Annotated in this window: 33 protein-coding genes and 5 pseudogenes; 15 read left to right on the top strand and 23 right to left on the bottom strand. The window is 68.3% G+C overall.

Features of this window, described 5'->3' with window-relative positions:
- Positions 1-317: 317 nt before the first annotated feature.
- Positions 318-623, top strand: a complete 306-nt coding sequence (locus TNCT1_RS34615) for a hypothetical protein (protein ID WP_143640122.1) — start codon at positions 318-320, stop codon at positions 621-623.
- Between the two features lie 401 nt (positions 624-1,024).
- Here the strand turns inward: TNCT1_RS34615 and TNCT1_RS37060 are convergent.
- Positions 1,025-1,141, bottom strand: a pseudogene (locus TNCT1_RS37060) (cation diffusion facilitator family transporter); the annotation flags it as partial.
- A 32-nt stretch (positions 1,142-1,173) separates the two neighbouring features.
- Between TNCT1_RS37060 and TNCT1_RS36560 the strand changes: the two are divergent.
- Complete coding sequence (locus tag TNCT1_RS36560; RefSeq protein ID WP_373920528.1) at positions 1,174-1,395, top strand: integrase core domain-containing protein; 222 nt, start codon at positions 1,174-1,176, stop codon at positions 1,393-1,395.
- 206 nt (positions 1,396-1,601) lie between these two features.
- Here TNCT1_RS36560 and TNCT1_RS34600 read toward each other — a convergent pair whose 3' ends face one another.
- Complete coding sequence (locus tag TNCT1_RS34600) at positions 1,602-2,573, bottom strand: amidohydrolase family protein (protein WP_235903054.1); 972 nt, start codon at positions 2,571-2,573, stop codon at positions 1,602-1,604.
- Positions 2,574-2,742: 169 nt separating this feature from the next.
- Positions 2,743-4,467 carry an FAD-dependent monooxygenase gene (locus tag TNCT1_RS34595; protein ID WP_143640114.1) on the bottom strand — a complete coding sequence of 575 codons (1,725 nt, stop codon included), beginning with the start codon at positions 4,465-4,467 and terminating at the stop codon, positions 2,743-2,745.
- A 227-nt stretch (positions 4,468-4,694) separates the two neighbouring features.
- On the opposite strand from TNCT1_RS34595, the gene TNCT1_RS34590 reads away from it, so the two are divergent.
- On the top strand, positions 4,695-5,948 hold the full coding sequence (locus tag TNCT1_RS34590; protein WP_143640145.1) for a cytochrome P450: 1,254 nt from the start codon (positions 4,695-4,697) through the stop codon (positions 5,946-5,948).
- A 77-nt stretch (positions 5,949-6,025) separates the two neighbouring features.
- Here TNCT1_RS34590 and TNCT1_RS37055 read toward each other — a convergent pair.
- The 3 genes and pseudogenes from TNCT1_RS37055 to TNCT1_RS34570 all read right to left on the bottom strand — a co-directional run.
- Positions 6,026-6,163: pseudogene (locus TNCT1_RS37055) on the bottom strand (IS5/IS1182 family transposase); the annotation flags it as partial.
- 626 nt (positions 6,164-6,789) lie between these two features.
- Positions 6,790-7,080 (bottom strand): annotated as a pseudogene (locus TNCT1_RS34575) (transposase family protein); the annotation flags it as partial.
- A gap of 165 nt (positions 7,081-7,245) precedes the next feature.
- Positions 7,246-8,331 carry a hypothetical protein gene (locus TNCT1_RS34570; protein ID WP_143640112.1) on the bottom strand — a complete coding sequence of 362 codons (1,086 nt, stop codon included), beginning with the start codon at positions 8,329-8,331 and terminating at the stop codon, positions 7,246-7,248.
- A gap of 771 nt (positions 8,332-9,102) precedes the next feature.
- Here TNCT1_RS34570 and TNCT1_RS36555 point away from each other — a divergent pair.
- Both TNCT1_RS36555 and TNCT1_RS36550 read left to right on the top strand, forming a co-directional pair.
- Positions 9,103-9,531 carry a hypothetical protein gene (locus TNCT1_RS36555; protein WP_235903055.1) on the top strand — a complete coding sequence of 143 codons (429 nt, stop codon included), beginning with the start codon at positions 9,103-9,105 and terminating at the stop codon, positions 9,529-9,531.
- Positions 9,512-9,687 (top strand): annotated as a pseudogene (locus TNCT1_RS36550) (flavoprotein); the annotation flags it as partial. The gene TNCT1_RS36555 and the pseudogene TNCT1_RS36550, both read left to right, overlap by 20 nt.
- A gap of 7 nt (positions 9,688-9,694) precedes the next feature.
- Here TNCT1_RS36550 and TNCT1_RS34550 read toward each other — a convergent pair.
- The 3 genes from TNCT1_RS34550 to TNCT1_RS34545 form a co-directional block, all read right to left on the bottom strand.
- Complete coding sequence (locus TNCT1_RS34550) at positions 9,695-11,989, bottom strand: competence protein CoiA family protein (RefSeq protein ID WP_143640110.1); 2,295 nt, start codon at positions 11,987-11,989, stop codon at positions 9,695-9,697.
- 15 nt (positions 11,990-12,004) lie between these two features.
- On the bottom strand, positions 12,005-12,142 hold the full coding sequence (locus TNCT1_RS35945; protein ID WP_174266552.1) for a hypothetical protein: 138 nt from the start codon (positions 12,140-12,142) through the stop codon (positions 12,005-12,007).
- Between the two features lie 102 nt (positions 12,143-12,244).
- Positions 12,245-14,863, bottom strand: coding sequence for a DEAD/DEAH box helicase (locus TNCT1_RS34545; RefSeq protein ID WP_235903053.1), 2,619 nt, complete (start codon positions 14,861-14,863; stop codon positions 12,245-12,247).
- Positions 14,864-14,963: 100 nt separating this feature from the next.
- Here TNCT1_RS34545 and TNCT1_RS34540 point away from each other — a divergent pair, with 100 nt between their 5' ends.
- From TNCT1_RS34540 to TNCT1_RS34530, 4 genes are all read left to right on the top strand, one after another.
- Complete coding sequence (locus tag TNCT1_RS34540) at positions 14,964-17,984, top strand: DEAD/DEAH box helicase (RefSeq protein ID WP_235903052.1); 3,021 nt, start codon at positions 14,964-14,966, stop codon at positions 17,982-17,984.
- Positions 17,985-18,230: 246 nt separating this feature from the next.
- On the top strand, positions 18,231-18,371 hold the full coding sequence (locus TNCT1_RS35690; protein ID WP_160160454.1) for a hypothetical protein: 141 nt from the start codon (positions 18,231-18,233) through the stop codon (positions 18,369-18,371).
- 322 nt (positions 18,372-18,693) lie between these two features.
- Positions 18,694-22,137 carry an AAA family ATPase gene (locus TNCT1_RS34535; RefSeq protein WP_143640108.1) on the top strand — a complete coding sequence of 1,148 codons (3,444 nt, stop codon included), beginning with the start codon at positions 18,694-18,696 and terminating at the stop codon, positions 22,135-22,137.
- Complete coding sequence (locus tag TNCT1_RS34530) at positions 22,128-22,976, top strand: hypothetical protein (RefSeq protein ID WP_143640106.1); 849 nt, start codon at positions 22,128-22,130, stop codon at positions 22,974-22,976. Before TNCT1_RS34535 ends, TNCT1_RS34530 begins: the two co-directional genes overlap by 10 nt.
- A gap of 662 nt (positions 22,977-23,638) precedes the next feature.
- Here the strand turns inward: TNCT1_RS34530 and TNCT1_RS34525 are convergent.
- Entirely contained in the window at positions 23,639-24,052 is a 414-nt protein-coding gene (locus tag TNCT1_RS34525) for a hypothetical protein (protein WP_143640104.1), read from the bottom strand.
- Between the two features lie 839 nt (positions 24,053-24,891).
- Between TNCT1_RS34525 and TNCT1_RS34520 the strand changes: the two genes are divergently transcribed.
- The gene (locus TNCT1_RS34520; protein ID WP_235903051.1) at positions 24,892-27,321 is read left to right on the top strand and encodes a lamin tail domain-containing protein; all 2,430 of its coding nucleotides are present in this window, start codon (positions 24,892-24,894) and stop codon (positions 27,319-27,321) included.
- 171 nt (positions 27,322-27,492) lie between these two features.
- Here TNCT1_RS34520 and TNCT1_RS34515 read toward each other — a convergent pair whose 3' ends face one another.
- Complete coding sequence (locus TNCT1_RS34515; RefSeq protein WP_143640102.1) at positions 27,493-28,626, bottom strand: hypothetical protein; 1,134 nt, start codon at positions 28,624-28,626, stop codon at positions 27,493-27,495.
- A 710-nt stretch (positions 28,627-29,336) separates the two neighbouring features.
- The gene (locus TNCT1_RS34505) at positions 29,337-30,344 is read right to left on the bottom strand and encodes a zinc-binding alcohol dehydrogenase family protein (RefSeq protein WP_174266551.1); all 1,008 of its coding nucleotides are present in this window, start codon (positions 30,342-30,344) and stop codon (positions 29,337-29,339) included.
- A gap of 405 nt (positions 30,345-30,749) precedes the next feature.
- Between TNCT1_RS34505 and TNCT1_RS34500 the strand changes: the two are divergent.
- Positions 30,750-31,397: pseudogene (locus TNCT1_RS34500) on the top strand (FAD-dependent oxidoreductase); the annotation flags it as partial.
- Between the two features lie 275 nt (positions 31,398-31,672).
- Here the strand turns inward: TNCT1_RS34500 and TNCT1_RS34495 are convergent.
- Together TNCT1_RS34495 and TNCT1_RS34490 are read right to left on the bottom strand one after the other, a co-directional pair.
- Entirely contained in the window at positions 31,673-32,197 is a 525-nt protein-coding gene (locus tag TNCT1_RS34495; RefSeq protein WP_143640096.1) for a hypothetical protein, read from the bottom strand.
- Between the two features lie 110 nt (positions 32,198-32,307).
- The gene (locus TNCT1_RS34490; protein WP_308789301.1) at positions 32,308-40,053 is read right to left on the bottom strand and encodes a DNRLRE domain-containing protein; all 7,746 of its coding nucleotides are present in this window, start codon (positions 40,051-40,053) and stop codon (positions 32,308-32,310) included.
- Positions 40,054-41,357: 1,304 nt separating this feature from the next.
- Between TNCT1_RS34490 and TNCT1_RS34485 the strand changes: the two genes are divergently transcribed.
- Positions 41,358-41,852, top strand: a complete 495-nt coding sequence (locus TNCT1_RS34485; protein ID WP_235903049.1) for a hypothetical protein — start codon at positions 41,358-41,360, stop codon at positions 41,850-41,852.
- A gap of 539 nt (positions 41,853-42,391) precedes the next feature.
- On the opposite strand, the gene TNCT1_RS34480 is transcribed toward TNCT1_RS34485, so the two are convergent.
- The 6 genes from TNCT1_RS34480 to TNCT1_RS34450 all read right to left on the bottom strand — a co-directional run bounded on the left by TNCT1_RS34480 (position 42,392) and on the right by TNCT1_RS34450 (position 50,836).
- Complete coding sequence (locus TNCT1_RS34480) at positions 42,392-42,835, bottom strand: hypothetical protein (RefSeq protein ID WP_235903048.1); 444 nt, start codon at positions 42,833-42,835, stop codon at positions 42,392-42,394.
- A gap of 844 nt (positions 42,836-43,679) precedes the next feature.
- On the bottom strand, positions 43,680-45,353 hold the full coding sequence (locus tag TNCT1_RS34475; RefSeq protein ID WP_143640094.1) for an ABC-F family ATP-binding cassette domain-containing protein: 1,674 nt from the start codon (positions 45,351-45,353) through the stop codon (positions 43,680-43,682).
- Positions 45,354-45,432: 79 nt separating this feature from the next.
- On the bottom strand, positions 45,433-47,070 hold the full coding sequence (gene abc-f / locus TNCT1_RS34465; RefSeq protein ID WP_143640090.1) for a ribosomal protection-like ABC-F family protein: 1,638 nt from the start codon (positions 47,068-47,070) through the stop codon (positions 45,433-45,435).
- A 369-nt stretch (positions 47,071-47,439) separates the two neighbouring features.
- Positions 47,440-49,281 (bottom strand): asparagine synthase (glutamine-hydrolyzing), encoded by a 1,842-nt coding sequence (gene asnB, locus TNCT1_RS34460; RefSeq protein ID WP_143640088.1) that lies wholly within the window; start codon positions 49,279-49,281, stop codon positions 47,440-47,442.
- A gap of 461 nt (positions 49,282-49,742) precedes the next feature.
- Positions 49,743-50,315 carry a GNAT family N-acetyltransferase gene (locus tag TNCT1_RS34455; protein ID WP_143640086.1) on the bottom strand — a complete coding sequence of 191 codons (573 nt, stop codon included), beginning with the start codon at positions 50,313-50,315 and terminating at the stop codon, positions 49,743-49,745.
- 197 nt (positions 50,316-50,512) lie between these two features.
- On the bottom strand, positions 50,513-50,836 hold the full coding sequence (locus TNCT1_RS34450) for a hypothetical protein (protein WP_235903047.1): 324 nt from the start codon (positions 50,834-50,836) through the stop codon (positions 50,513-50,515).
- Positions 50,837-51,149: 313 nt separating this feature from the next.
- On the opposite strand from TNCT1_RS34450, the gene TNCT1_RS34445 reads away from it, so the two are divergent.
- Positions 51,150-51,506 carry a carboxymuconolactone decarboxylase gene (locus TNCT1_RS34445; RefSeq protein WP_143640082.1) on the top strand — a complete coding sequence of 119 codons (357 nt, stop codon included), beginning with the start codon at positions 51,150-51,152 and terminating at the stop codon, positions 51,504-51,506.
- Positions 51,507-51,752: 246 nt separating this feature from the next.
- Positions 51,753-52,154: a TraR/DksA C4-type zinc finger protein gene (locus TNCT1_RS34435; RefSeq protein ID WP_143640080.1), complete on the top strand. Its 402-nt coding sequence runs from the start codon at positions 51,753-51,755 to the stop codon at positions 52,152-52,154.
- A 150-nt stretch (positions 52,155-52,304) separates the two neighbouring features.
- Here TNCT1_RS34435 and TNCT1_RS34430 read toward each other — a convergent pair whose 3' ends face one another.
- The 3 genes from TNCT1_RS34430 to TNCT1_RS34420 form a co-directional block, all read right to left on the bottom strand.
- The gene (locus TNCT1_RS34430; RefSeq protein WP_143640078.1) at positions 52,305-53,153 is read right to left on the bottom strand and encodes a class I SAM-dependent methyltransferase; all 849 of its coding nucleotides are present in this window, start codon (positions 53,151-53,153) and stop codon (positions 52,305-52,307) included.
- A gap of 34 nt (positions 53,154-53,187) precedes the next feature.
- Positions 53,188-53,850: a Type 1 glutamine amidotransferase-like domain-containing protein gene (locus TNCT1_RS34425; RefSeq protein ID WP_143640124.1), complete on the bottom strand. Its 663-nt coding sequence runs from the start codon at positions 53,848-53,850 to the stop codon at positions 53,188-53,190.
- A gap of 68 nt (positions 53,851-53,918) precedes the next feature.
- Positions 53,919-54,842 carry a LysR family transcriptional regulator gene (locus tag TNCT1_RS34420; protein ID WP_143640076.1) on the bottom strand — a complete coding sequence of 308 codons (924 nt, stop codon included), beginning with the start codon at positions 54,840-54,842 and terminating at the stop codon, positions 53,919-53,921.
- Between the two features lie 110 nt (positions 54,843-54,952).
- On the opposite strand from TNCT1_RS34420, the gene TNCT1_RS34415 reads away from it, so the two are divergent.
- Positions 54,953-56,152, top strand: coding sequence for a cysteine desulfurase-like protein (locus tag TNCT1_RS34415; RefSeq protein WP_143640074.1), 1,200 nt, complete (start codon positions 54,953-54,955; stop codon positions 56,150-56,152).
- Positions 56,153-56,501 lie beyond the last annotated feature (349 nt).

Below are 56,501 nucleotides of genomic sequence, written 5' to 3'. Positions count from 1 at the left end.
GCTGGCCAGCTTCCGCGTGGTCAAGCGTCACCACGACGACGAGTACTAGTCCGCGGCCCGTCGTGTGACTGTGGAGCCCCGGCCCGCCGGAATCGGGCCGGGGTCCCAGTTTGGCCCATGTGCACGGCGGTCACGTCCCGCACAGCCCTGCCGGTGCCGGGGTGTCGGCCACCTGGCATCCGGTGTCCGCGCGGCCGTCCCTCGCCTTCACAGGCAGCTCCACGTGCGGTTTTATGCCTGTCGGTGTGTGTTCTCAGTCCGCCGCTGCCGGCTGTGTGCCCGGCGCTTTTCCGGCCCGCAAACGGGTGAGGAGTGACATGAGCGTCTGCCTGGTGGAGGACGTGAGCGACGGCACCTGCGTCTTGGACAGCCTCGTCGTCACGCTGACCCCGGCGCTGCCCTGGCTGGGGCACCGGGCCCGCTGGGAGACGAACGGCTGCCTCAAAGAGTCCGTCGGCCTGACCCGGGTCACGTGCGACATCAATGAAATTCGGGCCGGTGAAGATGCTGCTCACACCGGCGCTGACCGAGATCGAGCGGGTCGCGCATGTCGGACGCGGCCCTGCACGCGGCGGGGGAGCGACGGCAACGTCGGCACACGAGGGCCGCAGTCCTCCATCTGACCGTCGCGCAGGCGTCCCTTCGCGCCTCCTGGACTGCGCAACCGCGCGTCAAGCCGCCGTCATTGCCCGCACAGCTGATGCTGGTGACACCCGCAGCTGACAGCGGCAACGGTGAACGCGACCGGACGAGTGGGGCCAGCGGTCTGCAGACCGTCATCGGCCTGAAATGCATCCAAGCACTTCACTCGCACGGCCTACATTTCGCCGTTTCAGGCCGGATTCGCGGCTTCACGGTACGGCTTCAGGAGCCGGCCGGTGAACGCGTACAGCGCATCCCCGTCTCGTGTGGACGGCCCTGCTCACGGAACGCGTTGCTGTATGCCCGGTCCCGGAGGCCAGGGCACCGTCGCGCCGCGGTGGCTGCCGGGCCGCGCGGCCCAGGCGCCACGGTGGGCCAGGGCCACGGCCAGGGGCCCCTCGGCGTCGCGCAGGGCGGTCTCGGCCGTGTCGACCAGGGCGGGATCGACGGAGTCCATCAGCCAGCTGTAGACCTCGCGGGCGGTGTCCTTGAGGACCACCCATTACATGTCGGCGGCGCTCGCGCAGGTCTGTGACGGTTTCGGAATCCGGAGGAGCGTGGGCCGGGTCGGCGCGAGCTGCGACAACGCCCTGGCCGAGTCGTTCTGGCAGGGACTCAAGAGAGACGATGCACCGGAGGCTGTTCTCGACGGTGCGGCAGGCGAGGCTGGAGATCTTCCAGTGGCTGACCTACTACAACGCCCGACGGCGCCACAGCGCCCTCAACTACCTTTCGCCGGCCGAGCTCGAATAGCAGCACCGGCGAGGGCAGCGCTGGAGCAACACCAACCGCGAGCCGGCCGCCCCGCGTCCGCCGGACGTGGTCAACCGACGGTTTCCCCGGCAAGCAACCAAACCCGCTGTGGCTGGCCGACCTGACCTACGACCGCACCTGGTCGTGGGTCTTCGTTTTCGTCCTGGGCGCGTACCCGCGCCGGACCGTGGGCTGGGGAAACAGGCTCAGAGGCGCCCCGCACTTGGCCGATCATCGGGTGCGAGCGCCGGTATCAGGCGTAGCGCGTTATCCCGGTTGATGCCGCGGAGCTGATGGTCGGTGATGGCCGGGTCGCTGTCCAGGGCCGGTGCGGCGATGTCGGAGACGATATGGGCGGGCGTGGGCGGCCAGTCGGTGCCGTAGAGGATCCGGGCGGGGTCGACCGTGGAGATGAGCGTGGGCGTCCAGGATGGGGACGTGGGGCCCGCCGTGTCGTAGTAGAAGCGGTGCAGGTAGTCACGTATCCGGGACGGTTCGACCTCGGGGGTGAGGTGGTTGCTGAAGAGCTCCAGTCGAGTGGCCATGTAGGGGAGGAAGCCGCCACCGTGCGGAAGGACGAAGCTGAGGTTGGGGTAGCGGTCCAAAGTTCCGTTGAGGATGAGGTTGATCGCCGCGCGAGTCGTATCCATGAGGAAGTCGCACATGAACGGCGGGAGGCCTGGGACACCCGGCCCGTCGGCGTGGCCACCCCGTACGTCCATCGGGTGCGTGCTGATGACCGCGGAGCGGTCGTTCAGCTCGGCGAGGAGGCGGTCGTGGGAAGGGTCGCCGAGATAGACGCCGCTCGCGCTGGTGCGCGTGCTCACTCCGGCAGCGCCGAGATCATCGAGGCCGTACTTCAGCGACCAGCTCGACAGGTCGAGATCATCGAGGAAGACCGGTGTGAAGAAGGCGAAGCGGGCGGGGTGGCTCGCGGCGACTTCGGCCGCCGCCTCCAGCGCTACCCGTGCACTCTCCTCGCGCTTGCTGCGCTCCTGAATGCGGCCGAGCATGGCCACGGTCATGACGGTGGTGCGGATTCCCGTACGGTCCATGAGGGCGAGTGCAGAGTCGAGGTCCCAGCGGGTCCACCAGGGCAGCCTGTCGCGCCGGACCACGCCCTGTGCCTCGGCCCAGTCGAGCCAGGCGGGTGCAGTGAAGTGGTGGTGGACGTCCACGCGTGAGGTTCGGGCGTCGTCGGCCGGGGCGGATGTCGAGGGGTGGGGAGATATCATTATTGGTTCTCTCTTCGTTCCGGAGCAGCGTTCAGGCGGAGCGCTCAGACGCGCTTGTCCGGCGCGGTGGCCAGTGGCTGCTCCGTGGCGGTCGTCCTCCGCGGGGAGGCGCTCAGACGCGCTTGTCCGGCGCGGTCGCCAGTGGCTGCCCCGTGGCGGTCGTTCGCCGCGGCTCGGCCACGGCGTTCGGCGGAGTCTCTCGGCGAAGCACCGTCATCAGCGTTTCCGTCAACGCCCGTTCCGCATCAAGCACGAGGCTGGGTGACCGCCATGCCACGAACCCGTCCGGGCGGACCAGAACGGCACCGGACTGCGTCGTGCCGTGCGGCACCGCCCAGTCGGCCCCGTTCTCGGGGACCAGGTCGTGGTCCGGACCCACGACGTAGCCTTCCACCGGGACGCCCAGGCGTGCGCTGACACTGCGGGCCGCGGTGCGCCAGGCCTCGCCTTCGGGGCCGGTGAGGACGACGAAGGACCGTTCATAAAGGTCCAGGGTGGAGATCCGCCGGCCGTCCCGAGTGGTCACCCACAGGTGGGGGGCCCGGCTCCCGGGGGCGCCGCCCAGCTGGAACCGGTCGGGCACGATCGCGGCGTCCGGGTCGGTGCCGACGACGGCGCCCGAGGGGTAGCGATAGCACAGGGCCACCGTCAGCGCGTCGGCCGGGTCGTCCTTGCGTTTCTCCGGGGTGTAACCCGGGTGCTGTTCCTCGCCCGCCTGGAACAGGGCGCGGGCGGTCGTCGCGAGGGCGACCGGCCGGCGTTCCGTCTCGTAGGTGTCGAGCAGGCCCGGTCCGGCCCAGCCGCGCAGGACGGCCGCGATCTTCCAGGCGAGGTTGTGCGCGTCCTGGATGCCGGTGTTGGAGCCGAAGGCACCGGTGGGGGGCATCTCGTGCGCCGAGTCACCGGCCAGAAAGACCCGGCCCTCGCCGTAGCTGTCGGCCACGCGGTCCGCCGCGTGCCAGGGGGCCTTGGCGATGACCTCGACGTCGAGGTCGGGGACGCCCGCCGCGGCGCGGATGTGGGCCACGATGCGCGCGTCGGTGAAGGCGTCCAGCCTCTCGCCCCGGTCTGGGGCCCAGGGGGCGTGGAAGACCCACTGCTCGCGGTTGTCCACCGGCAGCAGGGCACCCTCTCCAGCGGGATCGGTGATGTAGCAGACGACGAAGTGTCTGTCGCCGACGACGTCCTGCAGCTTCTTGCTGCGGAACATGATGCTCACGTTGTGGAACAGCGCGCCCGGTCCCGACTGGGTGATATTCAGCCGCTCACGCACCGGACTGCGGGGCCCGTCGGCGGCCACGAGGTATTGGGCGTGGATGATGCGCGTCTCGCCGCTGTCACGGTCCCTTACCTCCGCATGCACCCCTTCGGCGTCCTGAGTGAAGGAGACGAGCTCGGTGCCGAAGCGAATGTCGCCGCCGAGGGCGTGGGCGTGGCGCAGGAGAACGGGCTCGAGGTCGTTCTGGCTGCACAGACACCAGCCGGACGAGGTGATCCGCGACAGGGGCGTGTCCCCGCCGAGGGGCGTATCCGTGTCGATGGCTTTCACGATCCACCGACGGTCGCCGGTGGAGAGCGTGCTTACCTGGAGGACGCCGTCGTTTCCGGTCAGTGCGCTCGCTGCTACGCGGATGTCCTGCTCGACGCCCGCGGTCCGGAACAGCTCCATGGTGCGCAGGTTGTTCCCACGTCCGCGGGGGTGGGTGGACGTCGCGGCGTGACGCTCGACGAGAAGGTGCTCGATGCCGAGGCGGCCGAGAAAGACTGACGTGGACAGGCCCACCAAGGAGCCGCCTACCACCAGAACTGGTACGGATTCCACGGCTCGTCTGCTCATCGGCTGATCCCCTCACATCTGTCGTCCCGAACCGAGGGCCCCGAAACCGTAAGAAACGGTGACTCGGGGCGTTTTCCTTCGGCATCAACTCTTCGCCCGCTTCACCGGACCCCGCATCTCTTGTTGCTCCGACCGTGACGCCGCGTCCCGGCGTCGCTCCGGGCGGGCTAAGGACGTTTGCTGGCGGCCGCCTGCCGGGAACCGTCGAATCCATGACGCGAGCACCCATGCAAACCGAACCCGGATCCGCGGATGCCGCGGCCGCCGCCTCCCGATGCACCCCCGAATTCCGCGCCAACCCGCACCCCGTGTACGCGGAGTTGAGGAAGACCGCCCCGGTGTGCCCGCTGCAGCCGCCCCACGGCGTGGAGACCTACCTGATCACACGCTACGACGATGCGCGGGCGGCGCTGTCCGACCCCCGGCTGAGCAAGGACATGTACGGCGCCCTCGACGCGTACCATCGCATCTTCGGCGACTCCTCCATCGCGCTCGACGACAACATGCTGTTCTCCGACCCGCCCAAGCACACCCGGCTCCGGCGGATCGTGCAGGGCGCCTTCACCCCGCGCCGCGTGGAATCGCTGCGCCCGCGTATCCAGCAGGTCACCGAGGAACTGCTGGAGCGCTGTCCGACTGACGCGTCCGTCGACCTGCTCCCGAACTTCGCGTTCCCGCTGCCGCTCCAGGTCATCTGCGAACTCCTCGGCGTGCCGGAGGACGAACGTGAGCGTGCCCACCAGTGGGCGGTGACCGTGGCGAAGACCGGATTCGGCCCGGAGGCGAAAAAGGCCCTGGAAGAGGCCGAGGGGAAGCTGCGCGACTTCCTGGTCGATCTCGTGGCGCGCAAGCGCAGCACGCCCGGCGACGACCTGATGAGCGCGCTCATTGCGGCCCAGGACCAGGACGGCGCCCTGACGGACCATGAGCTGGTCTCGACGGCGTGGGTGCTGTTCTTTGCGGGTCACAAGACCACCGCGTACCTCATCGGCAACGCCGTGTACCACTTGCTCTCAAAGCCGGACCAGCAGCGCGCGGCCCTCGCGAGCCCCGAGGCCCTGAAGCAGGCCATCGAGGAACTGCTGCGGTACGAGGGGTCGGTGGAGAGCTCCACCTTCCGCCACGCCACCGAGGACATCCTGATGCGCGATGTGGTGATCCCCAAGGGCGCCCTTGTCCAGATCGCCATTACCTCTGCGAACCGCGACCCGCAGGCGTACGCCGAACCTCACCGACTCGACGTCACGCGCGCCGGAAGGCAGCCCCATCTGGCGTTCGGCCACGGCCCCCACTACTGCATCGGGTCACCGCTGGCCCGCCTGGAGACGCACATCGCGCTCACCACGCTGTTCCGCTGGTATCCCGAGATCACGCTGGCCGTACCCCCGCACGAGGTGCCCTGGCTGACCGTGCCCTTCCCGGCGTTCCGCGGACTCGCCGAGCTGCCCGTGGTGCTCGATCCGGAGCGGATCGCCGGCTGAACACATCGTCGGCACAGAGGTGTTGCAGAAGGCCCGTGATCACGCACCCCGAAGCGGGGGCTGGGTCTGTCGGGCCACCCGGCGAGGGCGAGATTGTGCATGCGGGCGATGGCCTGAACCGCGTGGTGGAGGCCGTCGCCGCGCCGGCGGCAGTCGCGGTTCTGCATCCTCGCTGTACAAGCGCGCGCGGCCCTCGCACGGCGGAACTCACGCGAGGTGCCCTTATGGCGGGGGTACGTCCGGTCGCTCGCGCCACCCGCGCCGTGGACCGACCAGGAGCGGGACCGTCGCCGTGCCGCCGCCGAACGAGCCGTGGACGAGGCGTGGACGAGGCACTGCTGACCGTCGACCGGCGGATGGCGGCCGCATCGCAGGACAGCGGCAGGGGGGGGCGACCGTTGTCTGACCAGGAGACACCGCCCGCGCAGACGGCCGTCCAGCTGGTGCCGTCCTTCCCCGCGGCCGACGAGGCACGCAAGTGGCAGCAGATCGACCCCGACCACCTTCAAGTGGCGGCGGGACCTCGTCGAGCGCCAGCTGCGCCTGGAGCGCCTCGACCAGTGGGTGGGGTACGGGTTCCGGCTGCTGGAGACGGAGCTTCACGCCTGACGATCCCGAGCAGGATGAGCGGGTCCGCAGGTGGTGCAAGTCCAAGATTCAGTCGTGTATGGCTGCAGTGGACACGCTGCCCAGTGACACCGTGTTCCTCGACGGAGAGCTGAGCCCTCAGGAGCTGGCCGACGACGTGCTGGCCCGCGTCGGCGCGGTTGCGGGCGCCCAAGCTTGAAGTGAACGAAGTCAGGCGTGTGGTCCATCCGGTCACCGACCCCGGCGGGCAGGGTAACAAGCAGTCCGGGTCGGCTTCACGCAGGACTTTGAGCAGGCCGGGTGCCCGCACCGCGCGCAGGTCGACCACGGTGTGGGTGTAGGCGTGGGCGGTGCCCACCGAGATGCCGAAGCCGGCGGCGATCTGCGCGAGGGTGTCGTGTTTGCGCAGGTACACCAAGGCGACCAGCGCGCGCTGGTGCGGTGGGAGCTTGCAGCGGCGGTCACCCTCACGGGTGACGATGAGCATGGTCATCCACTCGACCGGCGTGTGCGGCAGGTCGAGTGCGGCAGAGTGGGGAACCAACGAGGCTCCTGTGCGGACGGGTTGGGACTTCGAACACCTCCCCCAACGGCACGGGAGCTTTGTGCGTTGCGGTCCCGCCGCCGTGAGGCGAACTGCTTGTCACACACCCTGACACGGCGGCACTTCTGTCACCGGCTGCGGAGGGTGTGTGACAGGCCCAGCAACTCATTGGATCAGGTCGGTGTGCGGATGCTCGGGGGAGGTCGGGCATATGTAGATCTGCATGTTGTCGGTGCTGCCGACTTCGACCTTGGTCGGCTGCGAGGGGTCCTGACCACAGCAATGACCGGTGGTGTTGGCGGCGTAGGCGGCGGCCTGTTCTTCGTGAGGTGCCCAGCTGTGTCCCTCACCGCCGTCCCATTCGTAGGAGGCGATGGTCAGCAGCGGGACCATCTGCACATCACAGACGGTGCAGTATCGGGGGTTGGGATCGGTGCGGCCCCACGGAGGCCAGCCGCCGACCTTCCAGCCGGGCGCGTCTGCCAGATGCACGTCATAGAAGTCCCGCGGACAGTCCGCGTGCTCGGAGCTGTCCACGTCGACGCCAGCCGCCTGCCATCTGCTCCAGTCCTCCACCATCCGCAGCATCTGCGGGCTCAGATCGAGGCTGTTGGGGTACTCGGTGATCGCTTCCGGTGCGAGCACGCACGGCTCCAGCAGATATCCGTCATCGTTCACCTCGTACGGTTCGGGCGGTGTGGCGAGGATGTCGACGACCTCGGCGGCGGACCGCCAGAACATTGCGGTCGAGGGTTTGTGATGCGGATCGTGGTCGTAGGGGCACCAGAGGACCTGGAGCAGATCGGCCTGTCCGGGCGGCCGCAGCAGGGGTATGTCGCGCAGATACAGCTGGGACACGGGCAGCATGGGGACCGGGCAGTCCGCGGGCGGGGGGCCGACGGCAACTCGCTCCGCGAGCATCGCGGCGTTCCGCTCCTTGACCGCCGCCTCCTCGGGCGTTGTCCCCTGGCCATTGTGATCACGGTGCCACCGGGCCTGCATGCGTCTCTTGAGCCGCACGTCGGCCGGCGGCTGGCGGAACCCGCTGTCCACGTGCAGGTGCGAGGCTTCACAGTGCGGCCACGGCTCCTCAGCCGGCCACAGCAACGGCCCCCCGACCGAGCTCTCCCCGGCCGAAGGCGACCCGGGACGAGGGTGCAGCCGAATCGCAGGACGCGCCAACGGCGCCAGCTCGGGAAAGACCGCGGTCACGTCCACGGGCCGCGGCGGAGTAGTACGTACGAAAACCATGCCGGTGATCCTGTCACCAGCCACTGACAACCCCTGGCCGCCTCAACCAGCGTCGGCGACAACGGTGTTCAGCTGGTCAAGTCAAACGCATGCAGCCCCGCGGGCATCCGGGCCGTCCGGAGCCGCTCGGCGAGATCACCGCGCGAGTCACCGACTGCAACCCGCAATCGCTCGAATGCCTGGCGCACCACGAGGGGCGGGAGTGCCAGTCAGAGACGGGCGGGAAGTCTCCGTAGATGTTCACCGCCGCGGCCGGGTAGGCGGCCGAAGGCCCCTGGTTGCCTCTCACCTGCCGGTCACAGACAAGCCGACCTCGGCAGAGAGTCTCAGCACAAGGCCAGGAAGGAGCGCGTCGTCGAGACCGCTGCGCGGTATGGGCTCGACTCCGAGGCCGAGGTTCCCTTGACATCCTCGCCCACCTTTAGGTCAGGGCTTCGGCGTAGTCGGCGGGCGTCCGTTTCATGATCACTTGAGATGAAGAGAGGGAGAGCGGGCGCTTCAGCAGACGACGCTTGTGCATGGGCTGAGCGACTGGGTTGGGCGTTCGGGCTTATAGCGGAGGATCCGGCTGCGAGAGGTGCAGCACTCGTCCATCTGGCGGAGGCCCAGAGGAAGGTCACGGACGCGCTCGCCCGGTCCAACGAGATGTGGCTGCCGACGCGGCACCTGGGAACGGACGAGCAGTACTGGGAGCCGGCCTTTCTGCAGGCGCGCCGGAGGCATCAGCAGGCCCATAGGCGTTCGCTGCCTGATGGGGTGTGGGGTGGTCCTGTGGACGGGGATCTGGCGACGTGGCCGGGGCTGCCCTATGTGTTGCTCTTCCTGGAGTGGGAGGCGAGGTACCCGCTGGAGGGGACGCAGCATGCGAAGGCGTGGGGTACGAAGCAGAGCCTGATCCGGAAAATGGCCCGTGCTCGCCAGGGCGAGGCGATCAAGACGAAGCTCACCGACCTGGTCGAGATCGTCGTCCACCGGGCGTATCGCTGCAAGGACCGCGAGTACGTGCGGGTTGCCCGGGCCGTCGACAGCGCTGATCTACGGGGCAGGCTCGATCGGGCAGCCGATTCGGACAGCCCGTGGGCCCGGTGCCATGCCGACTATGTGCTCTGGCTCCTTGACCGCCCTGACCTGCCGAACACCCGCCGTGTCTGGCAGATTTGGGTGGCAAGCGAGGCTCTCCCTCGCGATGACCGGCTATGAACAGGTCCGCTCCGTCGTGGCCGCCCTCGCCGACGACCTGGAGTCCGCCAACCGCGTCGAACTCACCCCTCCCGGAAACCGGAGTATGCGGCGGAGCGGGCCTCTTCGACGCCCCCGAGGCAGACCAGACCGGCGGGCGGCTGCTGCGGCTCGTGACCCGCCCTCACTTCTCGATCGCACGCGATGGCTGGTCATGGTTCGTCGAGTTCGTGTCGGAAACCGGACCGCTGCCGTAGGCGGCGAAGGCACGCGCTTGTTCCGCCTTGCGGATGCGTCCCAGTTCGATGGGGCGCGAGGAGTGGGGGCGGCCCAGACGCTTTAAAATCTCGGCGAAATACGGGACCGGCGTGTTCTCGGTGGATATGACAAGCGACGACAGCAGTACGCCGTTGGAACCGGCAGGGCGGTCCACTGCCACCAGGATCGCGGTTCGCGCTTTCTCGGACAGATCATTGGGGGCGAGGCCGGCCGCAGCCGCCAGCGTGCGCCAGCTGACGCTGACGTGGCGGCGGGCAGCAGAGATCAACGTCTTCCGCACAGCCTGGATGACGGTCTCGAGACTGGTCCCTGGCCTAATCCAGATTTCCCCAGCACGAGTTCCCGGTTTGCCGAAGAGGGCGTAGGCGCGCTCGCGTTCGGTGGTCCACGCGACCGCGACCGTGCGGCACATGGGACTAGGTGCCCAGCCGAGCTCGTCCAGTACCTTCTCGAAGAACGGAGCGGGTCCGTCTTTCTGGCCTTCCTGCTTCACCAATGACGACAACACGGGACGATCCGAACCGTACGGCGTGTCCATGGCCGCGAGAAGTCGTATCCGATCGCGGGGTGAGATCGCGGAAGCGGAGACGCCCGCGTGCCTAAGCAGAGTCGACCACTTCATGACGCTCCGGCTACGAGCGACGCGTTCCAGGTGCCTACGGAATCGTTCGACCAGTTCCTCGTCGCTGATCGGAAGGCCCATCGTCGCGGGCGGGACCGGAGTGAGAGGGGTGTCGTCCCACTGGGCGGCGTGTGCGGCTTCCCGCAGGCGCTCCCAGGTGCTTTTGATCAACCGGTCATCTCTTAGGTCGACTTCCCGACCGAGGCCAGTGAGGACTTCGGTGAAGAAAGGGGGCAACCCAGGTTGCTGACCGGCCAACTTGACCATGGAGGAGAGCACCGGCTTGTCAGGTGCGCTGGGGCTGTCGACGGCAACGAGGATTCGGACGCGGTCTTCCGGAGTGAAGTCGTCGGGCGTGAGTCCCGTGTAACCGATCAGTGTTTCCCAGTTGATGAGGCCCTTTGAACGCGCAATCTGGGAGAGCCGAGCCCGGAGTTGCGCGACCAGCGAAGCCTCGTCAATGGCCGGCTTGTCGGCTTGTGCTTCCCGGCGGGGCGGGGTGACCGGGTCGGGTTTTGGGGGCTCGGGGGTGGGTCGCAGATCCGGCCAGCGTGGGTCGGTCCGTGCGGGGAGCGGGGTGAAACCGGGCGCTTCGATGAGCCAGCTGGGCTCGGCGGAGTCGGTCAGGGGGAGGAGATGGGCCGTGCTTTCGATGACGTTGAGCCGATGAGGGGAGGGCGGCACGATGTGTGCCGGCAGCGCGATGCGCATGCGGGTCATGGCCGACCCGACGGGCTGCACGTCGGCGTCGTAGAGGCGGCGCGCTGTGACGTCCTGTTCCTCGGCCGATATGGCTGCGGTGAAGGCGAGTTGGCCCGGGACGAGGGGGAACGCGAGTAGGGCCGTTGCGTCCGTACCCGTGTCCGCGTCTGCGGTCGTGGACGGTTCCTCGGTGAGGTGGGGGGTGATGATCCCCTCGTTCGTCAGGTGGCACTCGTCCAGCGTGGTCAGCTCGACGCTGTGGTCAGGGCGCTGCGTGCCCACGAACACTCGGCGTGTATCACTCTCGGTACGGCAGGTGAAGCGGATGGCATGTCCCGCGGCCTTCGATTCGTTGTGCGCGATGCCGCTGTTGGGCCCGTAGGCCCACTGGACGCGCACATTGCCCTTGGCGAATTGGGCGCGCGTCGCCTCCCACTGCGTGAGTGGCATGCGGTCCATCTGCACCCGGATGAGTCTTGCTCCGAGACCGAAGCGGACCTCGACGGCTCCGCCCGGCCCCGAACCGAGGTCCGGGTACGACACCCTGATCTTGTGATGCCCCTGCCGGCGAAGCCAGCGCTGGAGTGCCTGACCGATGTAGAGGTGGTCGGCGCTGTCCTCGCCAGTTTGTGTGCGGCGGCAGTGAACGGGCGGCCGGTGCGCGAAGTGGCATTTCTTTTGCAGGTACCGCTTGGCGGAGAGCTTCTTGCCGCAGCCGCCGAGGAGGGTGCCGCAGTAGAAGTCGTCCCGGCTTCGGCCGAGCATGAACCGGTCGAAGTCGTCGTGGTCGAATGGCAGGAACACCGGCCAGTCCGATCCGGGCTGGCCGATGACCGCCGTCTGTACCTTGCGGGTGTCTTCCTCGTGAGGGGGCATGGTCTCTCCGGGCGCTCAGGCGGGGTGTCTGGGCCGGTGGCCCGGGGGCGGGGTAAGCGTGGAGGTGTGGTTCTCAGCGTCCACGAGGGGGTTCTTCAGGGTGAGGCCGGCGGCGGCCATGCGGTCGTATTCGGCGAGGTTCAGTTCGTCCATAGCGACTTGGCGAGGAGGAGTTGGGGAGTACGGCGCTCGCGGCGGCAGAGAGGTGAGGGCGCCTGGGTACGCCGACTGCAGTCGTTCCGTGTCTCGTGACCGTCAGCCGCCCGTGAGTAGACGCTCGCGCTCGGCTGCCACGATCTCCCGTGCCAGCTCAGCGTCCGTGATGTCGAACGCTTCCGGGGCGCTGTCGGCGGTTTCGGAGACGCGGGCGAACTCCGCGAAGAGTTGGTTTTTGCGTGCCAGGATCTCGATGATGCGTTGGTCGACGCCTTCCTCGGAGAGTAGGCGGTGTACTTGTACCGACTCCAGCTGCCCCATCCTGTGGGCCCGGCCGATGGCTTGCCATTCGGTCGTCGGCTTGAGCTGGGGCTCGCAGATCACGACGACGGATGCCGACTGAATGTTCAGGCCGACGCCTCCTGCCACGATCTGTGCGATGAGGACTGCACCGTGGCGGGCCTGGGAGAACTCGTCGACCATGCTTTGTCGCTTGGCGGCGGGAACGGCGCCGGTAAGGGGCCCGAACACCTTCCCCGGAAGGACCGACGCCACTTCATCGAGGATGTCACGGAAGTACGAGAAGACCAGCACCTTGCGCTCGTTGTCCTCTGCCTCTTGGACGATGTCGATGAGGCGCTGCATCTTCTCGGACTTGGTACCGGCGCGTAGCGCGGCTTGGCGCATGGCCATGAAGTTCCCCTCGACGACAGCCGCTCGGTAGTGCTGCTCGTCGGCGCTGGACATCGGCATCCACTCGTCGATGTCGAGTCGTTCCGGGAGCTCGGTGAGGACGTCTTCCTGGTTGCGTCGCAGGTAGGCCGGTGCCACCTGCTTGCGGAACTGGCGAGGAGCGATCTCCGAGGCACTGATCGACAGGTCTGGTCGGAGGTAGCCGACGAGGTTGTGGAATTCCTGGATCCGATTCTCCAGCGGTGTGCCGGTGAGGAGGACCGCTCGATCCGAACGTTGGATCAGGGCCGTGGAGCGGCGGGTTCGCTGAGCGTGCGGATTTTTGATGTAGTGCGCTTCGTCGAAGACCAGGCATGCGGGTTCGGCGTGTTCGGGAAGCCGCCCTTCCAGCCAGCCGAGGATGTCGTAGGTGGTGACTGCGACTCCACCGTTGCGGATCCAGGACTTCAGGGCGTCATCGCGACTGGGCCCGTGCAGGCGGTACGCGCGCAGATCGGACTTGGCCTGGATTTCGCGCACCCAGTTGGTCACGACGGAGGCTGGGCATACGACCAGGAAGTGGGAGGAGCCCTTGGCACGCAAGTGGGCGAGCACGGCGAGTGATTCGACCGTCTTTCCCAGGCCCATCTCGTCGCCGATGATGACCTTCCGTTGCACGATCGCGAAGCGGGCACCGAATGACTGGTATCCGCGCAGGGACGCCTTCAGGTGGCTGGTGTCGAGCTTGAGTTCCCTGACGGCCTTGACGATCTCGGCCGGCAGGTCGCCTTGGCTCTTCTCGGCGTCGTCGGCCAGGAATCCGAGTTCTGCGAGCATCGCGTAGTAGTCGGCCGGTCGGGAGCTGAAATCCTCCCAAGGGTCACCGGCTGCGACGTCGTTCCCACCGTTGAGCAGTGCTCCGCGGCGCTCGACGGCCGCCAGTGCGTTTCGCAGTTCGGCGACGGTCCGGGTCTGGGGGAGGAGAACTACGTGGGAGGTCTTGGGATCGAGACTCTGGATGAGTGGTCGTACCGCGTCGGCGGCGGCGAGGTCTGCCGTCGCGCTGCGGATCGCGCGTGCCGCGTCCCAGGCCCGCATTGTGGTGAGGAGCTTGGTGGTGGTGTGGGATCGGTTCTTGATGTCGATTCGGACTGGCATCTCGTCCAGCGTGGTCTGCCAGATGGTCTGCGCGGCGCCGACCATCCGGTTGCCCGTCGTCTGACCGACTCCGGGGAGCGATCGGATCCGTGACTTCTGGTCGAGGACCTGTTGCACGTTGCTGATTCCAGCGGTGGTCAGTGCCGTGATGCGCAGTTGGCCGCCGGTTGCGTCCTTCAGCCGCTCGACGGGAATTTCGGCGACCAGCTTGCGTACTTCGGACTGTCGGACGGCGTTGCCGGCGGCGTGGACTGCTGTTCTGAATTCGTTCTCGCGCTGCAGGGCCCGATCGATCGCGCTGATCGAGGTCTTGGCGGCGTTCAGCTGCTGCCGCGCGACGAGCTCGGCTCGGGCGCCGAAGCGGTGGGCGAAGCCGACCGTGTCATCGAGGATGGCCGGGAGCCCGATGGTGGGGACGCTTTTTCGGTCCCGGGCTGCCAGATTTTCCAGCTCGGTGACGAGCCGGGTGTTCGCAGCCCGCTCGTGCAGGGATATGAGGTAGGCCGCAGCCTGCCCTGCTTCGTCCTTGCGGCTCTTGCCCGAGAAGATCCGGCGGGCGCCGAACAGTGTCCGGACGGCCGTCAGCGCTGGACCGACGTCGTTGGTCAACTGGTGGAGGCTCTGCCGGGCGTTCGCGGTCAGTGCCGGAAGAGCCTGACGGGCGGCCAGGGCGGTCACCAGGCCGACATCGGAGGGCGAGAGCTGGAGTACGCGCCATGCGGTGGTCCCGGTCCCGAGAGGTTTGACTCGGCCGAGGAACTGCCTGGTGGCGTCTTCCGCCGCCGCCTCGACTAGCTCACGCTTCTTGACGATGCCGGCGGCGAGCCTGTGCCACCCGCTGACTTCCTCCACCACACCGCGCAGGTGCTGACGTTCTTCTCGCTCCATTGCCCCCGCCGACTTGTGTGACTTCTGCGAAGATTAGCGAACCCGGTTGACAAAGTCGACGGGACCGGAAGCCGCCGGAGCGTCTGAGTGGCGTTCGCAGGTGGCCGACCAGGAGGTTCTGTACGTGTTGCTCGAGGAGCTCAAGCCGGGTCTGCGGATCGACGGACTCATGCCGGCGGAGGTCGTCACTCTCATCGCCGCGCAGTGGCACGGTGCGAACGCGGTCGAGCTGACCTACAAGACCGCCGCGGGCGGCCTCGACCAGCGGGTCGTCTTCCGAAAGGACGAGGACAAGCTGAGCGTCGCCCACAGCGGTAGCCGTGCCTTCGACGCGAACGCGGATGACTTCAAGTTGGTCGCCGAGGCTCAGCGGATCACACTGGCCGGTCTGTTCGACCCGATGCTCGCCGTGGCGACCAGTGACGTTCAGCCGCTCCCGCACCAGATCCGTGCCGTGTACGGCGAGCTCATCCCCCGTACACCGCTGCGCTTCCTGCTCGCCGACGATCCGGGCGCAGGGAAGACAATCATGGCTGGGCTCTACATCAAGGAGCTCCTGCTGCGCGATGACGTCAAGCGGTGCCTCATCGTGGCTCCGGGAGGCCTGGTCGATCAGTGGCAGGACGAGCTCTTCTTCAAGTTCGGTCTCCGCTTCGACCTGCTCACGAACCAGCTCGTCGACTCCCGGCTCAATCTCAACGTCTTCGAGACGACTCCGTTTCTGATCGCCCGCATGGACCAGCTCTCTCGTAACGAGCACCTGAAGGCGCAGCTCCAGGAGACGGAGTGGGACCTGATCGTCGTCGACGAGGCGCACCGGATGGGTGCCCACTATTTCGGTGGCAAGGTGGAGAAGACCAAACGGTTCCAGCTCGGCGAGATACTCGGCGAGCTCACTCGCCATCTGCTCCTGATGACAGCGACCCCGCACTCGGGAAAGGAGGAGGACTTCCAGCTCTTCCTCACCCTGCTGGACCGGGACCGGTTCGAGGGCAGGCAGAAGAGAAGCGTCGACGTCAGCGGGATCATGCGGCGCATGATCAAGGAAGACCTGCTCACCTTCGAGGGCAGGAAGCTCTTCCCCGAGCGCATCGCGGAGACCGTTCCCTACACACTCACGGCACTTGAGTACGACCTTTACGAGGACGTCACCCACTATGTCCGCGAGGGGATGAACCGTGCCGACCGCATCGGTGGCAAACGCAAGAACACGGTCGGCTTCGCGCTCACCGTTCTGCAGCGCCGCCTGGCCTCCAGCCCCGAGGCGATCTACAAGAGCCTCGTGCGGCGTACCGAGCGCCTGGAGCGCAAGAAGCAGGAGATCCTCAACGGCTCCTGGGGCGAGAGCATGCCCATCATCGACCTCGCCGACTTCAACAATGACGACTTCAATGCCGAAGAGATCGAGGAGGCCGAGGAGGAACTGCTCGATGCTGCGACGACGGCGCAGACGGTCGAGGAACTCAACGCCGAACTCACCGAGCTGAGGACGTTGGTGAAGACGGCGCAGCGGGTCCGAGAGGCAGGTACGGACCGCAAGTGGACCGAGCTGTCCGCCCTCCTCGGGGATCACGCACTGGTGACAGACGCCGATGGCCGGCCTCGAAAATTGATCATTTTCACCGAGCATCGCGACACCCTCCACTATCTGCAGGGCAAGATCGGTTCGCTCCTGGGCAAGCCTCATGCTGTCAAGGCCATTCACGGCGGCGTCCGCCGGGCCGAACGGCGCCAGATCACCGAGGAGTTCACCAAGAACCCTGATGTTCAGATCCTGCTGGCCACCGACGCCGCCGGCGAAGGACTGAATCTGCAGGCCGCACACCTGATGGTCAACTACGACCTGCCCTGGAATCCCAACCGCATCGAGCAGCGCTTCGGCCGCATCCACCGCATCGGCCAGGAGGAGGTCTGCCGGCTCTGGAACCTCGTCGCCTCCAACACCCGCGAGGGCGAGGTCTTCACGCGTCTGCTGGAGAAGCTTGACCAGATGCGCGAGACGTACGGCGGGAAGGTCTTCGACGTTCTCGGGGAGGCGTTCGCCGAGATCCCACTGCGAGATCTCCTGCTCGATGCCATCCAGTACGGAGAGCAGTCAGATGTCAGGGACAGGATGTACGACGTCATCGACAACACCGTCGGAGACGGCCTCAAAGCCCTCCTGGACGAGCGTGCGCTCGCTTCAGAGCACCTCTCGGATGCCGATCTTCGCGCCCTGCGCGCGACGATGGACGAAGCCCGCGCCCGACGTCTTCAGCCGCACTACATCGAATCGACCTTCAAGGACGCCTTCACCCGGCTCGGTGGCCGGATCGTCAAGCGCGAACCGGGGCGATACGAGATAGCCAGCGTGCCCCAGCACGTCCGTTCCGCAGGCAACGGACCAATTGCCACCAAGTACGACCGCGTCACCTTCGACCTCAGCCACGTCCACCCCGACGACCGCGCCCACGCCGACCTGCTCGCCCCCGGCCACCCACTGCACGACGCCGTCATGCAGGAAACCATCCGGAACTTCGGGGCCACCCTCAACCAAGGCACCGTCCTCATCTCGCCCACCGTCGAAGAACCACACCTCCTCGTCGGGGTCGTCGAAGAGGTCACGGACGCCACCGGCGAGTCGGTGGCCCGACGATTCTCCTACGCCTACGTCGACCGCCACGGCACCGTGCACCCGGCGGGCCCCGCGCCCTACCTCGACTGCGCCGCGGCGACTGAGGGCGCGGCGACCGACGTCGCATGCGGACTTTCCTGGCTCGCAGACGCCGAAGACAAGGCAACCAGCTGGATCATCGCCAACCGGCTTCCCGAGTATCTGGCCGAGGTCCAGCCGCGTCGCCTGGCAGAGTTGACCAAGACCCGGGAACTGGTGACCAAGCGCCTGACCTCCGAGCGTGAGCGGCTGCTCCTCGACGCTGCGGTGGCCTCGGAGAAGGAACGGAGGGGCGAGAAGCCCAAGGAGTCCTCCGAGAGCCTCCACCGCAAGGCTGTCGAGCTCGACGTACGGCTTCGAAAGCGTCTCGGGCTGCTCGACCAGCAGCAGCTGATGTCGACGAAGCCGCCACAGATCCTCACCGCGGCGCTGGTACTGGGCTCTTCCGATCTACCCTCCTGCGGGTGAGATCGCTCTCGCGTGATCACGAGGAGGGCGCGAAGCGCGGCGGTAACGCAGTTGGCGCCGTCCGCAACCAGGTCACGGGCTGTCCCAGGCGCACGGCGCTGAACAAGAGCAGTTCGCCGCTGGCGGCGGTCAGCGCGTGGACAGGCCAGCGCAGCGTCAGGTCAAGATGAGGGTGCCATCCAGCAGCAGGCGGCGCTCCGCGTCCGCGGCCACAGCGCAGGGGCCCACGGGAGGCAGGGCACCGACGTGACCGCCGCGTCCCCCGAGATTCGCGGCGCCGCCTTCGCGCAACTGCTGGCGGACACCGGCCTGGACGGCGGCGAACTGGTGGTGTGGGAGCACGGCCGCCGTGCGTTCGAGCGGCTCCAGAAGCGCCTCGCCCGCTGAGGCAGCGGCGCGGTTCGGTCCGGGCTGTTGCGCTGACAGTGACATGGGGGGCGGAGGGCCTGGACGCGGCTGTGGACGCTTATGCCGCGTACATGGCTCACATCTTGAGCTGTGGTGAGTGGGGGCGGGTGCGCTGTGTTGTGGGGGTAGAACCTGGTGGAGGTCTACCGGCCCGAGGTGCGCCGCCGCAGGTGTTCAATCCTTGCCGTCGGTGATCAGGCAGGTACCGGCGAAGTGTGGCCGCTTTTGCCGGAAGCGCGGGACACGACCCGATGCTCCGTCTACAGTGCTTCCGTTGCGGCCGGGGGAGGGAGCCGGGGACATGGACGAGCAGCGTCTGTCGGGCCACCGGGCGCTGGTGGTGGGGGTCGAAGGCCCTCGACCGGATCTGCGCGATGAGTCCGACTCCGGGCTGCTGCCGATGACGTACGCCCCCGGATACGCCGAGGAGCTCCGCACCGTCCTGGACGACCTTCGCTATCGGCCGCACGCCGCCGGTCCGGACCCCGCCGGCTCGGCGGAGGCCTTGGAGAGGGCCCTCGATTCGGTGCTGTCCGCCGGCCCGGGGTTCGTGGTGGTGCATGTCCTGGCGCACGGCGTCACAGGCGCCAACAGCGGCGCCGTGTACATGGTCGGTGGGGACGGGCAGCGCACGGTTCATGACATCGAGCACTGGATCAAACGGGTCGAGGACGCGGAACCGGCCGAGGACGCGCCGAAGGTGCTGTTCCTGCTAGACCTGTGCTTTGCCGGACGGGTGGCCCGGCTGGAGTGGCAGCACGTCGTTGACGCCGCTCGGCGGCGGGCCTGGGTCATCGCCGCCGGCGGGATCGGCGAGGAGACCTACGACGGTCGCCTGACCCGGGCCGTCACCGAGGTGCTCAGGCGAATCGCGGACGGGGAGGCCGACGTGCACCCCTCCCTTCCCTACGTTCCGCTTTCCCTGTTCTGCCGACGGGTCGTCGATCTCGTGCAGCAGTACGCGGTCGACGGGTATCCGCAGGCAGTGACCACGCCCTTGGCTGCCCTCGACGGCGCCGACCTCCCTCATCTGACGTTCTTTCCGAACCCGGCGTATGAACGGAGCGCTTCGCGGTCCGGTGTAGGCGTCTCCGTGGACCGTACGGTCGCGGCTCTGATCGAGGAGATTGCGGACGTGACCCACTTCACGGGCCGCGCGTCCGGTACGGAGGCGGTGTTATGGAAGGGCGACCACGGCTTCTTCCGGGGCAGAAACGACGAAGTACGGGTCCTCTCGGCCTGGTTACGGGGTGACGGCCAAGACGTGCTGGTGGTGACCGGCAGGCCCGGGGTCGGCAAGTCCGCGCTGCTGGGGGTGCTGGTCTGCGCGGCGCACCCGGTCCTGAGGGACAAGGCGCAGGGGCTGTGGCTGGGGCTGCTCAAGGACCCGCCCCTCGCGGTTCGGAATCTGGCGGTCGTGCACGCGCGCGGGCGCTCCGTGTCCGAGGTAATGGCCGCACTGGTCCGCCAGTGGAGTCTTGGGAAGACCCCGAAAGTGGACGATGTGGTCGGCGCTTTGCGTGACCTCCCCAGGCCGCGGGTGCTGGTCCTGGACGCGCTGGACGAGGCGGAGCACCCAGAGGAACTGACCGAGGCGCTGCTGCAGCTCGGCGGGGCCTGCCGGATGCTGATCGGCGTCCGATCCGGGCGTCGTTTCAAGTCCCTGTCCTCCCGCGTCGGCCAGGGCCGTGTCGACCTCGACAAGGTGCCCCGGAGCCGCCTGGACGACGAACTGCGCACGTACCTGTACGACGTCCTGACCGTCCAGGGACCCTATGCGAGGAGCGAGCACGGGGAAACCGCCCGCCTGGTCGCGGATGGCATCGCTCGAAACCTGGTGCGACGCAGAGTGCCGGAGTACGGCGAGTTCCTGGTGGCCGCCATGTACGCGCGCTATGTGCTGGACCGGCCCGTACCGAACGACCTGGCCGAGGTGGAACGGATCTGCGATACCGTGCCACGCGATCTTCAACAGGTCGTCGACCTGCATCGGAAACAGCATCCCGACGTTCCGTGGCTGCCCGCCGTTCTCTCCGCCCTGGCGTTCGCCCACGGCGCCGGCATGCCGGAAGAGGTAGTGACGGCCACCGCCGCGGCTTTCCGGGACGGCACACCGCGGACCGAGCAGATCCGGCAGGCGTTGGACGCAGCACGCTTCTTTCTGCGCCGCGACATGGACGGCGAGGGCAAGGCGGTGTACCGCCTCTTCCACCAGGGCCTCGCCGACGCACTCCGTTCCCAGTCGGGCGGCGGCACGGGAGCGGTGTGGACGCACCTGCTCACCCTGGTCGGCACTCCCCGCCGCTGGGCATCGGCCGAGCCGTACCTGCGGCGCCACGCGGCACACCACGCGGCCGAAGCCGGGAAGCTGGACGAACTCCTCGCGGACACGGAGTTCGTCGTCCACGCCGAGGCCACGAGCCTGGAATCACTCCTGCTGCGACTCGACGGCCCGCACTGGCTGCCGAAATGGGCGCGGCACTCCCACCGCCTCACACCGCTCGCCCGCCTGTACGTCGAGACCGCCGACGTCCACCGCAAGCTGTCGCCCTCCCACCGCCGCCAGGTCCTCCGCGTGGCAGCGGCCAAGAAGGGCGAGCAGGAGGTGTCCCTGGCCTTTACCGGCAGCGGTTCCTGGCATGCCCGCCGGGTCGGGCGCGCGCCGCAACACGACGCGAGGCAGGAAGCAGTGCTTTTCACTCCGTGGGGGGAAGGATTGGGGCAAGGCGTCGCCAAGGAGGATTCCAAGGTCACGGGGCTCGTGCCGGTCAGCCTAGGCGGACCGCCTCACGTCGTCACGGCTTCCGATGACGGCGTGGTCCGTGTCTGGGACTTGCGAGAGGGCAGGGTCGTCGCCCGTGGGGCCTCCCGCTGGGACCTTGACGAGGACTGGAGCGTCACCTGCACCGTCCTGGACGGTCTTGTCGTCTCCATTCACCACATCGACAGGTCGGGTGTCAGCGAATCACGTCTCAACGTCTGGGACCTGGCGGTGAACCGCTCTCCGAAGGCGAGGACGGAGACCAAGCATGTGTTCGTCGCAGTGGCCGCGACCGCCGTACGGGATCGGCCGATGGTGGTCCTGTGCGGCTATCGGCGGACGTGGAAACTCGGAGCTTTCGGATCGCTGGTGCTTTGGGACCCGTCCGGGGAGCCGCAGCTCGGCGAGCCGCTCCTCGACACCGGGGCCCCGCTGTCCTGTGTGGCGGCCGGGTCACTGGGCGGCCGTCCTCATGCGGTCACCGGCGGGCAGGACGGTGCGGTGCGCGTCTGGGACCTGGAGGAGGGCAAGGAGACGCGCGTGCTGACGGGACACGAGCGTGCGGTGATGTGTGTGGCGTTCGCATCGCTGGGTGGCCGTGCGCATGCGGTCACCGGCGGGCAGGACGGTGCGGTGCGCGTCTGGGACCTGGAGGAGGGCAAGGAGACGCGCGTGCTGACAGGACACGAGCGTCCGGTGTGGTGCGTGGCGCTCGCGTCGGTGCGCGACCGTCCGCATCTGATCACCGGCGGAGGCGACCGCACACTCCGCGTCTGGGACCTGATGTCCGGGACCGAGGTGGGGGTTCTGTACCTGCCGGAGATGCCGACGGCGCTCGCGGTGGCCACGGACGGCACCGTCGTCGTCTCCCTGGCCGATACCGTCCTCGCTCTGGAACTCCCGCCCCGTCTGCGGCCGATGGCGCCGTGGACTGCACAGCCCGTTCGAAGCGACGACTTACCGGAGGCACCTTCATGTCCTTGATCGTCGGTGTTCACGGCATCAGGAACCACTTTCCCGGACACGCCCCTGAAGACGTCGCGGCTCAGAAGGCCACGCTGTGGGCCGAACACCTCGCCGCAGGTCTCGGCAGCCCGCTCGACGACGGTGACGTGGCGTTCGCCTACTACGCCCACCACCTGTGGCGGGACCTGCCGGTCGCCCAGGGCTTGTACGACGGCCTGGACAACCTCACCCCGGCCGAGACCGAACTGGCGGGACACTGGCTGGAATGCCTGGACCTGCCCGAGGTCACCGTGCAGGGACGCCTGACCGTGCCTGTGCGGCATGCCGTGGAGATGCTGGCGAAGCGTTTCGACCTGGACGGTCCTCGCCTGCGGATCTTCAGCCGTGCCCTGCTGCGCGAAGTTGGCGCGTACATACGCGTGCCGGATGCCCCGGCCCGCCACGCGGCCCGCGAGGAGGTCGCCTCCGTGATCGCTGCGCACCGGCCGCGGGTGGTCATCGCCCATTCCCTCGGCACGGTGGTGACTTACGAGGCCCTGCATGCCCATCCCGAGCTGAGCGTCGATCTCCTCATCACCCTGGGCTCACCGCTCGCCCTCCCGCATGGCGTGTTCCACCGGCTCCAGCCCGCACCGATCGCGGACAAGGGCGCTCGCCCGCCGGGGGTTGCCCACTGGGTGAACGTGGCGGACCGAGGCGATCCCATCGCGGTGCTGCGGCCGCTGAGTCGGTACTTCGCGGGAGTGGAACTCGATCTCCCCGAGCTCATTGGCGTGTTCGCCTACCACGGCGTGGAGAAGTACCTGCGCACTCAGGCCGTCGCCGACGCTGTGAAACCGTACCTGCCGCTGCGCTGAGCCACCGGCGGCTGGTCCGGCCAGGTGAGGGCGTACGCCGGGTCGCCGTCGTGGCGTGGGCGCGCAGCTGCTCGGCGGTCTGCGCCCCAGTTTTCCGGGGTGTCCAGCCTGGTGGTGATACCGCTTGCGGTCACCGGAGGCGTATCGGCTCCATGTGCCTCCGGCTGCGGAGGCCAGCTTGGCCGTGGTGACCCGGTGGTAGCTCAAAGCCCCAGCGACGACCGGGGCGGGCATCTCCACCACGTGCTGCCGGATCGCGGCGGTGCGGCCGGCGGAGTTGGGCTGGAAGGGCTTGGTGAGCTTGCGGGCTGAACACCACAGCAGGAGGTTCCGGATGGTATTAAGGGCGTGCTGGTTGTGTTCGGCGTGTCAGGCATCGATGCCGGTCTGGCCGCAGGTGACGAGGGTGTGGTCGCGATCAGCGAGCCAGAAAGTCTCCTGCCGAAGATCCGGCATGCGCCGGGCCGAACTTCCCCAGGAGGTCGGTGGGTCTGTTCAGCAAACTTCCCTTCCAGAGCGGTCAGCACGACACAAGTGCCATGCTCGAACAGCACCTACGACTTACGAGGGTTGGTGAGAAACCGCTGCCAGGCATCCATCCGTATCTCGGTGTTCACGCCGGTCATCACGCCGCAGAGCATCGCAGGCGCGGAGGCGTTTTGTCACCGGCCGTTCGTGGAGCCGGCACTTTCTGTTGGGAAGCCCGAGACCGACCTCAAGAACTCGGCGGACACGAAGTAGGGGTTGTCGACAGCGCCCAGCACCTCAATCTGAACCGCGTCCCCGTCACGCTCCATCACGCGGTACGCGTCGCCGACTCTCAGCCTCAGGCCGCTGCCGTCTTCGCCGTCGGAGACGACCTCGAAGACCTGGTCCTTCGTCGCGCAGGGCGCGTTCTTCTTCGCAAGACTGACCTTCAATGCTTTGACGGCCTTCTTCGCTCCGGCCTCGGCGCCTCGCCCGATCCCATAGCCGCTCACGCTGACCACAGTCACACCGATGACTGTGGCCTTCGCGGGCCCGCCAAGGGCCTTGATGACCTTTGTTATGGTCTGGTAGGCACCGAGATTACCCATCCGCGTCTTTCCTTCCACCCGTATCCTCCGATCCTATCGACCGATCTGTATCTGATCCGGGCGTTGAGCAAACGAAGGCGCCTCAAAGATGATCGCGGAGGCGCAGGCGCCCGGCGTAGCCCCGGCGTTGTGTGACTCAACGGCTCTGGCGGACTGGGGGGGGCAGGCCAGGGTGGAGTACTGGTGAACTCGCGTTTTCAACCGTCGCGAGTGCTGCCCAAGCGGTCGGTGTAGTCACTGTGTGTGCTGGGGCGTCGCCATCAAGCAGCCGCACCGGCCGCGCTCACCTGGACTGAGGTGAACAGTGCGCATCCGTGCACACAGGACTCATTACCTGGGCGGTAATCGCGTGGCCGGGCCGGAGGCGGCATGGTGAAGATATCGGGTTTCAGGCCGGCGCACGGCCGGAAGCGGACCCAAATGGCCTGAAGGACGGGCCGCTTCACCCGAGCGGCGACGCCCCTTCGTTTCCCCGGCGGTGCCTGCCTCGTCCTGATACGGCCTGGCGCGCGATGGTGAACGTTGGGTGTCTTCGTAATACCGCTTTCCGCGCTTCTACACCGGGTCGGCGATGGGACACGGGATGCCGGACAGCCGCCTGGCGTTGGGTCGTTGGTGCGTCCGGCCTTCGTGCGAGGCACCTTGTGTTTGCCGCTCGGCAAGGGGGACGGCGGAGTTACGTGCGGCGAACAGCTGGGCAACGCTTGTCGGATGGCATGTTCAACCTCTTGTTGCAGGGGTGTCTACGCGCGTATCTTTCGCCACAACTCCCGAGTTGCCCCACCTCCCACACGTCAGGCACGCCCCGTTCACGCCACCTTCTGCAAGAGAGAGTCCACGTGTCCTCACGCATACCGTCGACCCTGCGTGGCAGAAGCGCTAAGGCCGTCCTCGTAGCGCTTCCCCTCGGTCTCACCGGTTCGCTCATCGCCTTCCCGTTCGCCGCCCAGGCCGCCCCGTCCTCCGACGCCGTGATCTCCGAGGTCTACGGCGGTGGCGGCAACTCCGGCGCGTCCCTCACCCATGACTTCATTGAGCTGGGCAATGCCGGGACCGCGCCGTTCGACCTCAGTGGCTGGTCCGTGCAGTACCTCAGTGGCTCGCCCAGCCCCACGTCCAAGTGGCAGGTCACCCCGCTGTCCGGCGCCGTCCCCGCGGGTGGCAAGTACCTGATCCAGGAGGCCCAGGGCTCCGGCGGCGACACCGCTCTGCCGACCCCTGACGCCACCGGCTCCATCGCCATGTCGGGGACCAGCGGCACCGTGGCGCTGGTCCACTCGACCACTGCTCGCACCTGCCTGACTGCCGCCGACTGCGCGGCCGACGGCGCCATCAAGGACCTGGTCGGCTTCGGCACCGCCGTGGTCCGCGAGGGCAGCCCCGCCAGCGGTGCCGGCAACACCACCTCCGTGTCCCGCGACGCCAAGCTCACGGACAGCGACGACAACTCGGCTGATTTCACCGGCTCCGCTCCTGGCCCCAGCAACAGCACGGGCGCAAGTGGTGGCGGTGACCCGTCGCCCACGCCCACCCCGACGCCCACCGACACCACGCCGGGCCCGCTGCGCATCCACGACATCCAGGGCACCACGCGCCTCTCCCCACAGAACGGGAAGACCGTCACCAACGTGCCAGGCGTGGTGACCGCCGTACGCGTCACCGGCTCGAAGGGCTACTGGATCCAGGACCCCACCTCGGACGACAACCCGGCCACCAGCGAGGCCATCTTCGTCTTCACCGGCTCCGCCACCCCCGTGGTCAAGGTCGGCGACTCGGTGCTCGTCTCCGGCAAGGTCAGCGAGTACTACCCCGGCGGCCAGAACAGCGGCACGCAGTCCGTCACCGAGCTGACCGGCCCGACGGCCAGCGTGCTGTCCGCCGGCAACAAGCTGCCGGCGGCCGAGGTCATCGACGCGGCTACGATCCCCGACTCCTACGCGCCGAAGGTCGCTGGCGGCAACATCGAGTCTGAGCAGTTGGAGCCCGGCACGTACGCGCTCGACTGGCTGGAGGCCCACGAGGGCATGCTGGTGCAGATCAACGACACCCGCGTGGTCGGCGCGTCCAACGCGTACAACGAGACCTGGATCACCACCAGGCCCCAGCAGAACCCGACGCCGCGCGGCGGCACGGTCATGACGGGCTACGACAACCCGAACTCGGGCCGCCTGCTGATCACCTCACTCACCAGCGACCAGCTCCAGGCCAACGTCGGTGACACCCTCACCGGCACCACCACCGGCCCGCTGGACTACGCCACCTACGGCGGCTACAACATCCAGGCGACCTCGCTCGGCACGGTCACGTCCGGCGGACTCAAGCCGGAGGAGGCGCAGAAGGGCAAGTCGAACGAGCTCTCCGTCGCCACGTACAACGTCGAGAACCTCGACCCGACCGACCCGCAGAGCAAGTTCGACCGGCTGGCCGAGGGCGTCGTCAACAACCTGGCGACCCCGGACATCATCAGCCTGGAGGAGATCCAGGACAACAACGGTCCCAAGGACGACGGCACGGTCGCGGCCGACAAGACGATGACCCAGTTCATCGACGCCATCAAGGCGGCCGGCGGCCCGACCTACGACTGGCGTTCCATCGACCCGGTCAACGACCAGGACGGTGGCGAGCCGGGCGGCAACATCCGGAACGTCTTCCTCTTCAACCCCGCGCGTGTCAGCTTCGTCGACCGGCCGGGTGGCGACGCCACCACTGACGTACAGGTCGTCAGCGACGGCAAGAAGGGCGTGCAGCTCTCGGCCTCGCCGGGCAGGATCAACCCCACCTCCGGCGCCTGGAAGAGCAGCCGCAAGCCGCTGGTCGGTGAGTTCGCCTTCCGCGGCAAGCAGGTCTTCGTCGTCGGTAACCACTTCAACTCGAAGGGCGGCGACCAGCCGCTGCACGGCGCCACCCAGCCGCCGGTGCTCAGCTCCGAGACCCAGCGCCTCGCCCAGGCCAAGGAGGTCAACTCCTTCGTCTCCAGCCTCCTTGCCAAGGACGCGCAGGCCAAAGTGGTCGTCCTCGGCGACCTGAACGACTACCAGTTCTCCAAGCCGCTGCAGACGCTGACTGCGGGCGGCGTCCTCACCGACCTGATCAACACCCTGCCTGTGGGCGAGCGGTACAGCTACGTGTACGACGGTAACTCGCAGACGCTGGACCACATCCTGGTCTCGCCCGCGATCAAGAAGCCGACGTACGACGTGATCCACATCAACTCGGAGTTCTCCGACCAGACGAGCGACCACGACCCGCAGGTCGTCCGCATTAAGTGAGCGCACCCACCTGCTGACCGACGGGTTGGGCGAACACGCGACCAGGTACAGCCCAACGCGTCGTCAGTATCTGCGGTTACACACCACGCCCACCCCCGCTCGTGCAAGTACCGTGCACAAGCAGCGGCCCAGCCATGACTGCCTAGAACGGTGCTCCCGAACCCGTGGCGGTCACGGCAGGCGCGGTGCGTGCCGATGTGAAGGCTGCTGGTGAGCCGACTGCTCCGCGTGCTGCGGCTGCGCCGATGGGATATCCGGGCGGGCGGCCGCCCGCCGTGCGATGCCCTCCAGGAGCCGGTTTGCCATCGCGGTGATCTCCGCCCCGCGCCCCACATACGGGGAGGGCGCCTCGCTGCGGTGGGCCCGCTGGCCGGGCAGCAGATCGCCCAGTTCGCTGTAGCGGGACAGGTAGGCGGGACTGGCGTCCTGTCTGAACTGGGGTGCGATGACGGCGTCTACCGGAGGGTCGAAGGGGGCGTGGTGGGTGCCCCACGGCCGGTCCGGCAAGCTCCAGGACATGCCTGCCGGCTGCACGTCGATGCCCGGCGAGTTCACGAACCGTAGCCACGAGGCTCTGGGGTCGTGTTCGGGCAGTTCCTCGTGCGCCAGGGGCCTGATCCGGAAGGTCACGTGTGTCGGCGGCGCGTGTTTTCTGGTGTCGAAGATCTCTTCTTGTGCGAGGTCCTCGAGTGCCTCGAGTCTGGTGGTGCGCCACGCTGCGGTGGCTGGCAGGTGGCCGTAGCCGATGTGGTCGAGCAGCATGCCGACCCGCACGACAGTGTCCGCTGCGGCGTCATGGACGAGGCGGTGCAGGCCGGGAGGGAGGAGCAGTCGCATCCCGCCGTGCAGTTCGTGAAGGGCTGGGTCCAGCGGTTGCGCGTCGGGCTCACGGTACTGGGGGGCGTAGTGCCGGGCCTCAGCCTCCATCGGCTGGCCGTATCGGTACACCGCCGAGCGGTGGCCGTCTACGCCGTGATACCGGTTCTGGTAGGCGTTGCGGGTCTTCTGGCCGGCCACGCCGACTGGGTCGAAGTAGTGGGCCCACTCGGCTGGCGGCCGGTTGTGGACGTTGCGTTCCGGCGCGGGCTCGCGGTAGCGGTCCCACCACCGTGTCCCTTCCGGGCTCCGCCCGCCGTGGTCGATCCACGCGGTGGGATGGGAGGCGTACAGCGCGTCCATGAGCACCGAGGCCAGGCCCCGCTTCTGAAAGCGGGGCTCCACCTCCAGCATGTCGACCTGGACGGCCTGCCCGTCGGGGTGGACGAAGAAGTCCAATATGCCGCCGTGTCCGTCGGTTGCGGACACGACCTCCTGCCGGGGCGCCGCGAAGCTCCGGGCCGTGAGGGCCCGGTCGGGACGCCGCCGCAGCAGTACTGCCGCGGCCAGGGCGGCGAGCACCGGCAGGGGGGCGGAGGCGGTCAGGCACAGGCGCAGACCGTCGAGGAACGCCTCGGAGACCGCGCCCAGCGCACCGGCGGCGTCCGCGCCGAGGACAACGAGACGTTCACTACCCCGAAGCCGGCCGGCCCATCAGACCTTGGGGCGCCCGTGTCGAACGAGGCCCGCGTGCGGCGGGGGAGTGACAGGGATGAACGCGACGGGACGAGAGAGGCCCCAGCGGTAAGCGGACCGTCATGAGCCTGGAATCCGCCGGTGCGGTATTCCACCCGAACGGCCTACATCCTTCCGTTTCGGGTGTGCGGCGTTCCCCTGTTCGGCCCCCTCTGGAGACAGACCGACAACCGCCGCGTCCTTCCCCTCCGGGAGGCGTCATGGTCGTGTTCGCCCTGCTCGGCCCGGTTCTACTCATGCTCATGATGTTCGCGCTGGACGCGTTCGAGTACCTCTTGTTCCCTCCGCCCCCTCACCCCCCGAGGAGACACCGGAGCAACTCGACAGCCCGCCCTGACGTCTGCCGCGCCGGATGCCGGCCCACCGCGGGCCGCCGCCGCTCGGCGGGCGGGCACGGCGCTGAGCGGTAACGCCCCTCGCAGGGGTGGAATCGCTGGCGCACCCTATTCCATTTCGTTGACCAGCACTGCCGCGCCGTCGAACCGGCCCGCCTTCAAGTCCCGCAGCGCCTGCGGGGCATGGGACAGGGGGTATCGGTGGGTGGTGGCGCGGACACCGTAGCGCGCGGCCAGCGCCAAGAACTCGCGGCCGTCCGTCCGGGTGTTGGACGTGACGCTGCGCAGCTCCTTCTCGTAGAACAGCTCTCGCTGGTAGTCCAGCGGCGGTGTGTCGGTGAGATGGATACCCGCGACCGACAGGACTCCGCCGCGATCTAGGGCACGCAGCGCGACCGGGACCAGTTCGCCGGCCGGCGCGAACAGGATCGCGCTGTCGAGCGGTTCCGGCGGCATGTCGTAGGCTCCGCCGGCGGACGCCGCACCCAGTTCGAGCGCGAGCTGCTGTGACGCCTCGGCACGTGTCAGCACGTGCACGACCGCGCCCTGCGCGAGCGCCACCTGGGCGCAGAGATGGGCACTTCCCCCGAACCCGTAAAGCCCGAGCCGTCCGCCCGCGGGCAGCGATGCCCGCCGTAGCGCGCGGTAGCCGATGATGCCCGCGCACAGCAGCGGAGACTGTGCGATGTCCTCGACATCACCGGGCAGCGGATATGCGAAAGCCGCCGGAACCGTCGTGTACTCAGCGTAGCCGCCGTCGGCGTCCCAGCCGGTGTACCGCGAGTCCGGGCAGAGGTTCTCGGATCCGCGCCGGCAGTACGCGCACGTACCGTCCGTGCGCCGTAGCCAGGCGACGCCGACCCGGTCCCCGACGGCGAACCCGCTCACCGCCTCGCCCATGGCCGTCACCAGACCGACCACCTCGTGGCCCGGCGTCACATGCGGCCGGTGCACAGGCAGGTCGCCCTCGACGACGTGAAGATCGGTCCGGCACACACCGCACGTGCGCACATGCACAAGGAGTTCGTCAGGGCCTGCTACGGGCACGGGCTTCTCGACGAGGCGCAGCGGCGTCTCCTCCACGGGGCCGGGCTCGGCCACCTCCCACGCCCTCATCGTCCCCGGTATGCGACTCGCCATGTGCCACCCCGTCTCGCCACGCGTCGTTGTTCGCAAGGGCCGGTATCACTCAGTCTCGTGCGCAGGCGGGAGCACCGCCACACAGGTAGGCCGTGACACGCCTCGACAACCGCCCCTGTATCAGCTGATCGCGGCAGACGGCTCCCCGTTCCACCGTCGGCAGGCGGCTCCCGTTGCGCCGCTCCGCTGCCTGCGCAACGTCCTGACCGCCGGGTCTAGGATCGGAGGGGGAAGCGTCAGGCGGGCTCCGGAAGCACGCATGGACACCTATGACATCGCAATCCTCGGTGCCGGGGCAGGGGCGAAGATGATCTAAGGTTCGGCAGGTGACCGCCCGGTCGCTGTGGTCGAGCAGGCCCGGGTGGGGGGTGGTGGCCGTTCGTCGCCTGCGTCCCGAGCAAGGCGATGCTGCGTTCCGCCCGCGTGTGGCAGACGGCGGAGAATCCGGAGTGGTCCGCGTTGTTCTCCGGGCGGGTACCGGGGTCGGTCGCCTGCCAGGAAGCGGTGCGCCGACGTGACCGGATCGTGCACGGACGCGACGACTCCGGGAGCGCCACGGCCCTTGGCGCGTCCGGGGCGACTCTCCTGCGCGGCCGCGGCCGCGTGCGTGGTTCCGGAGTGCTCGAGGTCGTCGGTGCCGCTTGCGGGACTACCGAGATCGGTTTCCGCGACCTCGTGATCAGCACCGGTTCGGAGCCGATCCGACCGCGTATCCCGGGGCTCGACGGGGTTCCGGTCTGGACGAGTGACGAAGCGCTGAGCATCTCGGAGCAGCCCGGTTCGATCACCGTGATCGGTGGCGGTCCGGTGGGCTGCGGGCTCGCCTTCCTGTTCGCGGCGTTCGGCAGCCGGGTGCAGATCGTGCAGCGCAACGAACGTCTCGCGGGGTCTCTGCCCGGATCCGTGAGACGTCGAAGCCGCACCGGAGCGCTCCGGTGCGGCTTCGACGTGAGGTCGAATGCGCTGGCGCGCACGATGCGATCGGTGACTCGTGCGGTCCGTGTGCCTGCGGCTCTTTCGGGTGCCTGATTATGATCGCACCCGCTCATCAATCCGTACGAGGGGTGCGTGCCCCTCCCAGCGCGACCGGGTCATCCGCGTGTGGGAGCAGGAACGGCCGGATTTCTGGTACTCCAGCGGCACTTCGTGATGGGGTGTTGAGGCGTCGCGGGCCGGGTGTGCGCGGATGGCTCGAACATCAGAGGGCTCCTCCCATGGAGCCGGACCGGACCAAGTGACCTGCACCGGACGCACGGGACGCCGGAAATGCTCAGGACCGCGCGGCGGCCCGTGCCTCATCGATGTCACCAGGCCCTGAACGGGGGCAACCCCAGATCCGTCGGAACACCGAACGGGTGGACACTGTCATCGGTCAGCATCCGGAAAATGAATTCGGACACCGGCATCTCGAAACGATGCCAATCGTCGGTCGAATCGACGCGTGCCACGATCGGCCATCTGTCCGAATCCTCCCTGCTCTGAGCAAGCCAGTAGAACTCGGCTTCCTCCGCCGTGGACTGAGCCCACGAAAGCAGTCCTTCCTTGCCGGGTTCATATACCGCGTAGGGGCGATAGACGCTGACCGCGTCCGGATGGCGACTCAGCGTCTGCCTGAGCATGGACAAATTGCCGGAAACGCTAAATTCTCCCGATGTGTCTCCGAGGGGGTAAAGGTACTCGCCGAACACCCCCATGCCAAAAGTGTCCACCAGTTGTTTGAAGTCCGCCGGGAGCGTCGCACCAATCTCCTGCTCGACGGTTCCCCAATCGCTGTCCAGGTCAAGCGGCTCATGCGCGGCAAGCTGAGCGATCCTGTTTACCCATTCCATTGAATACGCCTTTCCGAAACAGAAGGGGGGAGGTTGAAGTGGCCTGTCTCCGGGGGCCCGAGCCCCCGGAGACAGGCCACTGCTTCAGGGCCGAAGTCAACCCGTCAACGTCATGGGACGTTTGGAACCGGGAAGCCTCCAGTTTCACCGGTCGAGCTCGCCCAGTATATAGAGACACTCACCGGGATGGGATCGTCCCCCTCGTAGTGGGCGCGCGCCGAATACCAGACCGTCTCGCCGACCGCGAGGCGTCCCGCGATCTCGTCCTCGAATTTGCTCATCACCGGACTGTTCGCGTTCCGGTACAGGGTGACCAAATTCCTTCGGTCCGTTCCGCTGCCTCCGAGCGATTTGGCCAGGAGGTGGCCACGGTTGACCGCCGCCTTTCCGGTCTTTCGGGCTTCCTCAGCACTGTAGTACCCGGCGACTCGATCGTCCGGCGCGTAGGAAGGCGGCCAGGAGGTGCTGGTTCCCCAGATCTCCGACTGGACCCCGGGGAACTTCTCCACACCGTCCGCGTCCTTGCCCTTGAAGTAATTGAAACCTCCAGGGCTCAGACAGGCATCCACGCCCTGAGCACGCCCCAGGCCGTCAAGAGGCATGTAGTACACCATGCTCTGCCCCTTGCCGCAGTCCTGCTGGGTGAAGGGGTACATGTCGGTGCCAGGCTGCCACTCGTTCTTCGTCTTCGGAGTGAGCAGCAGGCCCTTGTCATAGTCGGGCCTGGCACCTGGCGCCGACGAGTAGCCGCCGGGCGCGGTAGCCGTGGGCTGGGACGCCCATGCGAAGACGGATACCGCGATGCCCCAGGGAGACAGGCGACTGAGCAGGCTGCCCCCGCCCGACGCGGCTTCGGCGATCCCCGAGGCGGCCGAGTCGGCAGCGCCCGACAGAGCACCTTCCAGAGATGCGGCACCGTCTTCCAGGACGCTTCCGAGGCTGCTGACAGCGTCCCCGATAGGCCCGAACAGGTGACCGTCGAGCTCCACCGCACTGATCGGGTTGCCGCTGCCGAAGGCGTACCGGTTGCCGGTGTACGGGTCGGTGCCAAGGCCCATATCGGCGAGCGCTCCGTTGTACGAATCCCGGGTGGTGAAGCGGTTGAGGCCCGGATCGTAGTTGCGGAAGCCCATGTCGTAGGTGCCGGACTTGGCATCCCACCGCTTGGAGTTGAAGCGGTAGGGGTTGTACTCCTCCTTCGTCGGGTCGGTGGCCTCGGGCTTGTCGATGCCGGTGAACTCGGATTTGTCGTCGGAGCCGTAGGCGGTGTAGCCGTAGGTGGCCTTGGTGTCACCGCTGTCGTCGGTCAGGGTCTCGACGTCGGTGTGGGAGTTGTAGCCGTAGTAGCCGTCCTCCGTGGTGCCGTCGTCATTGTGCTTGACCTGGGAAAGACGTGAACCCCACGGGCTGTACTGGTAGGACTTTGTCAGCTCGCCGGCGACATCCTCCCCGAGCACCTCGCTGGAGAGGCCCAGGTAGTTGTAGTCCGTGGTCTTGCCGTCGGCGGTCTCCGACGCGGTGCGGTCGAGCGGGTCGTACGTGTACGTCGTCGCCTTCAACGAGCCGCCGGTGCCCATGTTCTCGGACTTGGCGACATGGTCGAAGCCGTCGTAGGTGGTGCGCCCGATGACCTTTCCGTCCGAGATGGTGGACTGCTGGCGGCCGAAGGGGTCGTAGTTGTAGTTCGCCGTCGCGCTACCTGTGGCCGCCGTGAGGAGCCGGTTGCGGTCGTAGGTGTAGGTGGTGGTGACGTCCTTGACCGTCTGGCTGATGACGTTGGCGTTGTCGTCGTGGACGTACTTCTCGGTCGCGGCGCCGTTGCCTGTCTTGACGGACTGGGAGAGCCGGTCGGCCGGGTCGTAGGTGTAGTCGGTCGTCGAGGACAGGTACGCCGAGTGGTTGTCGGCGTTCATCTTCTTCGTGACGTCCTGCGCCTTGTTGCCGTTGGCGTCGTAGGCGTAGGTGTGCGAGGAGACGAGCACGCCGTTCGGCTTGTTCTCCGTCGTCGACTTGACGGGGCCGTCGGCGAAGTAGCTGTAGTCGACGGTGTTGCCGTTGTCCTTGGTCTCCTTCAGCTTCTGCCCGAGGTCGGTGTAGGTGTACTGGGTGACCTTCGGGTCCCCGCCCTTGTCGGTGACCGTGATCTTGGCGACCTGATTGCGCAGGTCGTACTCGTAGAGCGAGTTCTGGTCGGGGTGGGTGACGGTCAGGGGCTGGCCGTTGGCGTCGTACGTGTACGACGTCACTTCCTTGTCCTCACCCGCGAGCGCCTCGGTGACCTTCTGGACCTGGTTGAGTCCGGTGTAGGTGACCGTGTAGGCGTCGACCTTCGTGTTCGACGAGGTGTCGTCGATGTCGGTGAGGTTGCCGTTGACGTCGTAGGTGTAGGTGAAGTTCTTCTTCTCCTTGTCATTGCCGGCGTCGACGGAGTTGTCGCGGACCAGCTTCACCCCGTCGGCGACCACGGTGCCGGTGCTCGAGACGCCGAGCTTCAGCGACGCGTCCTCCCCCTGCTTCAGGGTGTAGGAGCCGAGTGACACCCACGTGCCCGCGCCCTGGGTCTGGTTCTTGGTGACCGCGGGTTCCGTGGCGGTGCCATGAGTGAGCGTGTAACTCGCGGACGTTGCCGCGCCGGTCACCGCCGGGTACTTCACGTACGCCTTGTAGCTGCCGTCGGCGGGAACGTTCAGCGTCCAGGTGAAGGCGTCCGTCCCGGTGCCCGCGGCGTGCTCGGCGTGGTCGTAGCCCTGCTGGCTCTCGGTGTCCTTCGTCGTCCAGATGCCTGTGGCCTTGGTGTTCTGAGTGTCCGAGTTGTCGACCAGGACCGTGTTCCAGCCGGCCGGCACACCGTCGTCCGCTTTGGACTTCAGCTTGCCGTCGGGGTAGTAGTCCCACGTCATCGTGCGGTTGGAGGACGTGTTGTCCGGCGAGGGCACCTCTCCACCGGGTGTCAGCGTCCTGGTCGTCTGCTGGCCGAGGTCGTTGTAGTCGTAGGTCGTCGTGATGTCCCACGGGTCCTTCGACGACTTCACCCAGCCGTTGTCGAAGTACTCGTTCGTCGTCTTGTTACGGACCGTCTGGCCTTCCGACGGCGGCAGCGAAGTCCACTTCACCCGCCCGATCTCGTCATACTCGGTCTGCGTGTAGACGTTCGGGTCGTTGTAGCGTGCGTCGGCCGGGTCGTAGGGCTGGTACTTCTTGACCGGCCGGTTCAGTGCGTCGTACTGGGTGCGCTGGGTGAACGCCTCGGTGCTCCCGGCGGCCACGGCCCTCGGGGTGATCACCTTGGTGGTGTTGCCGACCTGGTCGTACTCGAATCGCGTCGTCCGGTAGGTCACCGAGTCGCCGCTGCCGTCGTGCGGAGTCTTGACCTCGGTCTGTTTGCCACGCTCGTCGTACGTGATGTGCGTGGTGTTGCCGGCCGGGTCGGTGGAGGTGACGACGTTGGAGTCCTTGTCGTACTCCTGCTTCGATGTCTTCCCCGCGGCGTCCGTGGTGCTGATGACACGGTGGTCGAGGTCGTAGACGGACTTGGTGGTGAAGTCGTCCGGATCGGCGGAGGCGGACTTCTTCGGGTCCATGACCATCACGACGTTGCCGTCGTCGTCATATCGGTAACTGATCGCGTCTCCGGCCGAATTGGCGACCGAGGTGACCTGGTAGATCTCGTCGTAGTGGTTGGTGGTGACGAAGTCGCCTGCTTCGGTGGTGAGATTGCCCCTCGGCTCGGTCGTGGTCAGCAGGTTACCGACCCTGTCGTAGGTGTAGGAGGTACGCCGCTCGCCTGAGGTCGCGGTGTCCTTCGGCGCGGTCCCCGAGACGATCTGGTCGGCCTCGTCGTACACCGCTTCGGAGACGGCTCCGTTGGGGGCGGTCGACTTGACGACGTTGTCGTTCTTGTCGTACTCCGGGGCCGGCGTGGTGATCAGGTCACCCTTCGCCTGGTCCATTGGCACCGTCTGGACCAGCGGGCGACCGAAGGTGTCGTACGTCTGCGTGGTCGTGTGCTGCAGCGCGTCCGTGACCTGAAGGACCTGGCCGCGCTCGTCGTAGACGAACTTCGTCTCCTTCTGCAGCGCGTCCCGCATCACGTTCGGGAATCCGGTCGGCCCGAACTCGTCGTTGGTGGAGGTGTTTCCGTTGGCGTCGGTCGTCTTGGTCTGCTCGCCGTAGGAGTTGTACTCGTAGGCCGTGGTGTAGTCACCGGCGGTCGCCGTGGCGACACCCTTGGGGTCGGTGACCGTCTTAAGGTTGCCGAAGGTGTCGTAGCCGAACTGCCAGGCCCGCCCCTCCGGGGAGGTCTTGCGGAACAGGTCGGCGGCGTAGCCGTCGGCGCGGGTCTGGTACTCGTACTTCGCCGCGTTGGCCGGCCACTTGGACGCGTCCGTGACACAGGTGGACGTCTGGTCCGGGACACCTGCCTTGTTGTTCTCCGCGTCGCGCTGCCAGAGTGGGTAGCCCGTCTTGGGTTCGTAGCAGTATGCGGTCTTCGCGCCGTTGTCCTCCTCCAGGTAGATGACGTTGTTGTCGGTGTCCCAGCTCATCTTGGTGGTCTGCGACTTGGCGTTCACCGTCTGTACCGGGCGGCTGAAGTCGTCGGTGACGTACTTCGTGGCGTGTGACTCGGCGTCGGTGACGGTGGTGTCGGTGAACTTCGTGTTCGCCGTGTCGACCGCATAGGCGAACCCCGTGGTGCCCTGGAGACGGTCGGTGATCGACTTGGTCCACCAGTGGTACTTGGGGTCGTCGCCGTCCTTGGGCGCGTAGTAGTCGAGCCTGGTGTCGTGGCCGCGCGGGTCGGTGACGGTGACCAGCTTGACGTTCTTGTTGCCCTGGGTGGCGTCGTAGGTGAAGGCGAAGACCTTCGGCTGGGCGGACCCGGCGCCGTCGGTGAGCTCGGTCAGCAGGCCCTTGTCGGAGTACTCGAAGGCGAGCTTGCGGCCGGAGATGTCGGTCATCGACTTGACGTGGTCGATGATCTGCGGGGTCTTGGTGTCGGCTTTGGTGTAGTAGTCGACGCTCAGCGACCGGCGGCCGGCCGGGTCGGTGATGTAGACGAGGAACTTCGTCGGCTTGTTGTTGGACTTGCGTTCCTCATAGGTGTACGTCTGGGTGTTGCCGTTCTTGTCGACCGTCGAGGTCAGGTAGCCGTCGCAGCCGAAGAAGAAGCGTGTGCCGTCCGGGCGTAGCAGGGCCCAGGCGTCGGGGATGGGGTCCTTGTTGGGTGTGCAGTCCAGGCCGGGTTTCTCGGTGACTTGGTAGTGAACGCCGGCGGGGGCCTTCCAGGTGCCGTCGTCCTTCTTGGTGAAGACGTGGGTGGTGCCGTCACCGTCGGGCAGGCGGATCTCGGTGGGGTGGGGGTTGGGGTGGAAGTCCAGCGGTGCGCCAAGGCGGATGGGTCCGGCGGCCTGTCCGGACCAGCCGGCGCCGAGGACGGTGTCCGAGGTGTCCAGGGAGTTGTAGGAGAAGCGGGCGAACGTGGTCAGGCCGCGTCCGGGATTGGTGAAGGCGTTGTAGGACCAGACGCTGTTGCCGGAGGCGAGGTTGTTCATCACTGTCGAGCCGGCTCCGGTGTTCTTGCCGGTGTAGGAGTAGAACTTCTCCAGCCCGAGGGTGTTGGAGGTCGGGTCCTCGACCGCCACGTTCTGCTTCAGGCCGGGTATGCCGCCGCTGCCGGCGGACAGCCAGGTCCCGGCCGTCTTGTCGTACACGTCCCAGGTCAGGACGTAGTCGGTGCGCTTGTTGCCGCTGGCCGAGTTGATGGGGGTCTTGACCTGTGCGTGCAGGGTGACGGTGTCACCGGGGACGACGTCCTTGGGCAGCGCGGTCTGGACCTGGTTGCCGCCGTTCGTGACGTCGGTGCCGTCGGGCAGTTTCCAGGTGTAGGCCAGCACCTGGTCAGCGGCTTTCCAGACGGTGTTGGTGGTGTTGGTGAGGGTGAAGTCGACGGTGTAGTCGGAGTTCGGCGTCATCCGCGCCGGAGTGCCGGGTGCGTAGTACGTCGAGTCGGTGGTGGAGTCGATGTAGGTGACGACCATCCGCGGGTGCAGCCGCCTCTCGGGCGCCTCCGTCGCCAGGAAGACGGTGCGTTCCTGCTGGGCCGACTCGTTCTGTGTCTTGATCAGCACGCCTTGGTCGCCACCCGGTGCGGTGACCCAGCCCTGCACGAGGGAAGTGGCGTTCCAGTCGTGGCGTGCGGGGTCGTTGGTCACCCCGGCGACCGTGTCCGCGACGGTTGTGCCGGTGTCACCGCCGGGTGTGGTCCAGCTGGTGGTGGAGTTCGCCTTGTTCCAAGTGGCGGTCTCGTCGAAGTCGCGCTTCAGGGAGCGCAGTTCATAGACTGTTCCGCTGGCGTCTGTGGTGGTCTGTGTGCCCCACAGACGCAAGGTCGCGTCCAGGACCCGGCCGGTGGCCGGAATGCCCAGGGCGGGGAACTTCAGGGCCGCACGGGTGGTGCCGTAGGTGGCCGAGTTGTTGCCGACGGTGAGCCAGTTCTGGGGTGCCCCGTCGGTGATCGTGTCGTGGGCCGTGTTCGGCTCCGCCGATGACAGTGTGGTGTCCTGCGCGGCTTCGACGACCTTGACGGTGCGGCCCGCCTTCGGCAGCCGCACCAGCTGCGTCGGCGCGGGTATCACCGTGCCGTCCTTGGTCTTGACGGCGACCATGTAGTAGCACGCCCGCCCGAACGGGTCGGCGCTGTCCGCCGGTGTCGGGGTCGCCGAGGTGTCGGTGTAGGCGGTCGTGCCAGACGCGACCGGCGCGACCAGTGTGGCGGCCGACGGGGTGAACGTTTGGAACACCGAGCGGTGCACCTGGTACTCGACGATGTCGTCACCGCTGGCGGGGGACGGGTCCGTGTAGGCCGACCAGTTCAGCTCCGCGCCGGTGTCGTGGATCGTCGTCGGGGCGTTCAGCTCTACACCCGGCCGGCCGTAGGTCAGTACCAGGCGGGGGTAGTTCGCCGTCTCGTCCCCGTAGGCGAACTCGCTTCCCTCGTAGCGAGGGCCGCCCTTGGGGGCGCTCGCGGACTCGTCACCCGCTTTCACCACGAACCCGTAGTTCGGGTTCGCGCCGTCGATCCACGACTGGACCGTCTTCGTCACCGGGAACGAGTGCCAGACGTCGACCTGGTTCGGCTGCTTGGTGACGACACCGCCCTTGGTGAAGCGCACCGCGTCCGCGACCACCGCGGTGCTCGCCGAGGCCGGACCGTCTCCAAGGACCACCTTGCCGGCCGTGCCGGCCTTGAAGGAGTGGGTGCCCAGGGTCTTCCACCGCCCGCCGGAACCGGCCTGCTGGTCGACGCCGTACGTCTTGCTGCCGCCGCTGTACGTGACGGTGTAGGGCGCGTTGCCGGCCCGGTCCGAGGCCGGCACGTAGTGCGCCTCGACCTGGTAGTCACCGTCCTCCGGCAGGCTCGGCTGCCAGGTGTAGGTGTCGCCGGCCACCGTGTCCTTGTTGTACAGGTAGTCCTGGTTGACCGCGTACTGGGTGTAGTCGGTGTTGCCGGATGCGGGCCAGGAGCCCTTGGCCGCCGTCGTGCCCGGATCACCGTCGTCGACCAGGACCGAGGTGCCCGACAGCTCACCGGTCAGATCCTTGGTGCTGTTCCACGTCGCCTTCGACTCGCTCCACGCTGCGGTGGCCCGGTGCGCCTCCAGCTGCACCTCGGTGTCACCGGCGGTGTGCGTCTGGTCGTAATACAGGTTCAGATCGGCCGAATCCAGCTTCGTCCCGGCCGGAACATCCGGCAGCGGGAACCTCAGCAGGGCCCGGGAGGAGCCGGTGCTCGTGTTGCCGACCGATAGCCGCCAGTTGTCGTCATAGTTCGTGTCCGGCCCGTCCGAGGAGATCATCACGTCCTGCGCCTGACTCGGCGTCGGCGCGATCGCGATCGTCGGGTCCACCGTGACCGGATACTGCCGCTCCTTCGCCGCCAGCCACTTCGCGTCCGGAGTCACGGTCAGCTTCCAACCCCGGGCGTCCCGGGACAGCTTCTGCCCGACGGCTGTGCTGTAGGTGAAGCCGTACGGCGACCGGGCGTCCTTCCTCGCGTCCGTCATGAACGGCGCCGGGATCACCAGCACCGGCTGTGGCGCCTCACCGTAGAAGGCGACCGAACCGTCCTTGGCCGCCTTCGGCGTAAGCCCGTCCGTGTCCAGCGTGAACGTGAACGACACCGGTCCGGTAGGGCGTTCGGCCAGGGTGATGTTCTCCTTCACCCGGCCGGGACCCACCTCGTACGACAGGTCCGCACCCGCGACCGCGTCTCGGTAGGTGACGGTGTTTTCCTTGGCCACCGGCTTGAGCGTCTTGCCCGCGCCTTCCAGTCCCACGGTCACCGCATGACCGCCGGCGGACTCCACCCGCACCAGTTCGCGCGCACTGTCACCGAACCAGCTGCGCGTGGCATTGGTGGTGTTGGCGAACTCGAAGCCCTTCCGCGTGGATTTCCCGACCTTCGGGTCGATGCCCTTCCACGACTTCCCGGCACGGTACGAGGTCGGCACCACCGACACCTCGGCCTGTACCCGGCCGTCCGACAGCTTCCAGTACCGGGCGTTCGCCGTACGCCGTCCCGTCAGCTCCCCGACACGCTTCGCCTTCGGCGCGTTCCGGCCCTTCGGCAGCTTCTGCCGCTCGGCCACGCCCGCCTCATTGTGCGACGGCGGCTTGTCCAATTCCTTTCCGCCGTCCCCGAACCAACCCTTGACCGTGTCGACAAACCCTTTGCCGTCACCATCTGGAACCGACGCGGCAGCATAGGCGGCCTGCGGCAGCAGTGAACTCGTCACCGCCGCTACCACGAGGCACGCCAGCGCCCTGCCCAATCTGGGTCTCACGCCAAACCTTTCCCTCAGGAAATGACTAAAATCCGCTGCACTTCCCCGCCCGGCAGAAACACGGCCAAAGAAAAGCGCAGCGGCGGCCTGAGGGTTTAGTCATAGGACCGTCACCGTGTCAAGCGATCGGATTTTTGGTTCACTTGGCGCAACATCAGGTTCAATAGCGTCAAAACACGGCGCCTGTTATGGCCGGTATGTCTGATCGCTGGACCGGATGGGAGGTAGTGATGTATAACCGCCCCGACTTCGCTGCAAGGACAGGTGCAACCGATTTTCGGAGGGAATTAATGGGTGACGGCATCCGGGAGTCCGGGGTGACCGATTCGACCGCAGCTGCCGGAGTGGCGAAACGAAGTTTCGTCCGTCGGCCGGACCGCGCGGGTGTGGTTGCGGGCGCCGCAATACTCGCCGCCTGCACCGGGCTCGTTCTCTACGGCGTCCTCACACCCGAACCCGGCAAGCCGAAGCCCGCAGTGGCCACCGCTCCAGTGACCTACGAGGTGACCGGCACGGGCACCGCCGACATCACCTATAAGGGCCGCAGCGGCTCCGCAAAGGCCACCGTCGTCAAATCCGCCGCACTGCCCTGGCGTAAGACGGTCGATGTGCCCCTCGGACAGGACCCGATCGTCAGCATCGTCCTCGGCGAAAGGGGAGGCCAGGCCCGCTGTACGCTCGCCGTGCGTGGCCGGCACGCACAGAGCGCCACTACGAGCGGCGGCTTCGGCCGCGCCACCTGCGCCGGATCACTGCCTGCCCCGGGCGCCACCGGCGGCCAGGCCACGGCCGCCGACCGGTCCGCGGGCTAACCCCGTCCCGTCCCGCACCACCGCCCTGTAGCGGACGCCGGAGCTGCCTGACCATCGGTTCCCTCGTCTCCACCAGCACGAGCCTCGCCATGGCCACCGCCATCCCCGGTAACCGCCTCGACGGCGTCCCGCTCAAGCGGCGTTCGCGCCCTTACACTCACCGGGAAATGGCACGGCCTGCGGCACCCTCGAGTGCGGAGGCGAGCCCCCCGGCGTCCTCGACTCGACGGAGAAGGGTGACCGCTTCGGATCCGCGGTCGCCCTGGCCGACCTGTCCGGCAACGGGCGGGCCGGCCTCGTCTTCGGAGCCGAGAGCGAAGACACCGGTGGCGGCATTCTGCTCCACACCCCGGTCGACGACACCGGCTTCGAACTCGCCAGGACCGTAGCCCTGCGCCGAAGTGCGCTGGGCACACTTGTCGGAGCACACCTGGGGCACACGCTGTCCCCGTAAGGCGCTGCCCCACCGCACACCCCATGAGACGGAGACGGCAGCGCCGTGGCGTCCCGCGGAAGCGTGGACGCCACGGCGGTCGCGGTCAGGAAGCCGGCTCTTTGCACACTCGGCGAGTCCGGCCGTGCAATGTCAGGTAGAAGAGCCGCAGGGACTCTTCGGGAGTGCCGTCTTCGAAGCGATTGACGACCTTTCCCAGAGGATTCCAGACACGGCTGTCCGGCATCCGGACGCCGACCGGCTGCCCGAAGTAGGCGCGCTGTTCGGCGTCGAAGTCTGTCCACGTCGCTCCCGCACGACGCACGAGGACCTCACCGACGTACGCGCCGAGCCCGAACAGTGCATCGCGGGCCTGCTCTCCGTCAGCCCCGCCCTTGCGTAACCCGTCGATCAGGAAGTCGACAAGCCGCAAGCTGCGCTCCGAATAGTCCAGCGGCAGCCGACTTCGCGCGGTGGCACGTGCGACGAAGGCCGCCGCGTACGACCGCATCTGACTCGCGCGCGGCGCGTGTCTGTCCGTTTCGCCCATCGGGCTGCAGTCCTTTCGCTCAGCAGCGGAAGGAACTTGGCCTTCATTCCCCCCGCTTTGCAAAGCGGATCCCGGCTCTTGAACATCACGGCCAGTGTGGGTGATGAATGTCACGCGAAATTCTGCAGTAGAAGCAAAACCTGTACGGCTGTCGATGTGCCGGGCCCTGGACTGGACCACCGCGCCGGAGGCATGGGAGTACGCCGTGGACACGGCCGACACAGGGAGTCTGTAGGCGCACGGGGCAGAGGAGCTGGCGCTGCGTCCGGGCCGCCCGGTGCCGTGCCCCGGTCGGGCGAACGCCTGCCCGCCACTGACCAGATACGCGTTGCGAACCTCCGTGTGATCGTCGGCGTGGCCGCGGAACTCGCGGTCCTGGTCAGTGCGGCAGGACGCCCGTTGCCGGTGGCCCTGACAGAAGGCGAACCAGCCGAGGAGGTCACCGCGCGGCCAGGCCACGATTCCCCCGTCGTCCGCGCTTGACCAGAAGTGTTTGCACTGCGTCATCATGCACGCCGCACTTGTGATCGCGGTCGGCGGAGTCTTCACGACTGGGTCAAGCGGCTGTGGTGGTGCGCGTCCTTCGGGCCGGTGACTACTTACAAGTTCGAGATGGGCATGGTCGACGTACTTCTCGGGAGCGCGCAAGGCGAGATCCCGAATGTTCGGGCGATGCGTTGTCCACAGCGCCGTTGGACGATGAGGTCCGACTGGCATCACGACCGACTGAGCATCTCCGCAGGCCCGGCGTCCGGCTAGGGCGCCGCCCACCGATGGCGTGGTCGTCACGTCGAGGACCACGGCCGGGAGCGCTCGGGCGTCGCCCGTCCGGTCGCAGCATCCTTCAGTTCCGGCGCCGCATCGCCCGGGCGACCGGGGCATGTAGAGCCTCCCGCCCCGCCCCCAGGCGGATCTCCCGGCCCCGCCACCTCCTGCGCAGCCAGCGGTCGTGGCTCGCCACGACGATCGCACCCGGGCCGGTGCCCAGCGCCTCCTCCAGTTCGTCGCACAGGCGCGGGGAGAGGTGGTTGGTCGGCTCGTCGAGCAGCAGCAGCTGGGGCGGGCGGGCCACCAGCAGCGCCAGCGCCAGCCGCCGACGCTGGCCCACGGACAGGTGTTCCACCGGTTTTCCCAGGTCAGCCTCATGCAGCAGACCGAGGGAGCTGAGCGGTACCTTCTCGGCCCGCGCGGGGCCCAGCGCCGCCTCATACGTGTCCCGGACCGTACGTCCGCCTCGTTCGAACACCGTGTCCTGGTCCAGCAGTCCCACCGTCAGGCCGGCACCCCGCCGCACCTCGCCCTCGGCCGCGAGGCGTCCCGCCAGTACAGCGAGCAGCGTCGACTTGCCCGCCCCGTTGCCGCCGGTGACCAGCAGCCGGTCCGTCGCCGACACCTTCAGGCCCTCCAGCGCGAGTCGCCCGGGCACCCGCACGTCCCGCAACGACACCAGCGGCGGCGCCTCCTCCTCGCTGGGCGCGGCCAGTTCCCCGGGCGCCGCGAACCGCAGCGGGCGGGGTGGCTCGGTGACCTGGGCGCGCTCGAGTTCCGCCAGCCGCCGGGTGGCGTTGCGGACCCGGCGGGAGATCTGCTGCTGAACCCGGCCGCTCCGGTGGCCGTAGCCCATCTTCTCGTTGTCGGTGGGGCCCCGGTCCGGCGCGACCCGGTGCGCGGTGACGCTCGCCGATCGCCGCAGCGCCGCCAGTTCCTCCTGCTCCTCGGCGTACCGCCGCTCCCAGCGCTCCCGCTCGGCACGCTTGCGAGACAGATAGGCGCTGTAGTTCCCGCCGTAGCGGACCGGACCGTCCACCGCCGGATCGAGGTCGATCAGATCGGTGCACACGGCGTCGAGGAACGCCCGGTCGTGGCTGGCGACGACCACCGTTCCGGGCAGGCCGCGCAGTTGCTCCTCCACGAACGCGGCCGCCCCGTCGTCGAGGTGGTTGGTCGGCTCGTCGAGCAGCAGCGCCGACGGCCGCCGTACGAGCAGGGCGGCCAGGGCCAGCCGGCCGCGCTGCCCGCCGGAGAGCGAACCGAGCGTGCGGTCGTGCCCGAACGCGCCCAGGCCCAGGCCGTCCAGGACCTGGGCCGCGCGACGGTCGGCGTCCCAGGACTCCCGGTGCTGAGCCTGCTCCAGGCGCTTGCCGTACGCGTCGAGGAGGGCTTGGTGGCCGGGGTCGCCGGAAGGGACGCGGGCGAGTTCCTCGCCGAGTCGGTCCAGTTCCGCGAGGTCCTCCCGGGCCTCGCGCAGTGCCTCGTCCAGTACGGCGGCGATGGTGGTGTCCGTGTCGTACGGCATCTCCTGATGGAGGAAACCGAGGTCGGGCGGGCGGATGACGCTTCCGGCGTCGGGTTCGTCCACGCCGGCGAGCACCCGCAGCAGGGTGGACTTGCCGACGCCGTTCTCCCCGATCAGGCCGATCCGGTGGCCGGGGGAGGCGGTCAGGGAGATGCCGTCGAGGATACGGCGGCCGCCCAGGCTGCGGACGATGTCGTGGGCGAGCAGAGCGGGGTGGGGCACGAGGAACCGTCCAACGTGATCGGTGAGGGGCCCGCCGGGCACGGAGCCTCGGACGCGAGCGACTGCGCACACCGGCGGCTCACCCCACCGGCGCTCCCGTCTCCTCCAACGTACCGTCGGCCAGCCGCAGCCAACGGTTCACCCCGATCCCGGCGAGGAACCGCTCGTCATGGCTGACCACCACGAACGCGCCCCGGTAGGAGTCGAGCGCGCTCTCCAGCTGGCCGGCGCTGACCAGGTCCAGGTTGTTGGTGGGTTCGTCGAGCAGCAGCAGATGGGGCGCCGGTTCGGCACACAGTACGCAGGCCAGGGTGGCGCGCAGCCGTTCGCCGCCGGACAGCACGCGGACCGGCAGGTGGGCCCGCGAGCCCCGGAAGAGGAACCGGGCGAGCAGGTTCATCCGCTCCGCCTCGGGCCGCTCCGGCGCGAACGCGGCGAAGTTCTCCGCCACCGTGCGGTCCAGATCCAGCAGGTCCAGACGCTGCGAGAGGTAGGCGATCCGGCCGTCGTTGCGCCGGATCTCCCCTTCGTCCACGGCGAGGTCACCGGTGACCAGACGCAACAGGGTGCTCTTCCCCGCGCCGTTGGGCCCGGTCAGCGCGATCCGCTCAGGGCCGCGAATGCTCAACTCCACGCCACCCGGGGCGAACACGTCACGGTCTCCGAGGCAGACCTGCATCTTCGCCCCGGAGAAGAGGGTGCGCCCGGCGGGGACCTGGGTGTCCGGCAGGTCCAGGGTGATGCGCTGCTCATCGCGCAGCGCGCGTCCTGCTTGGTCGAGGCGGGCCTTCGCCTCGCCGACGCGGGCCGCGTGCGTCTGGCCGGCCCGGCCCGCCGACTCCTGCGCGCCGCGCTTCATGTTGCCGGCGAAGATGCGGGGCAGGCCGGCGTTCTTGAGGTTGCGGGCGGCGTTGCTCGCACGGCGCTCGGCCCGTTCACGGGCCTGCTGCATCTCCCGCTTCTCGCGCTTGAGTTCCTGCTCGGCGTTGCGGACGTTCTTCTCCGCGACCTCCTGCTCGGCGTGCACGGCCTCCTCGTAGGCGGTGAAGTTGCCGCCGTAGAAGCGCAGTTCGCCGCTGTTCAGCTCTGCGATGCGGTCCATGCGGTCGAGCAGGGCGCGGTCGTGGCTGACCAGCAGCAGGCAGCCGGTGAAGTCCGACAGCACGGCGTAGAGCTTGTGCCGGGCCTGGAGGTCGAGGTTGTTGGTGGGCTCGTCGAGGAGGAGGACGTCGGGGCGCCGCAGCAACTGGGCGGCGAGACCGAGGGACACCACCTGTCCGCCGCTGAGCGTGCTCAGGGGCCGGTCCAGGGTGAGGTCGGCCAGGCCAAGGCGGTCGAGCTGGGCGTGGGTGCGCTCCTCGATGTCCCAGTCGTCGCCGATGGTCGCGAAGTGCTCCTCGCCGACGTCGCCCGACTCGACGGCGTCCAGCGCGCGGATCACCGCGGCGACGCCGAGCACCTCGGCGACGGTGAGGTCACCGGTCAGCGGCAGGCTCTGCGGGAGGTAGCCCAGTGTGCCGCCCACCGTCAACGAACCGGCGGTGGGCCGGAGTTCACCGGCGATCAGTTTGAGCAGGGTGCTCTTGCCGGAGCCGTTGGGGGCGACCAGGCCGGTGCGGCCGGCGGGCAGAGCGAAGGACAGGTCATGGAAGACCGGGGTGTCGTCGGGCCAGGCGAAGGACAGGCCGGAGCAGACGACGGAAGCGGTGTCGGACATGAAGATGACCTCGAACGGGTTGCGGGCGGAGCGCAGAGCTCTGCCCCAGGCAGACGTGGGAAAAGGGGTACGACGAAACGGACCACCTCGGCGGCAGCGCTCCTGAGCGCCGGCCGGTGGCCGTCAGATCCGGGTCTCACCCGGAGATGTCGTCGTCACCCGCCACGTCTGCGACTCCTCGTTCTCGGTACAGGGCAGACGTCGACACACGGTCGACGTCGCCGACAGGGTAACCCAGCCGCCCTTCCGGTCGACAGCTCATTAAGGAGGCATGTCACCGCCGGGACCGCTCAGGTCGGTGACGGTGTGCTGGTGGCAGCCCTGGCGGTGGCAGTCCGCGGCGGGGGCGGCCGGCTGGGGTCGCGGGGTTCAGTGAAGGGTGATCTCGGGGGAGTACAGGTCGAGCCATCCCGCGAGGTCGAGGGTGCGTTCCAGACCGCGTCGGGCCGCCTGTGTGCTGACCGGTGCCTCGCGTTCCGCGGCCCGCCGGACCCGGTCCGGGTCCACGAGGTCGAAGACGGGGTGGGCGGGACGGGCGAGGAGTTCCTTGGCCTGCTCCTGCAGGGCGCGGGCGTACCGCGGGTCCTGGGTGGACGGGTACGGGCTCTTCACCCGGTCGTAGACCGAGCGTGGCAGTACGTCCGCGGTCGCTTCGCGCAGCAGGCTCTTCTCGCGGCCGTCGAAGGACTTCAGCGCCCACGGGGCGTTGTACACGTACTCGACCAGCCGGTGGTCGCAGAACGGCACCCGGACCTCGAGGCCGACGGCCATGCTCATCCGGTCCTTGCGGTCGAGCAGGACGCGGACGAAGCGGGTCAGGTGCATGTGGCTGATCTGCCGCATGCGGTACTCGAAGTCGCTCTCGCCGTCCGACCGGTCGACGGCGGCGACGGCGGTGCGGTAGCCGTCGGCGACGTACCCCTCCAGGTCGAGGGACTTGGTGAGGTCGGCACGGAGTACCTCGGCGTCCTCGCCGAAGTGGCGTCCCATGGTCGCCAGCCACGGGAAGGTGTCGGCGCGGCGTGCCTCCTCGTCGAAGAACTGCAGGTAGCCGCCGAAGACCTCGTCGGCGGACTCGCCGGACAGGGCCACCGTGGACTTCTGCCGGACGGCGCGGAAGAGGAGCAGCAGCGAGGTGTCCATGTCACCGAACCCGGCGGGCAGGTCGCGGGCCCGGATCACCTGCCGGCGCACGGCGGGGTCGGCGAGGGCGGCGGCGTCGAGCACGATGTCCTGGTGATCGGTGCCGGCGAGCCGGGCCACGTCGTGGACGAACGGGGTGTCGGGGGTGCCCCGCAGTTCGTCGGCGACGAAGTTGTCCGTCTGGCCGACGAAGTCCACGGCGAAGCTGCGCACCTTCTCGCCCTGTGCGGCCAGTTGCCGGGCGGCGAGCGCGGTCATGGCGGAGGAGTCGAGACCGCCGGAGAGCAGGGTGCAGCGCGGCACGTCGGCGACGAGCTGACGGCGCACGATGTCGTCCAGGAGGGTCCGCACGGTGGCCACGGTGGTGTCACGGTCGTCCGGGTGGGGGCGGGTCTCCAGCCGCCAGTAGACACGGGTGGTCAGGCCGGACCGGTCGACGGTGACGACCGTGCCGGGCTCCACCTCGCGCATGCCGTCCCAGACGGCGTGCCCCGGCGTCTTGACCATCACGAACAGTTCGCGCAGCCCGTCGAGGGTGACGCGGTGGCGGGCCAGCGGGTTGGCGAGGATGGCCTTGGGCTCGGAGCCGAACAGGACGCCGTCCGGAGTCGGGTAGTAGTAGAACGGCTTGATGCCCATGCGGTCGCGGATCATCACCAGCTTGTCGTGGCGGCCGTCCCAGACGGCGAAGGCGTACATGCCGTTGAGCCGTTCGGCGACGGCGTCACCCCATTCGAGGTAGCCGTGCAGGACCACCTCGGTGTCGGAGTCGGTGGTGAACGTGTGGCCGCGGTCCTTCAGGTCCCGGCGCAGCTCGGTGAAGTTGTAGGCCTCCCCGGAGTAGACCAGGGCGACGGTCCCCTCGGGGGTCGGGGCGGACATCGGCTGGCGGCCGCCGGGCAGGTCGATGATGGCGAGCCGGCGGTGTCCCAGGGCGGCGGGCCCCTCCGTCCAGACGCCGCGGTCGTCCGGGCCCCGGCAGGCCATGGTCTCGGTCATCGCGTGCAATGCGGTGGCCTCGGTGGTGAGGTCACGGTCGTAGGAAACCCATCCGGTGATGCCGCACATGCGCTACCTCCTGCTCCGGTCGCCCGCCGCCCCGTCGCTGGTCTGCGGCTTCGGGGTCTTCGGGGCCGACCGGAAAACCGGTTGTATCGAGCACCTATGTGACGAGCGTCCGCCAGGCACTCGGCGCCGGTCAACGCGGCCGTAATACGCTCGGCACTCCGGCCGTCATGATTTCAGCCGCGTTTTGCCTCCGCGAAATCCACGAACCGCCGTGCCACCTGGTCGCGGGCGTCGGGAACCGGTCACAGGCAAAAACTTCCCCAAGCAAGATGTCCGTTACAGCTTCGCAGTCATGAACCGTTCCGGCACTTCGACCGAGCGGCCGGCCGCCACGAAGGCCCTGCGCAGGCCGCATCCGGCATGCGGACGATCACGTACATGGACGGGTGCTGACGCCCGGCGCGCGCGCAGCGCCGACGCGCGGCTGGCCGACGCGCGTGGAGGGGGGTGATCGTGGAAGCTCAGGTGGCCGGTGTCGCCGCGGGTCGGGTGGATGCGCCGACGACACCGTAGGCACGGTCGCCAAGGGTGAACTCTCCCAGGGGGACCATGCCGAACCCGTCCACGTGGATGTGCCACGACGCCTGGTTGGCCAGTTCGATGAAGGCGACCATCACATCGGCCCGTCCTGATGCCGCCCGGAGCGCCGCGGTGAAGAGTCCCCGGCCCACCCCCTTCCCACGGTAGTCGGCGGCCACCACCACGGGCCCGTACAGCAGGAAGGGCGTGGAACGCAGCGGACGTCCTCGCCACACCAGCGCATCCTGCGCGTCCAGCAGTGCACGGACCGGCGGGGGCGCACTGGGCAAGTCCTTGGGAGACGCCAGTCCGAGCAGCCCGGCCAGCCGTCCGTCGTCGTCCGCGACCAGCAGGCTCCCGCCGACGGCCATCGAGCGCAGTGCCTCGGCACCGAGGTCCCCCTGTACGAAGCCCTGCCGCGCACGCTCCCGCTCCGTGAGCGCGTCGTGATGATTGGCCGCGAAGAGCTCGGCCATGGCCGGAGCATCGGCCGCGACGGCACGTCGGTAGTCCATGGCATTGATCCTGCCCAGTGCCGTGGCCCTTTCGCACCGGGGCCGGCGATCGAGTCGGTCCCATTCCGTGGCGGGTTTGCGGCACGGTGGGCCGTGCGATCGATGCCGGGCACCGGGGCACGCCATGCCCCCCTCCCGATTTTTTGGTGCGGGCACGAAGGCGGTACTGGAGATGCGTGGGGTGCGGGCCTGCCGGATCACTCCGGGTGGGCCACTGCCTCCTTCTGCAGCCCCACCGCCGCGAGCAAGCTCAGCCTCGGCTCCGCCTGGCGCAGTGCCTTCACCGCCGCCACCGAGGCGATGTCGCCGGTGAAACCGACGGCGGCGAGCCGGGCGCGTACCCAGCGGGCGCGCAGTCCGCTATCGGTCTCGGCGGCGGTGGCTTCGACGAGTGCGACGGCGCGTTCCAGACCGGGACGCTCCTGGGCCGAGGCCTGCGCCAGTGCCTGGCGCAGGGCGGCCGCGACCACGTCCGTGTCCCGGACGGTCAGCACGAGGTCGCTCTTCTTGCTCAGTCCCATGATTCCTGTCACGAGGACGAGCCTGGCGGTCATGTCCCAAGCGCGCCAGACGACTTGAGGAACTTCAGAGGAGCACTTCGCCCCTGCGGGCCCGTGCACCCGGCGTTGGCGGGCCGTCGCTCACCCGTTCCATCCGGGTGCGAGGAAGTCTGCTGGAACGCCGTGCTCAGTCCAGCAGTCCAGCAGCCCGGCTCGGCGCGCGCCACGAGCCGGGCATGCCTACGCTTGAGTGGCAACTCCGGTTGCGCAAGACGGGTTCCCGCTTGAGCGGGTGGCGTCTTAGTTCCCATCATCGCAAGGAGGCGGGCCGGCCATGGCTACTGCACATGAGACCCCGGTACTCGACACGATCGCCGCCATGACGATCGACTCCATCGAGCACTGCCACATGGACGAGCGGACGCTCATCCTCTCCCGCATCGCCGCGCTTGTGGCGATGGACGCACCGGCGATCTCCTACCTGGCCCACATCAACCCCGCGATCAAGGCCGAGTTCACGGTCGACCAGCTGCAAGACCTGCTCGTCGCCATAGCCCCCGTCGTAGGGACGGCACGGGTCATGTCGGCCGCGGGTCACATAGCGCAAGCGTTCGGTGTCGCCCTCGACCTGGCCGACAGCGAGGCCGAAGCCATCGCCCAGGCCGAAGCCGACAGCCGCACCGCCTCCTGAAGAATCCCTGGCCGCCGCTTGAGCCGACACGCGCAGCACGCGCAGCACGCGCAGCATGCGCTGAGGCAGCGGTGGGATGCCGAGCACGACCGGGAAGCGGACGCCGGGCACGACCAGGAGGCGGACGCCGGGCACGACCAGGAGGCGGACGCCGGGCACGGCCGGGAAGCGGATGCCGGGCACGACCAGGAGGCGGATGCCGGAAACGGCCGGGAATCGGAGCCCGTGAATGTGCGTTGTCCCGGCATGGGAGAAGTACCTCCGTACGGCCATGACGGGCCCGCCCCGTCCGCCTCCGCGACCGCCCGGGCACGGCTCGCGGCCGACCGCGCCGACACCCTCGCCCGGGCGGCCGCGCTGAGCCGTGACTTCGACGGAATCGTTGCCGCGAACGCGCTGGTCGCGGTGGACGACGAGCACGACCCCGAAGGGGGCACCACCGCCTTCGAGCGGGCCCACGTCGCCGCCCTGATGGCGCAGACACGCGAGCACCTGGAAGAACTGGACCGCGCACTGGAACGACTCGAACGGGGACAGTACGGCCGGTGCGACGGCTGCGGCGGCACGATACCGCCCGAACGCCTGGAGATCCGGCCGGCGGCGACCACCTGCGTCCACTGCGCCGAGGCCGACCCACGCCGCGCTTGACGCCGGCCGGCGTTCGGCAGTCACAACCACGCACCCTCGATGTGCCCGGCTCGCCCCGAAGGCCAAGGACGACGCCTTCGCGCAGGCCCTACCGGGGGCACCGGCGATCACGAACCTCGGCATCGATCACCTGGGCAACCGGGAGGCGCTCTACCTGCGGACCGCCGAGACCAACCCGCCGGGCCCCTCGTCGTGCTGCGGAGGGGTGCTGATCGGGCGGCCGTAGGCGGCAGCGCGCTCGCGCAGGGTGTGGCTCTCGGCCTCCCAGCCGTGCCGGGCCAGCCAGCCCACCGGGTCGTCGGGCATCTCCGAGACCCACATGGACGCCGCCGAACCCGGCGCGGCTTCCGTGCCGAAGCGCTCGATCACACCACGCGAGCCCAATGTCAGCCCCAGCCGACTGCCTGCCGCCGACTGCGCGCTGATCCGGGCCAGCAGCAGCTCCACCGCCTCCTCGGGCAGATAGATCAGCAGCCCTTCGGCGATCCACGCGGTCGGTACGGCCGGATCATGCCCCGCGGCGGCCAGCGCGCCCGGCCAGTCCTCACGCAGATCCACCGCGACGGTGATCCGCTCGCAGCGCGCGACGGCCCGTTCCTGGCGCAGCACCGACGCCTTGAAGTCCAGCGGCGCGGCGGTGTCGACCTCGAACAGCCGGGTGCCCTCGGGCCAGTTGATCCGGAACGCCCGGCTGTCCATGCCGGCGCCGAGCAGCACGACCTGCCTGACCCCGGACGCGGAGGCCTGCCGCAACAGGTCGTCGAGGAACTTCGTCCGGATGACGATGGAGAGGGACACGGCCAGTCGACGGCGTCGCGCGGCCTCGTCCACGGGCGGCGGCGAGGAGGGCCACAGGCCGCCGGCGGCGGCGAAGGCCTGTGCCAGCGGGTCGCGGAACAGCGCGTTCTCCCGCTCGGTCTCCAGCGCCCGCACCCTGGCCACCCCCACCGCCGTGGCCCACACTCCCGACGGCTGCGCGCGCTCCTGCCCCTCAGTCACCGCACCAGCCTAGACGGTTGGCCTGGCGAGAGTGCTAAAACTGCTTCCAGTGGCCCTCGGAGACCACTTCGACGGCGCCGTCGGTCACCTTGATCGCGGTCTGCTCGTCGATCGCGTACGCCGGACCCGCGATCCTGGCCGCCCACCGTTCCGCCGCGGCCATGGAGTTCTCCGGACAGTCCGGATGATCCAGGTGCGGGAAGATCGAGAAATCCACCACGCCCAGGGTGCTGTCGCCGCCGGCCGGTGGCTCCCAGCCCACGAACTCCTCTCCGATACGGGGCGTCATCACCATGCTCCCGGCGCTGAGTCCCACATAGACCGTGTCGGGCAGCGACGGCAGAAGTTCAGCCAGCCCGGACTCCCGCATCCAGTGACACAGGTAGAGTGCGTCACCGCCATTGACCAGCAGGGCGTCGGCCTCGCGGATCCAGGACACCCAGCGCGCCTCCTCGATGCTGGGCAGCGCGGTGAGCTCCAACACGCCCACCGACTTCCACCCCAGCCCGGTCATAGGGCTGGGGGACCGTCCGCTGACGAACCGCCACGGCCCGCCCGGATCGGCGTCGGGAGCCCCGTACCCCGCCGTGGGGATGCAGAGAGCACTGGACTCGGCGATCGGCTTGCCCAGGAGGTCGACCAGCGCACCCTGGATGCTCGCGTTCCTGACACCGGAGTCGGTGAGGAGAAGCTTCATCATGGCCTTCCTGAGACATGCGGCGGCGTGACCAGCCTGTACGGCCGGCCGGCCCCGTCATACTTCTCTCACGCCTGCGCGCTGTCCACGGCATCGGCCAGGAGCGTGACCAGCTCGTCGAGTAGCGGCGGGCGGTCACCGGGTCTGCTGACGGCGAGGATCTCCCGGTGGAGCGATGTGACGCCGGGCGGCATGACCACCACCTCGACTCCGGCGTCGTGTCCCGCTCCGAGGAGCGTCGCCGGGATCAGGCCCACCGCGAGACCGGCGCGGATCATGGCCAGCATGCTGTGCAGGTCATCGGTCTCGAGCGTGACCTGCGGCGCGATGCCGAGCTCTCCGGCCCAGCGGTGCAGCAGACGCCGGTCGGGATTGCGGGCGTGGCCCGAGACCCATTCCCGTTCCAGGCATTCGGCCAGCTCCACCGGGTTTCGGCGTCCCGGCTCGGTACCCGCGACCAGCACCAGCGGTTCGCGCCCCAGAAGGGTGGTCGTCAAGGCGTCGGACGGAGCCGGCGGGTCCTCGGGCAGGTAGCGGTAGGCCACGAGCAGGTCGATGTCCCCCGACTTCACCCGCGGCACCCCCTCGTCCGTCTCCACGACGACCAGACGGATCCGGGGACCGGGACGGCGAGCCCTGAGCGTGGACAGGACCTGGGGGAGGAGGTACGTCATGGCGCTGGGGTAGGTGCCGACGCGTAGTTCGGCGATCTCACGGTTCGCGATGGCGTGCGCTGCGTCCTGGAAGCGCGCGGTCGCGTCGAAGAGCGTCTCGGCCGCCCCGGCCAGGGAGCGGCCGGCCGCGGTGAGGATCAGCCGGCTTCCGGGGCGGCGGGTGATCAGTTCGACGCCCATGTCGCGTTCGAGCACGGCGATGTGCTGGGACACCGCCGAGGGCACGTAGCCGAGCTCGGCCGCGGCCTCGGCCATCGAGCCGCGGCGTACGACGGCCAGGAAGGTGGCCAGGAGCTTCAGATCCGGCTGAGCCTTCACGATCCATGAACCTTCTCTTCGAAATCCATCGCTTTACGTGTCTCAAGATCGACGTCAGAGTAGATGCACGCCGACGCGAGGCACTCCGCCCGACAGAAAGCAGGGACCACATGGCCATCGACCTCACCGCCCTGCGAGCCAAGTTCCCCTCCCTCGCCGCGGGGCTCGCCTTCTTCGACGGTCCGGGCGGAACGCAGACTCCTCGCTCCGTGGCCGACGCCATCGCCGCCACCATGATCGGCCCGCTGTCCAACCGGGGCACCGTCAGCCCGTCGGAACTCAACGCCGAGCGCGTCGTCACGGACTTCCGCGCCGCCTACGCCGATCTGCTGAACATGCCGGCGAGCGGCATCGTCCACGGCCGCAGCGCCACGCAGCTGACATACGACTTCTCCCGCCACCTGGCCAAGACCTGGAGCGCGGGGGACGAGATCGTCCTCAGCCGCCTCGACCACGACGCCAACGTCCGTCCCTGGGTCCAGGCCGCCGAGCGCGCCGGAGTGACGGTCCGCTGGATCGAGATTCTCCCGGAGACCATGGAGCTCGACCTCGACTCGTACGAGCGGGCCCTGACGTCCCGGACCCGGCTGGTCGCGGTCACGGCGGCCTCGAACGTGCTGGGCACCAAGCCGCCCGTCCGCCGGATCGCCGACCGCGCCCATGAAGTGGGCGCTCTGGTGTACGTGGACGGCGTTCACTACGCCGCCCACCACCTCGTGGACGTACCCGCACTCGGGGCCGACCTGTTCGTCTGCTCGCCCTACAAGTTCTTCGGACCGCACTGCGGGGTCCTCGCGGCGGCGCCCGAGTTTCTCGAAACCCTGCGCCCGGACAAGCTCGTGCCGTCCTCGAACGCCGTGCCGGAGCGGTTCGAGTTCGGCACACTGCCGTACGAGATCCTGGCGGGCGCCGCAGCCGCCGTCGACTTCCTCGCCGAGCTGGACCCGGGCACGGGGGCCTCGCGCAGGGAGCGCCTCACCCGCTCCCTCGGGTCCACGCACGAGCACGAACTGACGCTGCGCGCACGGCTGGAGGAAGGGCTGGAGTCCCTCGGTGACGCCGTCACCCTGCACTCGAAGGCATCCGACCGCACCCCGACGCTCCTGATGACCGTCGAAGGCCGCGACGCCCGCGAGGCTCAGGCACACCTGGCCGCACGCGGGGTGGTGGCACCGGCCGGGTCGTTCTACGCCTACGAACCCTTCACCGCGCTCAAACTGGAAGACCCCGCCCTGCGCGTGGGCCTGGCCGCCTACAACACCAGCGACGAGGTGGCCCGCTTCCTGGACGGGCTCGCCGAGTTCCTCTGATCCCCGCTGGCTGAGTCGGTAGCGGAACATCTGGTCGGCGCGGTGGCGTAGTCGGTGGCGTAACGCCGGGGAGAGCTGGGCTCGTTGTTTCACAGCGGGTCGTGAGCGGGCTTGTGATCGGGCTTGTGGTACGTCATGCCCATGAGGACGCGGCTGGTCGTGGTTCGTCGCTGTGTCATGCCTGGGGGCCGCTGTCTGGGGCTCAGCGGTGCTGTCGTGGGGGTGGCTGTCGGTCGGTGGGGGGTGTGGGTGTGTAGCACGGGGTGGGGGGTGGGGTGGGGTGCGACGCGCGGGGGTGGTGGGGTGAGGTGGGGTCGGGATGTCACCCGGAGAGGCTAATAGTACGTCA

The sequence above is a fragment of the Streptomyces sp. 1-11 genome (assembly GCF_007176755.1).
Lineage (GTDB): Bacteria > Actinomycetota > Actinomycetes > Streptomycetales > Streptomycetaceae > Streptomyces.
This window is presented reverse-complemented; position numbering and strand designations above follow the sequence as displayed.

Coding starts and splice junctions, on each gene's coding strand:
- TNCT1_RS34535 (WP_143640108.1), top strand. CDS start 18,694: ATGGACGAGCAGCGTCTGTCGGGCCACCGGGCGCTGGTGGTGGGGGTC.
- TNCT1_RS34550 (WP_143640110.1), bottom strand. CDS start 11,989: ATGCCCCCTCACGAGGAAGACACCCGCAAGGTACAGACGGCGGTCATC.
- TNCT1_RS34595 (WP_143640114.1), bottom strand. CDS start 4,467: ATGAGCAGACGAGCCGTGGAATCCGTACCAGTTCTGGTGGTAGGCGGC.
- TNCT1_RS35945 (WP_174266552.1), bottom strand. CDS start 12,142: ATGGACGAACTGAACCTCGCCGAATACGACCGCATGGCCGCCGCCGGC.
- TNCT1_RS34495 (WP_143640096.1), bottom strand. CDS start 32,197: ATGGAATGGGTAAACAGGATCGCTCAGCTTGCCGCGCATGAGCCGCTT.
- TNCT1_RS34615 (WP_143640122.1), top strand. CDS start 318: ATGAGCGTCTGCCTGGTGGAGGACGTGAGCGACGGCACCTGCGTCTTG.
- TNCT1_RS34435 (WP_143640080.1), top strand. CDS start 51,753: ATGGGAGAAGTACCTCCGTACGGCCATGACGGGCCCGCCCCGTCCGCC.
- TNCT1_RS34545 (WP_235903053.1), bottom strand. CDS start 14,863: ATGGAGCGAGAAGAACGTCAGCACCTGCGCGGTGTGGTGGAGGAAGTC.
- TNCT1_RS34525 (WP_143640104.1), bottom strand. CDS start 24,052: ATGGGTAATCTCGGTGCCTACCAGACCATAACAAAGGTCATCAAGGCC.
- TNCT1_RS34490 (WP_308789301.1), bottom strand. CDS start 40,053: ATGATCTCCTCGGACGGGCCGGACACGAACTATGACGACAACTGGCGG.
- TNCT1_RS34590 (WP_143640145.1), top strand. CDS start 4,695: ATGCAAACCGAACCCGGATCCGCGGATGCCGCGGCCGCCGCCTCCCGA.
- TNCT1_RS34415 (WP_143640074.1), top strand. CDS start 54,953: ATGGCCATCGACCTCACCGCCCTGCGAGCCAAGTTCCCCTCCCTCGCC.
- TNCT1_RS34455 (WP_143640086.1), bottom strand. CDS start 50,315: ATGGACTACCGACGTGCCGTCGCGGCCGATGCTCCGGCCATGGCCGAG.
- TNCT1_RS34450 (WP_235903047.1), bottom strand. CDS start 50,836: ATGGGACTGAGCAAGAAGAGCGACCTCGTGCTGACCGTCCGGGACACG.
- TNCT1_RS34480 (WP_235903048.1), bottom strand. CDS start 42,835: ATGGGCGAAACGGACAGACACGCGCCGCGCGCGAGTCAGATGCGGTCG.
- abc-f (WP_143640090.1), bottom strand. CDS start 47,070: ATGTCCGACACCGCTTCCGTCGTCTGCTCCGGCCTGTCCTTCGCCTGG.
- asnB (WP_143640088.1), bottom strand. CDS start 49,281: ATGTGCGGCATCACCGGATGGGTTTCCTACGACCGTGACCTCACCACC.
- TNCT1_RS34425 (WP_143640124.1), bottom strand. CDS start 53,850: ATGAAGCTTCTCCTCACCGACTCCGGTGTCAGGAACGCGAGCATCCAG.
- TNCT1_RS34530 (WP_143640106.1), top strand. CDS start 22,128: ATGTCCTTGATCGTCGGTGTTCACGGCATCAGGAACCACTTTCCCGGA.
- TNCT1_RS34505 (WP_174266551.1), bottom strand. CDS start 30,344: ATGAGGGCGTGGGAGGTGGCCGAGCCCGGCCCCGTGGAGGAGACGCCG.
- TNCT1_RS34570 (WP_143640112.1), bottom strand. CDS start 8,331: ATGGTTTTCGTACGTACTACTCCGCCGCGGCCCGTGGACGTGACCGCG.
- TNCT1_RS34445 (WP_143640082.1), top strand. CDS start 51,150: ATGGCTACTGCACATGAGACCCCGGTACTCGACACGATCGCCGCCATG.